The sequence below is a fragment of the Azohydromonas caseinilytica genome, from assembly GCF_012927045.1.
In the GTDB taxonomy this organism is placed as follows: domain Bacteria; phylum Pseudomonadota; class Gammaproteobacteria; order Burkholderiales; family Burkholderiaceae_C; genus Azohydromonas; species Azohydromonas caseinilytica.
In genome coordinates this window covers 1-48,388 of record NZ_JABBFW010000035.1, presented here as the reverse complement: position 1 = coordinate 48,388, position 48,388 = coordinate 1, and the positions used below count along the sequence as shown (strand labels likewise).

Genomic DNA, 48,388 nt, shown 5'->3' with positions numbered 1-48,388 from the left:
ACATCCAGAGCACCGGCGGCATCATGTGGGACAACTCGTCCAACACCAGCGCCAAGCTGCTGGTCTACGGCAACGTGTTCTACAAGCCCGCGGGCGCTTCCTGGGGCACGGCCAACGGCGTGGTCGGCGGCTGGACCGGCGGCGGCGGCGAGCAGTTCCACAACGCCAAGGTCTACAACAACGCCTTCATCAACGTGAATCAGCAAAGCCTGAGCACGCTGCCCAACATCGCCTCGGGCAACGAGGCCTACAACAACATCTTCTACAACAGCAACAGCCCGGACTTCTCCAAGTTCTCCGCGCACAACTACAACCACTTCGTCAACGCCGGCGGCAGCCACGGCGAGACCGGCGGCACCAGCGCCACCAGCGGTGACCCCTTCGTCAACATCGCTGCGCTGGACTTCCGCCTCAAGGCCTCCACGGCCGCAGGCTCCAGCCTGGCCGCGCCCTTCAACATGGACGGCCTGGGCAACACCCGTGGCGCCGACGGCACCTACGACCGCGGCCCCTTCGAGTTCGTCACCGGCGCCATCACGGTGTCCCCGCCGACGAACCTGCGCGCGCAGTAAGCATCTTCTCCAGCGAGGGAGACGAAGGAGCGCGAGAAGCGCCCCCCATGGCGCCGGCCCGGCAGCGGGTCGGCGCCTTTTTTCATGGCAGGGGCCGGCAGCCGCGCGGTTACCCACGCAACGCCCGAACGCCGGGCCGTGCCGGCCTCAGGCCGCCGGCACCGCCGGTGCCGGCAGGATGGTGCCGGCGCATTCGCCGAAGCCGATGGCCCGTGCCCCCGGCGCCTCGCAGCGACCGCGCAGGAACACGCGGTCGCCGTCCTGCAGGAAGGTGCGCGTCTCGCCGCCGGGCAGCGCCAGCGGCTGCTTGCCGCCGCTGCTCAGCTCCAGCAGCGAGCCGCCCTGCCCGGCCTCCGGCCCGGACTGCGTGCCGCTGCCCAGCAGGTCGCCCGGCTGCAGGTTGCAGCCGTTGCTGGCGTGGTGGGTGAGCATCTGCGCCACGGTCCAGTAGGCGTCGCGGAAGTTGCTCTCCGTCAGCTTGTGCGGCGGCAGCCCCTGCTCGCGCATGGCCGCCGTCTGCAGCAGCACCTCGAAGCGGATCGCAATGGCGCCGCGCTCGCGGTTGTGCGGCGAGTCCAGGTAGGGCAGCGGCTGCGGGTCGCCCTCGGGGCGCGTGAACGGCGCGCGGAAGGGCTCCAGCGCTTCCATGGTCACCACCCAGGGCGACAGGGTGGAGCCGAAGCTCTTGGACAGGAAGGGCCCCAGCGGCTGGTACTCCCAGGCCTGCACGTCGCGCGCCGACCAGTCGTTGAGCAGCACCAGGCCGAACAGGTGACCTTCGGCCTCGCTCATCGGGATGGGGCTGCCCTGCGCGTTGCCCGTGCCCACCAGCGCGCCGAGTTCCAGCTCGTAGTCCAGGCGCTGGCTGGGGCCGTACTTGGGCACGCCGTCGGGCCCGGGCGCCTGCTGCCCCAGCGGGCGGCGCACGTCCGTACCGCTGACCACGATCGAGGAGCTGCGCCCGTGGTAGCCGATGGGCACCCACTTGTAATTGGGCAGCAGCGGGTTGTCGGGACGGAACAGCTTGCCGACCGTCGTGGCGTGGTGGATGCCGGCGTAGAAGTCGGTGTAGTCGCCGATGCGGCAGGGCAGCGCCATCTCGGCCTCAACCTGCGGCACCAGGCAAGGCTGCAGCGCGGACTGCTGCTCGCTGCCTTCGCTCAGCGCGGCGGACAGGGCCACGCGCACGGCGTGCCGGGCCTGCGGCCCCTGCGCCATGAAGGCATTGAGGTCGCCCGCGGCCAACGGCGCCAGCAACGCCGCCGTCTCCGGCGACCAGGCGCCCTCTTGTGCGGCCAGCTTCAGGTCCAGCACCTGGTCGCCGATGGCCACGCCGATGCGCAGCGGCTCCTGCGTACCGCGGCGGCGGAAAGCGCCATAGGGCAGATTCTGGATCGGGAAGTCGGTGTCGTTGACGTTGGCAGAAGCCACCCAGCTGCGCAGCGCCGGGTCGTGGGTGTGGTCGATGGTCATGGCTTGTCGGGAGTTTGAGGTTCAGGGCTGCTGGAAGCGGTCGCCCAGGCCCGCCCAGCACTCGGCATAGGCGGCATCCCGCGGCGCCTCCTGCAGCGCGAAGGCCGTGGGGCGGAAGCGCCAGCGGCTCTCGAACATGAAGGCCAGGGTGTTGTCGAGCTTGTGCGGCGCCAGCGGCGCGGTGCTGGCCTTCTCGAAGGCTTCGGCGTCGGGCCCGTGCGGCACCATGCCGTTGTGCAGGCTCATGCCGCCGGGCTTGAAGCCCTCGGGCTTGGCGTCGTACTGGCCGTACACCAGCCCCATGAACTCGCTCATGAGGTTGCGGTGGTACCAGGGTGGGCGGAAGGTGTCCTCCGCCACCATCCAGCGCGGCGGGAAGATGACGAAGTCGCAGTTGGCCGTGCCCGGCGTGTCGCTGGGCGAGGTCAGCACCGTGAAGATCGACGGGTCCGGATGGTCGAAGCTGATGGAGCCGATGGTCATGAAGTTGACCGTGTCGTACTTCAGCGGCGCCAGGTTGCCGTGCCAGGCCACGACGTTGAAGGGCGTGCCGGCCTGTTCGTTGCGCCACAGCGCGCCGCCGTACTTCTTGACGATCTCGTAGGGGCCCTCCCCGTCCTCGAAGGCCGCCACCGGCGCCAGGAAGTCGCGCGGGTTGGCCAGGCCGTTGGAGCCGATGGGACCCAGCTCGGGCAGCCGGAACGGGGCGCCGTAGTTCTCGCACACGTACAGCCGCGTCGGGCCCTGCACCTCCACCTTGAAGGCGATGCCGCGCGGCAGCAGCGCGATCTCGCCCGGCTTCACCTCCAGCACGCCCAGCTCGGTGACCAGGCGCAGCGCGCCCTCCTGCGGCACCAGCAGCATCTCGCCGTCGGCGTTGACGAAGGCGCGCCGTGCCATGGAGCGGTTGACCAGCGCCAGGTGCGCGGCCATGCCGCTTTGCGCTTCCACGTCGCCGTTGACGACCACGGTGCGCAGGCCGTCCACGAAGTCCAGCGCCTGCTCCTCGGCCCGGGGAATGGGCACCGGATGCCAGCGCAACGGGTCGGGCGGCATGGGCTGGCCCTCGGCCGCGCCGGTCTTGAGCCAGGGCTGCGCGTAGGGCCGGTAGGCGCCGGTCACCACCGAGGGCTGGCGCCGGTAGAGCCAGCTGCGCAGGTTCTCGGCGCGCGGCGCGGTGAAAGCGCTGCCCGAGACCAGCTCGGCATACAGGCCCAGCGCCACCTGCTGCGGGCTGTTGCGGCCCTGCGGCAGGGCGCCAGGCACGGCCTCGGTGGCGAAGTGGTTGCCGAAACCGTTTTGGTACTTCAGATCAGACATCGGTGGTGGTTCCCCAGTGCATGCAGGAAAGGGTGGAAGCTCAATCGAGCTTGATGTTGTTGGCGCGGATCAGCGCGCCCCAGCGCGCGCGCTCGCTGCGCGCATAGGTGGCCATCTGCTCGGGGGTGCCGGGCAGCGGCTCCAGCCCCAGGGTCTGGAAGCGCGCCTTCACGGGCACCGACTGCAGCGCGGCCTGCAGGGCCTGGCTCAGTTTGGTGGTGAGCTCGGCCGAGGTGGCCGCGGGCACGACGAGACCCTGCCAGGCGTAGGCCTCGAAGCCGCTGAGGCCCTGCTCGGCCAGCGTGGGCACCTCGGGCAGCGTCTTCAGCCGCTGCGGGCTGGCCACGCCCACCGCGCGCAGCTTGCCGCTGAGCACGTACTGCTGGACGCTGGCGGTGTCGATCATGCCCACGGCGATCTGCCCGCCCAGCAGGTCCTGCACCGCGGGCGCCGCGCCGCGGTAGGGCACGTGCGTGAGCTTCAGGCCGCTCTTCTCGCGCAGCAGCTCGGTGGCGAGGTGGTGCGGGCTGCCCAGGCCGGCCGAGGCGTAGTTGACGCCCTCGGGCTGCCGCTGCGCCCAGTCGCTGAACTCCTTCCAGTTCTTCACCGGCACGTTGGGCGCGACCACCAGCAGCAGCGGGAAGCGCGCCAGCATGCCCACGGGCTTGAAGTCCTTCTCGGCGTCATAGGGCAGCTTGCTGAACAGCGCGGGGTTGGCGGCCAGCGTGGCGAAGTCGGCCGTGAGCATGACGTTGCCGATGTCGCGCGACTTGGCGACATAGTCCGCAGCGATGTTGGTGGCGGCGCCGGGCTTGTTGTTGACGACGATGGTGCGGCCCAGCGTCTTGCCCATCTGCTCGGCCACGGTGCGCGCGACGACGTCGGAGCCGCCGCCGGCGGCGTAGCCCAGCACCCACTCCAGCGGTTTCTCCTGGGCCGCGGCGGCCAGGGGCAGCGCGGACAGGGCGGCGGCGCCGAAGGCGGCGAGCAGGTGGCGTCGGGTGGTCATGGGCAGGTCTCCTTGTGGTGGTTTTGGTCTGCGGGGAAAAATTCTTCAGGCCGTGTCGCCGCTGGCGCGCGCCAGCGCCAGCGCTTCCTTGAGTACATCCAGCCGCCCGATGTGGTTGGCCAGCAGCAGCACCAGGCGCGCATTGAGGGCATGGCTGGCCTCGGCGCCGAGGTCGCGGTGGGTGTCGATCAGCGCCTCGTAGAAGTCATCGGGCGCGTCCAGATTCGGTTCGGTGACCAGGGGCATGGCGGCTCTCGCTCGGTCGGTGTTCAGTGCAGCGCGCAGGCGCGCTTCAGGGCGGCGTGGACGGCAGCGGGCGTGGGCTGGCGCCAGCGGGCACACACATGCTGGTCCGGGCGCAGCAGGTAGGCGCTGCCGGGGCGCAGGTCGTAGCGCCGCGCCAGCCACTGCTGCGGGTCGTTGGCGGCGTCCAGGGCCAGCACCTTCACGGGCAGCTCCCGGGCCCAGGCGGGGGCGCGACCCCAGCACAGCAGCGTGAAATCCGGGCCCAGCTCGCGCAGCAGCCAGCTGTCGCGGCCGTTGAGGCGCAGCGGTGCGTCGGCGGCCGGCGCGCCCGGGCGCATGGCGCCGGCGAAGGCATCGCCCTGGGCATCGGGCGTGTTGAGCACGGAACCGTCCAGCGTGGCCGGCACCGACAGCCGCCCGCTGTTGACGAGCTTGCGCGCGAAACCATGCTCGCGGGCCAGCGCCAGCGTGGCGTCGCGGAACAGCCGGCTGATCTCGCTCTTGGGCGTGATGAAGTCGGTGGCGCGGGTGGAATTGAGGATGTTCTCGTCGGCGGCGTGCTCACGCTCGCGGGCGTAGCTGTCGAGCAGGGAGTCCGGCGCGGCGCCGCGCAGCACGCGGTCCAGCTTCCAGGCCAGGTTCTCCGCGTCCTGCACGCCGGAGTTGGCGCCGCGCGCGCCGAAGGGCGACACGCCATGCGCCGAGTCGCCGGCAAACAGCACGCGGCCATGGCGGAAGTTTTCCATGCGCAGGCAGGCGAAGGTGTAGACGCTGGCCCAGTCCAGCTCGAAGTCGAGCTCGGGCGGCTCGCCGTCGCCCTTGCTGGCGGCCGCTGCGCGCAGCAGGGCCTGCACGCGGGGAATGATCTTCTCCGGCCGCTTTTCCACTTCCGGGTCCGCATCCCAACCCAGTTGAAAGTCGATGCGCCAGACACCATCGGGCTGCATGTGCAGCAGCACGCTTTGCCCCGGGTGGAAGGGCGGGTCGAACCAGAACCAACGCTCCGCGGGAAAGGCGGCCTTCATGCGCACGTCGGCAATGAGGAAGCGGTCCCGGAACACGCGCCCTTTGCTCTCCAGCCCCATCAGGTGGCGGATCGGCGAGCGCGAGCCGTCGCAGGCCACCACGTAGTCCGCGATCAGCTCATAGCGGCCGTCCGGCGTGTCGATACCCAGGCGCACCGCGCTGCCCTCCTGGGCCAGTGCCGCCACTGTGTTGTGCCAGCGGATCTCCAGGTTCGGCAGCTCGCGGGCACGTGCCACCAGGTAGGCCTCGGCGTAGTACTGCTGCAGGTTGATGAAGGCCGGGCGCTCGTGGCCGGTTTCGGGCAGCAGGTCGAACTGGTAGACCTGCTGGTCGTGGAAGAACACCTTGCCCACGTGCCAGCGCACGCCCTTGTCCACCATGGCCTGGCCCACGCCCAGGCGGTCCCAGATCTCCAGCGTGCGCTTGGCGAAGCAGATGGCGCGCGAGCCGGTGGAGAGCTTGCCGTCGTTGTCCAGCAGCAGCACGCGCTGGCCGCGCTGCGCCAGGTCGATGGCCAGGCTCAGGCCCACGGGGCCGGCGCCCACGACCACCACGGGATGGCGCACCGGCGCGGCGGCATCCTGGTCGGGGCTGCGGCGGTAATCGAAGCTCAGGGCCTGGATCTCGGCACCGGAGGCGGAATACAGCGGGTCGCGCATGGGGCTGAGGACGTGAAGGGACGAGCCGGGGCCTGCGCCGCACGCGCATGCCATGAGGAATGGAAGAGAAGGTGACGGGCCCCGCCAGGGCCCGTCAGGGACGAGACGGCTGGAAGCTCAGGTCTCCAGCGCCTGCCACATCTCGATGTCGCGCTGCGCGGTCCACACGCGCGGGTCCGGGTACTGCGTGACCTCGTCGTAGCAGCGCGTCACGTCGAAGGGCATGCAGTGGTCGAAGATCACCCACTGGCCGTACTTGGGCGCCATGTGCGCGTAGGCCTCCTTGTAGACGGCCTTGAGGTCCTTGCCGGCGGCAGCCCCCGCCTGCACCGCCTGGTACAGGTCGGAGATGAAGGCGCGCGTGCCCGCCAGCCCGGCCTGCACCTGCTCTTCACCGACCAGCGCCGCGCCGCGGCCCGGCACCAGCGCGCGCGGATTCAGCGCGGCGATGTTGTCCAGCGTCCGCGGCCAGTCCTTGAAGTAGGCGTCGCCGGCGTAGGGCGTGGCATCGAATTCGACCAGGTCGCCCGAGAGCAGCGTGCGCTCCTGGGGCAGCCACACCACGGTGTCGCCCTTGGTGTGGCCGCGGCCGAGCTGCAGCAGCTGCACCTCCAGCTTGCCGAGGAACAGCGTCATCTTCCCGGTGAAGCTCATGGTGGGCCAGGTCAGCCCGGCGGGCACCGTCTCGACGTTGCGGAACAGGCGCGGGAAGCGGCCGATCTCGCTGGCCTTGTCCTGCTCGCCGCGCTCCCTGATGAGGTCGTAGGTGTCCTGGCTGGCGATGATCTGCTGCGGCTCATAGGCCGAGGCGCCCAGCACGCGCACGGCGTGGTAGTGCGTGAGCACCACGTACTTGATGGGCTTGTCCGTCACCTCGCGGATGCGGCGGATCACGTCGGCGGCCATGGCGGGCGTGGCCTGGGTGTCGGCCACCAGCACGGCGTCGTCGCCGATGATGATCCCGGTGTTGGGGTCGCCCTCGGCCGTGTAGGCCCAGGCATGTTCGGACAGCTGCGTGAAGCTGACCTTCTTCTCTTCGAGGTCGGCTTGGGAGGCGAAGGCTTTGCTCATGGGTATGTCGGCGAACGTCTTCAGCAATGTTTAACGGCGAGGTTGATCTTAGTCATGCATTTCGTTAATGTCTAATCCATTGTTCCTAGCAGAAACCCTGAGCCAGTCCGTGGACGACGTCACTTCCCCTGTAGAGCGCGGCTCGCGCGGCATCCAGAGCATCGAGGTCGGCGGCCAGCTGCTGCTGGCGCTGGCCCACCATGGCCGGCCCATGGCGCTCAAGGACCTGGCGCGCGAGGCCGGCATGGCGCCGGCCAAGGCGCATCCGTACCTGGTGAGCTTCGGCAAGCTGGGCCTCATCGAACAGGAGGCCGGCAGCGGCCGCTACGGGCTGGGCCCGCTGGCGCTGCAGCTGGGCCTCATCAGCCTGCAGCAGTTCGACCCGGTGCGGCTGGCCACGCCGCTGATCGAGGAACTGGCGCTGAGCACCGGCCACACCATGTCGATCGCGGTGTGGGGCAACCGTGGCCCGACCATCGTGCGGGTGGCGGAAGCACCCAGCCCGGTGCACGTGGCCATGCGCCACGGCACGGTGATGAGCCTGCGCGGCACGGCCTCGGGCTGGCTGTTCGCGGCTTACCGGGCACGTGAGGAGGTGCAGGCGGTACTGGCGCAGGAGCTGGCCCTGGGCGGCTTCAACGGTGCGCCGCTGGACGGGGCCGCCTTCGAGGCGCAGCTGGCCGAGGTGCGGCGCCAGGGCATGGCGCGGGTGGTGGACCAGGCGATTCCGGGCGTCAGCGCCCTGGCGGCACCGGTGTTCGACGGCAGCGGCGCGCTGCTGCTGAGCATCACCGGCATCGGCCCCAGCGCCACTTTCGACACCGCCTGGGATGGCGCCTTGGCCGGCGCCATCCGGCGCTGCGCCGCCTCGCTGTCGCGCCGCCTGGGCGCGGCCTGATCGGGCGAGCCACACGGCCCGGGGCACCACCCGGCCGACAATGCCACGGGTGAACGGCGCCCCGGATTCCTCACGGGCTCGGCCTTCCGGCCCATCCCCCTTCTGGCTGGCCTGGCTGCAGGCCGTCGTCGCCGCGCTGATGGCGATGGGGTTGGGCGCGGTCCTGCTGCCGGACCTGGCCTTGTGGGGCATGTCGCTGCTGGTCTACGCCGACCCCGGGCGCCTGGACCGCATGGGAGCGGAGGCGGTCGCGTACCTCTCCTTCGCGCATGCGGTGCTGGGGGCCGTGATGTTCGGCTGGGCCGTGGCGCTGCTGCAGTCGGTGCGCGGCCCGCTCGCAGCTGGGTCGCGCCGGGCCTGGTGGACGGTGGCGCTGTCGGTGGCGGCGTGGTTCGTGCCCGGCACCTTGTATTCGCTGCGGGCCGGGGTGTGGCTGAACGTCGCGCTCAACTTGGCCTTCCTGGTCGCGTTTGCGCTGCCGCTGGCTGCGACGCGCGGCAGCTGTCGTGACTGAGCCGCAACGTGGCCAACTGTTTTGCTGAAGCTCCCGACTTGGCTCTCAGCCGGTAGCGCAAGCCTTTCTTCGACACTGCCTGGCTCGACCGGGTCGTCATCAGTGCTCGCTGGCCCATGGCCATGGCGACAGCCCTACCCCAATGCTTCTTCCCGACGGAGCAATATCAAGGTCAGTTGCGTCCTGATAACTCTCATTATCATGCCGCCATATAAATGGATCAATCTGGGGATGGCGTGGAGCAAGAGGAGCCGAATTCGAGCCAACTCATCGAGGTCGCGAGGCCAAAGCGTCCCCCGGGCCGCCCACGCGGGGCCCGGACGCGGGTGCTGCGCGAGGAGCAGGCGCTGGGCGTGCACCACTTCGCCTTTCTGCGCAGCTGGCTGCAGGGCCTGGACCTGCGCCGGGCCTGGGAGCGCTACCTGGCATTCGGCGAGCTCAGCGCCGACCTGCGCCGCATCGAGCGCCAGCGCGGAGCGCTGTTGCGGCGGGTGCTGCGCGATGGCCATGCCCTCAACCTCGGGCTGCCGGAATCGGAGCGGATCACCGCTGAGCTGCAGGTGCTGGCGCAACCGCCGCGCGGGCCGGGCGCGGTGGCCCTGCCCGACCTGGACGAGTTCATCGACAGCCAGGGCCTGGACCGCGAGACGCATTCCGAGGCGGAGCTGCTGCGCGAGTACCGCGAGTTCTATGGGCTGGACGGCGTGGAGACGCTGCCGGCGCACCGGGAAGCTGGGTCGGACCGGAGCGGCCTTGCAGCGCGCAGCCTGCGGCGGATCGAGGCCTTGCTGGCCCGCCGCCCTGCCCCGCCTGACCGCGTCGCCTTGTGGCTCTCGCCGGCGATGGCCGAGCGCCTCACGGCCGCCGGCATCGGCACGCTGGCCGCCCTGGTGCAGACGGTGAACGTCTTTGGGCCCAACTGGTGGCGCCGCGTGCAGGGACTGGGCCGGGCCCGGGCCGACCGGCTCCTGGAATGGCTGCAGCCGCTGGCACGCGATTGGGAGGAGCCGCTGCGGAGCGATGCGCGCGAGGCGCCGCAGCGTCGCATCGCGCTGCGGACCGGGGCCCTGGGCGCGGTGCAGCTGCTTCCACGCTTTGCGTTGGTGCCGCTGGAGCAGCTGGCCGTGCCGCCCCGGCTGGCCGGTGGGGTGCAGGCCCCGGGTCTGTTCGCCACCCGCATGCCCAACCACCTGGGCGCGGAGGACGACCGGCAGGCCATCGAGGCGTGGCTGGCGCAGTACCGCGAGAAGCCGGCCACGCTGCGCGCCTACCGCAAGGAGGTCGAGCGCTTCTACCTGTGGTGCCTGCTGGAGCGCGGCAAGGCGCTGTCGTCGGTGGACAGCCGCGACGCCCAGGCGTACCGCGAGTTCATCCGCCAGCCACCGCCGGCCTGGTGTGGCGCCGCGGTGGTGGCTCGTGACGATCCGGCCTGGCGGCCGTTTCGCGGCCCGCTGAAGCCGGCGTCGCAACGGCAGGCGCTGGTGGTGGTGCAGGCGCTGTTCGACGGCCTGCGCGACGCCAACTACCTGGTGGGCAACCCGCTGCGCGCGGTGAGCAAGAAGGCGGCGCTGGTCGGGTCGCACATCGACATCGAGCGCTCCTTCACCGAGGCCGAATGGGCCTTCGTGCGCGCCCAGCTCGGCCTGGAAGAAGCCGCCGCACGGCCACGCGCCGGCGTACCGCGGGGCGCCGAGCAGCGGCGCCTGCGGCTGGTGCTGGAGCTGCTGGCGGCCACCGGCTTGCGGCTGTCGGAAATCGCGGGTGCCACGCTGGCGTCGGTGCGCAGCGTGCGGCTCGACGCGGCGGGCGAGGATGCGACCCTGCTGTCGGTACAGGGCAAAGGCGGCAAGGTCCGCGAGGTACCCTTGGCGGAGGACCTGGCCGCGCTGCTGGCCGCCCACCATGCCGACGCGGCGGCCGTTGCTCCCCTGCCCTCGCCGACGCCGCTGGTGTGCACGCTGGCCGAGGCGCCGCCGCGCTGGCGGGCCTTGGCCGACGGCAGTCTCGGCCTGGAGCGTCCAGCAATTACCCGGGCTCTGGGCGCCAGCGGCCTGTACCGCATGCTCAAGCGCTTCTTCACCCGCATAGCGGCGCGCGCCCACGCGGTGGATGGCCTGGATGCCGCGCGGCTGCGCGCCGCGTCCACGCACTGGCTGCGCCACACGTTCGCACGCCAGGGCGCGGCGGCGCAGATCCCGGTGGAGGTGCTGCAGCAGGCGCTCGGCCATGCCAGCCTGTCTACCACCACGATCTATCTCGGCACCGAGCGGGTGCGCATGGTGCGCGAGTTCGAGAAGCTGAAGCGGCGACGCAAGCCGGAGTGAGCCGGGGCAACCGAGTTCCGCACGCCGGACCGGTCCATCGGCCGCTGCGGCCTGCAGGTGGCGAGGGTGTTCTACGGTAGAACACCCGCTGCCACGGCCTTCCGAATGCCGCAGCGGCGTCCGGCACGGGCACGCGGTTCCTGCAATCCGCGTGACACCCGGTGCAGGGCTCCCTGTCTGCTGAGCGGGTGGCCCGGCATCTTGAGGGTTTGGTGTTCTACGGTAGAACAGGTGCCGGCCTGCATGCCCGGAATCATTTCCACGCCACGTCAGGCTGTCCGGACGCCAGCCGGCTCAGTGCCAAGCGCGGCCCCGGCCTGCTTCCGCAGCCGGCCGCTCGGCCGTAAAGGCAGGCGCCGGCACAGCGGCAAGAAGTCCGCTCCCGGCCTCAAGACAGGCACTTCCGCCGGCAAACGGCCTGGAAGGCAGTTCCAAGCGCATGGTGCGTTGCAGGTGGAGAGGTGGCTCCGGCGCCACCGCGGCCTCGGCCAGGGGGTGTTCTACGGTAGAACACCAGGACATCACCAAGGCGTCCGCGCTGCCAGTGCCAGTGACGGCGCGGCAGCCACGACGCTCACAACGCACCGTACCCAATCAACCAATCCCGGCCTCAAGCCTGTCGCCCTTGGGAAAAAGGTTCTCGTCAACGTCAGCAGTCTTGGCACGGGAACCAAGACCGCGCGTCATCCGAAGGCGCCGGGCGCAGTGCGGCCGGATTCAATCAGCTTCCAAGAAGCGCTGGACACGAATCTTCCAGGACGCGGCAAGCGCCGCCTTTCGGGCCGGCCTCATCGGCACGGCATCGCATGACGCGGCCCAGCAAGAGCATCTACATCCCGCCCCACTGCCTATTGCGGCATCGCTTTGCTTCCAGCCCGAGACGGCGCCCAGACCCGGCGTACGCCGTCACCGGATGCCGGCGACATGCCCTGCGGGCAACTCATGAAGGCGCCGAGCAGGATGAACCGCGGCGGACTGGCCCCAATGCCTGCGACGCATCAACGCGTCCCGGCATGGAACGGAATTCGACCGCGCTCAGTTCGGATTGCTCGCCCGGCTCATGAGGCCTGGCCCAAGGACAAGCGAGGGCACGTGAGCAAGGCAGGCAACTTCGCCGGACCGCGCTGAGCACACCCTAAGTCCAACGCGAAGCGGCCTTGGTCGCGGACCGGCACGACGCTGAAACGCTCTGCACCCGACGCAAGCCCGTGCAGCCGGGTGCGGACCCAGCAGTCGGCCGGCCAGAGGCAAACACCACGGCGCACCGACCTTCCGCACGCCGCGTGGCCGTTGCAGCCGGCGCATGCGTCAGGCTGCATCCTCATCCCGGATTCTTTTCCCGTCGCGGCTCGGGAGAGGCGAGGTGCAGCAGCCTCGTGGTTCGGCCGAACCGGCAGCGCCTCGCAAGACACATCCAGCACGCACGACGGAGCGCATTCGTTTCGAAGTGAAGGGAATCGGGCCTGGATCGCCGGACGCTCCCAGGCCCATCCAAACTCGGTGCCGTGGCAGCGGCTGCGGCTGCGGCTGGCCCGGATCACCGCCGTTCCAGGCAGGCATGTCGCCCACGCCGAGCTGCCCTGCCTTGACAGCGCGATTCACGCCGATATCGGCCACCTGCGAGGCCACCCGGTGGAGACGCGATCAGCTCCGGCGGCAGCGCCGCACCAGCCGTGCAGCCACAGGGGCGCGTCCCCCTGAGGAGGCGAGCCTTCGCCGCCGGCGCGCTCCGGGCGCTCGGCGCGTCGGGGTGTTCTACCGTAGAACACTCCCCGCAGCGGGCAGCAAAAAGGGGCCCGCAGGCCCCTGTGGATGGCGCGGGCCCCAGGGCCGCTGCATCGGCATGTCAATCGAAGAACTTCGCCAGCAGCTCCAGCAGCCGCTTCTCCTTGTCGGCACTGAGTGCGCCGGCCTTGAAGCGCAGCGCAACATTGCCCTGCGCGTCCTTGTCCCAGGAACCGACCACCTTGCCGCCCAGCGTGTAGCGGGTCTGCCGTCCGAGCGGGCTTTTCTCATGCGGACCGGTGAGCCGGGCCAGCACCTCGCGTGCGGCCGGACGCGGCGACAGCGCCGCGATCTCGTGGGCACGCTGCAGCACTTCGGCCTCGTCGCGCTCCAGCGCGGCCTTGAGCGGTGCCACCCAGCGGAACTGCAGGTCCAGCGGCGAGGCAAAGGCTTGCACCACCACGTCCGGCAGCGCCGCAATCTGCAGCGCGGTGCTGACGTTGCCCGGCTGCACGCCGATGGATGCCGCCAGCTGGCGCAGCGACGGGAACAGCCCGGCATCGAGGGCGCGGCGGTACATCATTCCCTGCTCCCAGGCGGAGAGGTCCTTGCGCCCGCGGTTCTCGCGCTCCATCTCCACGAACAGGGCTCGGTCCTCGATGTTGTCCACCAGGCACAGCACCGGCAGGCCGAGCTGGCGACAGGCCTCCAGCCGGCGATGCCCGTACACCACCTCGAAGCTGCCCTCGGGCTCGGCCACCGGCCGGACCTTGATCGGCTGCACGTTGCCGCCGGCGTCCGCCACCTCGGCCTTGAGCTTGTCGAACTGCGGCGAGTCGTAGTTGAGCTCGTGGCGGTTGGCCCAGCGGCTGGGGCGGATCAGCGCCGCGTCGATGAGCCGCGTCGCCTTGGCGCCGTCCCACTGGCGCAGCTCGTTGAGCGCCTCGTCCAGCCGCCCTTGCAGCGCCTGCGCCTCCTGCGCGCGCGCCTGCAGCAGCTCGTTCTCACGCAGCAGGTCGGAACGGGCCTCGTTGGCGAAGGCCATCATCGCGCCCGGCGCGGTCTTGGGCCGCGCTGCCGTGCCGGTGTCCGGCCCCAGGCCGGGCAGGTTGCTGAAATCGAGCTTGGCGGCCTTGTTCTTGAGACTCATCGCACCCTCCCGTTCAGACCGCCAGCTGTTCCAGCTGCGTGGCCCACACCGCCTGGATCTGCTGCTCGACCAGCTCGCACATGCGGTCGTAGGCGTCGCGCGCGCGGGCGAAGGTCTTGGTGTTCATCGAGCCGCGCGGCAGGTCGTACACCGTGCCGAATTCCGCCGAGGCGGTGGCCGTCACGGCCGTCTTGGGAATCTCGATGGGCAGCACCTTGTCGGCATAACCCTCCAGCACCCATTGCCGCACCACGCTGCTGGCCGCGTCGTTGGATTCCACACGCGACAGCAGCACGTCGATGAACTCGAAGGTCTTGTCCTGCCCGCGGCTGCGGATGAGCTGGTTGCACAGGTCGCTGAACAGGTCCCAGAACTGCGCCGAGCTGGCGAAGTCCAGCGCTGAAGGGGGCAGGGGCATGATCACGCCGTCGGCGGCCATCAGCGCATTGATGGTGACGTAGCTCAGTGCCGGCGGCGTGTCGATGACGATCACGTCGTAGTCCAAGCGCGCCTGGTCCAGGCCACGATCGAGCACGCGCCAGAACTCGAAACCCGGGTCGCGGGTCTGGCGCGCCGGCAGCGCGAACTCCGCGCCGAACAGCAGCGGCGCGGCGCAGACCAAGTCAATGCCCGGCCAGTAGCTTTCGCGAATGGCGTAGCTCAGATCCTCATGCGCGCCCGAGAACAGCAGCATCGCCGTGTGCTCCTGCTCCACCTCGGCGTCCGGCAGCACGCCGAACAGCGTGGTGGCGGAGCCCTGCGGGTCCAGATCCACCACCAGCACCTTGTGCCCACGCATGGACAGGCCCTGTGCCAGCGTCACCGCGGAGGTGGTCTTGGCCACGCCGCCTTTGAAGTTGGCCACGGTCAGCGTTGTGCCGGCCGCGCCCTCGGGGCGCATGTGCGCGGCGCGGAACTCGCGCACCCATTGCCGGGCATCCGCCATGGACCATTCGCGCCGGTTGCCCTGCATCTCGCCGGGGGGCAGGTCGCCCCGGGTCAGGCGGTAGGCGATGCGGGATTTATCGACATGGCACAGCTGCGCCAGCTGGGCCGCACTGAGCGTGGGCGCCGTCTTCTTGGCTGCCGGCGGCAGCATCGCGGCACGAATGTGCCCCATCATCGCCGCCACCCGAGCGGCTTGGTGTTCGATGTCGGCCAAGCTCTGCCGACGAATCGCCTGTCTGATGTCCATGGAATCCCAGCTTGTTACGTTTTTGGAGGTGCGATCGATTATGCATGGCACCTCGCAAAAATCGCATGAATGCCGCTGCGGCGCACAAACGTATGGCAAGCGATGCATTACGGATGCTTCCTCCTTTGCTTCAGCGGACCCCGGGATTAAGAAATATCTAGAAGAATTCAAGAGATTAACGCCTGTGGATAAGTAGATTTATTGCTTAAATATCAAAGAGTTAGGCGTAATTTTCCGCGGTTTGTGTCCACGCTTTAACCGTTTGTGTCCGCCTCTTACCCGCATGTGTCCAACTTTCATCCGGCTGGTGTCCACTTCTTAACCGGACGTCCCGAAGAGTTGTGCACAGGCGCTTGCGGAAGGTTCACCGTGACGTTCATCACGCCAGGCCGCCGCCTGCATCGTCCAGCGTCCAGCATTTACCCGCTGCGCTGACCTGAGCAGCAGCGATGCAGTCGCACCAAGTGTCCGGTTCCTAACCGATGCCGGTTGGCTGTCCGCAACACATCGATCAAGGCAAGCGTCCAGCTTCTAACCGGCTATCCGGCCAGCCCTTGCCCACCGGTTCTTGCCCAACTGTCCGGCTTTTAACCGGGACTGCTCGGCATCCCATGGAACGTCGGCAGGGCAAACGTCCGTGATTTACCCGGCCCTGCCACGGCAGGGCGCCAAGGCATTTCCCGGAAGTGTCCAGGCTTTAACCGGTAAATGTGGCGGCTTCAACCGTCGAAATGCGCACGGACGCTTGAAAGGGAAAATCTTGGCGACGTTCCTGCCTGTCGAATGAGTAACCGTCCAAGCCGGCGTGGACATATCATCCGGCGATGGACGACAAGGACGCGCCCCGCATGCCGGGCAAAGGGGACGATGGCGCCGAGGTGCGCAAGCCGGGCATGAAGGAGGAGGGCGCGGAGCTGCGCAAGCCGCACGAGATGATCGTGATGGTGCCGCGCTCGCGCCGCGTCACGCTCACCGGGCGGCGGCTGTACAACGCGCTGCTGCAGGTGTCGCAGTCGCGGCTGCAGGCCATGAGCGCCATGCCGCCGGCGGACTACATGTTCGAGGCGCCCTTGCCCGCGCTGCTGCGCACCACCGGCTCCAGCGGCGAGGACCGCACCGCCGCCAAGCGCTACCTGCGCGAGATGCGCGGACTGGAGGTGGACTGGGAGTCCACCGCGCCGGGCGATGGCCTGAAGTGGCGCGGCTTCTCGATGCTCTCCGAAGTGGCCATCGAGGTGCGCAACGGCGAGAACTGGGTGTCCTGGTCCTACCCGCCCACCATCATGTCGGCGCTGCGCGAGCCCGCGCGCTGGGCTCGCATCGACCTGGACGTGCTGGCCAAGCTCGGCTCCTACGCCGCGGTGGCGCTGTACGAGATCTGCGCCCGCTACCGCGACAACCCCTCCGGCGTCACCAGCCGCAAGCCGGTGCAGTGGTGGGCCGACGCGCTCAGCCCCGCGCCGGGCGGCGCCGAGCGGCGCGAGTGGCGCAAGTTCAAGAACGAGCGCGTGAAGCCGGCGGTGGAGGAGATCAACAGCGAGACCGACATCGAGATCGAGCTCATCGAGCACAAGCTCGGCCGCGCCGTCAGCGAGGTGCAGTTCGCGGTGCGCCGCAAGCGCGGCACGCCGCGCCCGCGCGCGCTGGCCGAGGGGCCGGTCGATGCCGGGCTGGTACTGCGCGCGGAGTCGCTGGGCATCCGCGAGGCCAAGCTCGACGGCCTGCTCAAGGAGTTTGGCGAGACGCGGGTGCGCGAGCAACTTGACGTACTGGAGCGTCGCGCCGTCAACCGCAAGCTGCGCGGCATCGAGCACGCCTACGCCTACCTGCGCTCACTGCTGCGCCATGGCGAGGCCGACGCCGCGCTGTCGCTGCCGGCGCCGTCCAACGTGCCGGTGGAGGAGGGCGCCGCCCCGGTGGCGCCGCAAGCCGTGCCGCCGCGGCCCGCCTCGCCTGCCTCGGTGCTGGCCGTCGCGGCCGATGCCGGTCCGGGCGCGGAGGCCTGGCTCAACGGCCGCATCGCCCAGATCAAGGCCGAGATCGCGGCGCTGGACCCGGTGCAGCGCCGCGGCTGGGTGGATCGGGCACTGCAGGACCTGGCCGCGCGCGGGATGCTCAGCGCCGTGGTGTCGCGCCGCGCCGCGCAGGGCGACGTGCTGCATGGCGTGCTGGGCTCGGTGCTGGTGCGTGTCTACGCCGAGGCCGTGCACGGCCCGGGCTGGGACCGGCCATCCGGCGCGGCTTGAGTCAGGCGTCTTGGCGCGGCGCGGCACCGAGCGAGCGCCGCGCCAGCAGGGCCGTGCCGTAAGCCGCTTCTTCCTGCGCAGCCACGTCCACCGGCACGCCCAGGCAGCGCCGGCGCAGTTCCAGCCACGCCGGGTTGCGCGCGCCACCACCGACGCTGAGCACGCGCAGCGGGCGCGGTCCGCCCAATTCGGCGATGCGCCGGTAGCCCAGGGCCTCCACTTGTGCGATGCCTTCGAGCAGGCCCTGGAAGAAACGCGCGTCGTCCTCCGGCCGTGGCGACACGCGCGGCGGCAGGGACGGGTCGTTGATGGGGAAACGCTCCCCTGGCGCGGGCAGCGGGTAGTAGTCCAGCCCGGTCCACGCTTCTGGCCGCAGCCTTGGCGTCAGCTCGGCCATGCGCTCGGCGCTGAAATGCCGCAGCAGCGCCGATCCGCCACTGTTGGAGGCGCCGCCCGCCAGCCACAGCCCGCCCAGCCGGTGGCTGTAGACGCCGTACTCGGGCGCGCACACCGGTTGTTGCGACAGCACCTTGAGCACCAGCGTGCTGCCCAGCGAGGTGACGGCCTCGCCCACGCGGCTGGCTCCGGTGGCCAGGAAGGCCGCCACGCCGTCGGTGGTGCCCGACAGCACCTGCACCCCGGACCGCAGGCCGAATTCCCGGGCCATGGCCGGCGCCAGCCGGCCCAGCGCCGCGCCCGGCGCCTGCACCCGCGGCAGCAGCCCGCGGCGCAGGCGCAAGGCCCGCAGCCAGTCGGGCCAGCAGCGCCGCACCGGGTCGTGGCCCAGCTTGAGCGCGTTGTGCTCGTCCGAGGCGCCGAAGCGGCCGGCGAGCCGGCCGGCAATCCAGTCCGCCTGGTGCAGCGCATGGGCAGCTTGCGGCGCCCGGTCCTGCAGATGCAGCAGCCGCGCCAGCGCGCAGGCCGGGCCGCGCGCGGCGGTGTCCGGCGGCGCCACGGCGGCAATGCGCGCCGCCTCGTCCAGGCAGGCCGCATCGTCGTACATCAGGGCCGGCGTCAGCGGCTGGCCGTGGCTGTCGGTGAGCAGCAGCGTGCCGGATGTGCCGTCCACGGCGATGGCAGCCAGGTGCGCGCGCTCCATGCGCGCCAGCACGGCCTGCAGGACCTGCCGCACGCCTTGCCACCAACCGGTTGGGTCCTGCGTGACGCGCGCACCGTCGCGTCGCGAGGGCGGCAGCGGTGCCCGGGCCGTGGCCCGTACGGCGCCATCGGCATCGATCACCACCGCGCGCACGCCCGAGGTGCCCAGGTCCAGGCCCAGGAACAGGCGCGGGTCGGAAACGGTGGGAGTGCAGCTGGGGGCCGGGACCATGGCGCCATTGTCGGCGTCCAGTTTGCGGAGCAGGCGAAGGCAAGGTGCGATGCCCAGCCCCGCCCGTGGCGGTGCTCCGGCGCTCAGGGATCGATGACGGCCGCGCAGGCGTCGGTGGGAATGGCCGCGGCATGGCCGACGAGCGGGACGATCTTGATCATCGCCGAGGTGGCGCGGCAGGGAAAGGCCAGGGCACCACAGCCGCCGAGCAGGGACGACAACAGCACGGCCGACAGGGTGAGAAGCAGGGTTCGCATCCCGGTCCAATGGCGCGACGGCGCTGGCGTTGACGTTCCGTACAGGCTGTTTCGTCCATGACGGTACTTTTTCACTGCGCTGACTCGTATCCGTCATCGATGCGCAGCCGATGACGGTGCCGGGTGCGGCTTTGGCGCGCTGTCCGGGTGGTTCGGGCCGCGCGCTATCCTCGCTGGCCCGCCGCCACCGCGGTCTCATTGCCAGGGCGGCCCTGCGGCCGCCGCGTCGTCGTCCCTCGTGAATCTCAAGCAGCTCGAATACTTCGTCCAGGTTGCCGAACTCGGCAGCTTCAGCAAGGCCGCCGCGGTGCTGGACATCGCGCAGCCCGCGCTCAGCCGCCAGGTGCGGGCGCTGGAGACCGAGCTGCGCGAGACGCTGCTGCTGCGCAACGGCCGCGGCGTGGCGCTGACCGAGGCCGGGCGGCGGTTGCTGGAGCATGGCACCGGCATCCTGCAGGCCGTGGCGCAGGCGCGCGCCGACATGAGCGCCTCGCGCGACGAGGCGGTGGGGCGCATCGTGATCGGCGTGCCGCCCACCATGGGCCGCAAGCTCACCGTGCCGCTGGTGGAGAACTTCAAGGCGCGGCTGCCGCGGGCGCAGCTGGCGATCGTGGAAGGGCTGTCCTCGCACATCGTCGAATGGATCTTGAGTTCGCGCGTGGACCTGGGGCTGCTCTACAACCCCGAGGCCCAGCCGGGGCTGGAGGTGATGCCGCTGCTCAACGAGCCGCTGTGCCTGGTGGAGCGGTGCGACGCGCCCTCCGGCCGCGCGGCGGGCCGCGGGCTGGTGCCGCTGCGCGAGCTCGCCGCGCTGCCACTGGTGCTGCCCGAGCGGGCGCATGTGATCCGGCGCCAGCTGGAAACGCAGGCGGCGCTGGCCGGGCTGAAGCTGCAGATCGCCTGGGAAGTGTCCAGCGTGGCGGCCATCATCGAGCTGGTGGCGGCCGGCCATGGCTGCGCCGTGCTCACGGCCAGCGCGGTGGCGGCCTCGCCGCGCGCCGCGGAGCTGCGCGCGCGGCCGCTCACCGATCCCGCGCTCACCAGCGTGCTGTGCCTGGCGCGCTCGTCCAGCCGCCGGCCGGGTCCGCTGATGCGCCAGGCCTCGCAGCTGCTCATCGATCTGAGCCTGGGTCTGCCCACGGGCGGCGTGCCCGCCGCCGGCACAGACTAAGGCCGCTCCATCGCGGCGCCCCACGGCTGTCCCGGCCGAGGGAGCGCCCCCTTGTCCCCGAGATGGCGCCCAACCTATTTGAGATGGGTCAACGCCCAAAGCTATGCCGTTTTGCGATAGCAGCTATGGGCGGAATGGACTTGGTCTTCACCGGCTGCATCACCAGAATCCCGCTGCAAACGGCCAGACCTCGGACCAGGCCCGGCACGCCGACTGCCCGCCCCTGAGCCGGGTGTTCCGGGCGGCTCGAAGGGCCGTCCGGGCCTGGTCCGCCGCCCCACCAACCATTCCTGGAGACCTCGATGATCATCGACGTTCACGGCCACTACACCACGGCTCCCGCGGCGCTGGGCGCCTGGCGCGACCTGCAGATCGCCTCGCTCAAGGACCCGAGCAAGAAGCCCGATCCGAAGAGCCTGAAGATCAGCGACGACGAGCTGCGCGAGTCCATTGAGACCAACCAGCTCAAGCTGATGAAGCAGCGCGGCTCGGACCTGACGGTGTTCAGCCCGCGCGCGAGCTTCATGGCCCACCACATCGGCGACTTCGAGACCTCCTCCACCTGGGCGGCGATCTGCAACGAGCTGTGCTGGCGCGTCAGCCAGCTCTTCCCCGACCACTTCATCGGTGCCGCGATGCTGCCGCAGTCGCCGGGCGTGGACCCCGCGACCTGCATCCCCGAGCTGGAGAAGTGCGTCAAGGAATATGGTTTCGTCGGCATCAACCTGAACCCCGACCCTTCCGGCGGCCACTGGACCAGCCCGCCGCTGTCCGACCGCCACTGGTACCCCATCTACGAGAAGATGGTCGAGCTGGACATCCCGGCGATGATCCACGTCTCCACCAGCTGCAACCCCTGCTTCCACACCACGGGCTCGCACTACCTGAACGCGGACACCACCGCCTTCATGCAGTGCCTCACCAGCGACCTGTTCAAGGACTTCCCGACGCTGAAGTTCCTGATCCCGCACGGCGGCGGCGCGGTGCCCTACCACTGGGGCCGTTTCCGCGGCCTGGCCCAGGAACTGAAGAAGCCGCTGCTGAGCGAGCACCTGCTCAACAACATCTTCTTCGACACCTGCGTCTACCACCAGCCCGGCATCGACCTGCTCACCAAGGTCATCCCGGTGAAGAACATCCTGTTCGCCTCCGAGATGATCGGCGCGGTGCGCGGCATCGACCCGGAGACCGGCCACTACTACGACGACACCAAGCGCTACGTCGAGGCCACCGCCAACCTCACCGAGGAGGAGCGCTACCTGGTCTACGAAGGCAACGCGCGCCGCGTGTTCCCGCGCCTGGACGTTGCGCTGAAGGCCAAGGGCCTGTGACATGCATTCCGTTCGCCCTGCGTCCGTCGAAGGGCCTGCAGCCGCGCTGTGCGGCAAGGCTTCGACAGGCTCAGCCCGGACGGGCTTTTGAAGACTGACTGGAAGGAATCCGCCATGTACGAACTCGGTGTCGTCTACCGCAACATCACCCGCGCCGACCGCGAGGCCACCGACCGCCTGGCCGCGCTGGGCTCGGCCACCGTGCACGAGGCGCAGGGCCGTGTCGGCCTGCTGCAGCCCTACATGCGGCCCATCTACCCGGGCGCGCAGGTCTCGGGCACGGCCGTGACGGTGCTGCTGCACCCGGGCGACAACTGGATGATGCACGTCGCGGCCGAGCAGATTCAGCCCGGCGACATCGTGGTGGCCGCCATCACCGCCCCGTGCACCGACGGCTACTTCGGCGACCTGCTGGCCACCAGCTTCCAGGCCCGCGGCGCGCGCGCCCTGATCATCGACGCCGGCGTGCGCGACGTGCGCGTGCTGCAGGAGATGGGCTTCCCGGTGTGGAGCAAGGCCGTCTCGTCCAAGGGCACCATCAAGGCCACGCTGGGCTCGGTCAACATCCCCGTGGTGTGCGCGGGCATGCTGGTCAACCCGGGCGACGCCATCGTCGCCGACGATGACGGCATCTGCTGCGTGCCCGCGGCCAAGGTCAGGGACGTGGCCGAGGCCGCCGCCAAGCGCGAGAGCTTCGAAGGCGAAAAGCGCGCCAAGCTGGCCTCGGGCGTGCTCGGCCTCGACATGTACAACATGCGCGAGCCGCTGGCCAAGGCGGGACTGAAGTACATCGACTGAAGTTGCCCGCCGCAACGACATCAATCAAAACGCAGGAGACACCATGAATCCGATCAAGACCCTGGCCGCGGCCGCCTTCGGCGCGCTGGCCCTGCTCGCCGGCGCCGCGCAGGCGCAGGAATTCCCCACCAAGCCGGTGCGCATCACCACGCCGTTCCCGGCCGGCGCCGGTCCTGAAGCCGTGGTGCGGCTGGTGGCCGAGCGGCTGCAGAAGAAGTGGGGCAAGCCGGTGGTGGTGGAGAACAAGCCCGGCGCCAACGGCTTCATCGCCATTGACCAGTTCAAGCGCGCCGCCAACGACGGCCACGAGCTGATCCACCTGGACAACGTGCACCTGGTGGCCTACCCGCACCTGTTCAAGAAGCTGCCCTACGACCCGGTCAAGGACTTCGATCCGGTCACGCCGCTGTTCAAGACCTACTTCTTCGTGGGCGTGGGCGCGAACAGCAAGTACAAGAGCGTGGGCCAGATCGTGGCCGACGCCAAGGCGCGACCGGGCGCGCTCAACTACGGCTCGTGGTCGGTGGGCAACCCGGTGCACCTGGGCTCGGCGCTGCTGGAGTCGATGACCAACACGCAGATGCAGCACGTGGTCTACAAGGAGACCTCGCAGCTCTACACCGGCGTGGCCACGGGCGAGCTCGACTTCGCGCTGGGCTCGCTGGCCACCGCCGGCCCGCTGCAGCGCTCGGGCAAGCTCAAGTTCATCGCCGTGACCGGCCCGAAGCGCCACCCCGCCTTCCCCGACGTGCCCACGGTGGCCGAATCGGGCGGCCCGGCGGGCTACGAGGTCACGGGCTGGACCACCATCGCCGCGCCCAAGGGCCTGCCCAAGCCGGTGGCCGACAAGATCCAGAAGGACATCGAGGAAGCCCTGGCCGACCCCGAGATCAAGCAGCGCTACGCCACCTTCGGCTACGACGTCTTCCCGGCCACGCGCGACGAGTTCAACGCCTTCATCGCGGCCGAGTCCAAGAAGTACGCCGAGGTCATCCGGCGCGCGAAGGTCTCGCTGGACTGAGAAAGAGCATTCCATGGACCCCAAGCAGTGGCACATCGGCCTCGTCGGCTACGGCGAGGTGGGTCGCATCCTGGCCGAGGACCTGCGCAGGCAGGGCGTGCGCGTCAGCGCCTACGATCTCAAGCTGGATGCGCCGGCAACCGCCGGCGCGCTGCGCGAGCATGCGCAGGCGCACGGCGTGGCGCTGGCCTCTTCGCCTGTCGAGCTGGCGAGCGAGGCGGACCTGATCGTCTCCGCCGTCACCGCCAGCCAGGCCGTGGCGGTGGCGCAGGGCTGTGTGCCCGGCATCAAGGCCGGTGCGTTCTTCCTGGACTTCAACTCCGCCTCGCCCGGCGCCAAGCAGCGCGCCGCGGGCCTCATCGACGCCGCCGGTGGGCGCTACGTCGAGGGCGCGGTGATGACCTCCATCCCGCCCTACCGCATCCGCGTGCCGCTGCTGCTGGGCGGCCCCAGCGCTCCCGCGCTGGAGCCGCTCCTCAATGCCCTGGGCTTCGACGCCAAGGTCGCCAGCGAGAGGCTGGGCGTGGCCTCGGCCACCAAGATGTGCCGCAGCGTGATGATCAAGGGCCTGGAGGCCATGGTCATCGAGAGCTTCACCGCAGCGCGCCACTACGGCGTGGAGAACGCGGTCATCGCTTCCCTGCATGAGACCTTCCCCGGCATCGACTGGGAGAAGCAGGCCGCCTACTTCTTCCAGCGCGTGATCGAGCATGGCCGCCGCCGCAGCGAAGAGGTGCGCGAGGTGGCCGAGACGGTGCGTGAGGCCGGGCTCACGCCCTGGAGCGCCAGCGGCACCGCCGAGCGCCAGGCCTGGGTTGCGGACCTGGCCGACGCCGGCCTGTTCGGCACCAAGGGCAGCAAGGAGTTCGCGCGCAGCCCCGACTGGCGCACCGAGGCCGACCGCATCCTGGGCCATGTCAAATCGAAGGACTGAGTATGAGCAAACCCACTTCCGGTGACTTCACCAAGACCCCCGGCTGGCTCGATTGGTACGAGGGGCCAGCCAAGCCGGCCTTCCAGGTACCGCCCGGCAGCGTCGATGCGCACTGCCACGTGTTCGGCCCCGGCGCGCAGTTCCCCTATGCGCCCGAGCGCAAGTACACGCCCTGCGACGCCTCCAAGGACCAGCTCTTCGCGCTGCGCGACCACCTCGGTTTCGCGCGCAACGTCATCGTGCAGGCCACCTGCCACGGCGCCGACAACCGCGCCCTGGTCGATGCGCTGCTGCACAGCGAGGGCAAGGCCCGCGGCGTGGCCACCGTCAGGCGCAGCGTCTCGGACGCGGAGCTGCAGGCGCTGCACGACGCCGGCGTGCGCGGCGTGCGCTTCAACTTCGTCAAGCGCCTGGTCGATTTCACGCCCAAGGACGAGCTGATGGAGATCGCCGGCCGCATTGCCAAGCTGGGCTGGCATGTGGTGATCTACTTCGAGGCCGTGGACCTGCCTGAGCTGTGGGACTTCTTCACCGCGCTGCCCACTACAGTGGTGGTGGACCACATGGGCCGTCCGGACGTCACGAAGCCCATCGACGGGCCCGAGTTCGAGCTGTTCCTGCGCTTCATGCGCGAGCATGGCAACGTGTGGAGCAAGGTCAGCTGCCCCGAGCGCCTGTCGGTGAGCGGCCCGCCGGCGCTCGATGGCGAGCGCAACGCCTACCGCGACGTGGTGCCCTTCGCCCGCCGCGTGGTGGAGGAGTTCCCGGATCGCGTGCTGTGGGGCACCGACTGGCCGCACCCGAACCTGAAGAACCACATGCCCGACGACGGCCTGCTGGTGGACTTCATCCCGCACATCGCGCCCACGGCCGAGCTGCAGAAGAAGCTGCTGGTGGACAACCCCATGCGGCTGTACTGGCCCGAGGAAGTGAAGTAAGGAGACCTCCATGGCATTGCACAAACCCTACAAGGACGTGCCCGGCACGACCATCTTTGACGCCGACCAGTCGCGCAAGGGCTACTGGCTCAACCAGTTCTGCATGTCGCTGATGAAGGCCGAGAACCGCGAGAAGTTCAAGGCCGACGAGCGCGCCTACCTTGACCAGTGGGCGATGACGGAAGAGCAGAAGCAGGCGGTGCTGGACCGCGACCTGAACCGCTGCATCGCCCTGGGCGGCAACATCTACTTCCTGGCCAAGATCGGCGCCACCGACGGGCGCAGTTTTCAACAGATGGCCGGCAGCATGACGGGCCTGACCGAGGAGCAGTACCGCGAGATGATGGCCGGCGGCGGACGCTCGCCGGAAGGCAACCGCTACGCGCACGAGCAGCAAGCGCAGGCACCGCAGCCCGCGGCGCCGCAATCCAAGCCTGAGGACCAGTAAATGGCACGCATCACCGCCAGCGTCTACACCTCGCACGTCCCGGCCATCGGCGCCAGCCTGGACCTGGGCAAGACCCAGGAGCCTTATTGGCAGCCGGTGTTCCAGGGCTACGAGTTTTCCAAGCAGTGGGAAAAGGAGAACAAGCCCGACGTGGTGTTCCTGGTCTACAACGACCATGCCACCGCTTTCAGCCTGGACTTCATCCCCACCTTCGCCATCGGCACCGCCGCCGAGTTCCAGCCCGCCGACGAAGGCTGGGGCCCGCGCCCGGTGCCCAAGGTGATCGGCCATCCGGAGCTGGCCGCGCACATTGCGCAGTCCGTGATCCAGGACGACTTCGACCTGACCATCGTCAACAAGATGGACGTGGACCACGGCCTGACGGTGCCGCTGTCCCTGATGTTCGGCCAGCCCGAGGCCTGGCCGTGCCCGGTGATCCCCTTTGCCGTCAACGTGGTGCAGTACCCCGTGCCCAGCGGCCGGCGCTGCTTCAACCTGGGCAAGGCCATCCGCAAGGCGGTGGAGAGCTATGACGAGCCGCTCAATGTGCAGATCTGGGGCACCGGCGGCATGAGCCACCAGCTGCAGGGCCCGCGCGCGGGCCTGATCAACCGCGAGTGGGACAACGCTTTCCTCGACAAGCTGATCAACGATCCGGAGACCGCGGCCAGCATCCCGCACATCGACTACGTGCGCGAGGCCGGCTCCGAGGGCATCGAGCTGGTGATGTGGCTGATCGCGCGCGGCGCGATGAGCGACGTCAATGGCGGCCCGAAGCCGACCGTGAAGCACCGCTTCTACCACGTGCCCGCGTCGAACACGGCCGTGGGTCATCTCATCCTGGAGAACAACTGACATGAGCAACAAGACGATCAAGGTCGCGCTGGCCGGCGCCGGCGCCTTTGGCATCAAGCACCTGGACGGCATCAAGAACATCGACGGCGTCGAGGTGGTCTCGCTCATCAGCCGCGACCTGGAAAAGACCCGCGAGGTGGCCGAGAAGTACGGCATCAAGCACGTGACCACCGAGCTGGCCGACAGCCTGGCGCTGCCGGAAGTGGACGCCGTGATCCTGTGCACGCCCACGCAGATGCACGCCTCGCAGGCGATTCAATGCCTGAAGGCCGGCAAGCATGTGCAGGTGGAGATTCCGTTGGCCGACAAGCTGGAGGATGCGCAGGAGGTGGTGCGGCTGCAGAAGGAGACGGGCCTGGTGGCGATGTGCGGCCACACCCGCCGCTTCAACCCCAGCCACCAGTGGATTCACAAGAAGGTCCAGGCCGGCGAGTTCAACATCCAGCAGATGGATGTGCAGACCTACTTCTTCCGCCGCACCAACATGAACGCGCTGGGCCAGCCGCGCAGCTGGACCGACCACCTGCTGTGGCACCACGCCGCGCACACGGTGGACCTGTTCGCCTACCAGTGCGGCAGCCCCATCGTGAAGGCCAACGCCGTGCAGGGCCCGATCCACCCGCAACTGGGCATCGCCATGGACATGAGCATCCAGCTCAAGGCCGCCAACGGCGCGATCTGCACGCTGAGCCTGTCCTTCAACAACGACGGCCCGCTGGGCACCTTCTTCCGCTACATCGGCGACAGCGGCACCTACATTGCCCGCTACGACGACCTGGTCAGCGGCAAGGAAGAGAAGATCGACGTGTCCAAGGTGGACGTGTCGATGAACGGCATCGAGCTGCAGGACCGCGAGTTCTTCGCCGCCATCCGCGAAGGCCGCGAGCCCAACTCCAGCGTGGCGCAGGTGCTGCCCTGCTACGAGGTGCTGCACCAGCTGGAGCAGCAGCTCAACGAGGGCCAGTGACTCACGCACTCCGTTCGCCCTGAGCTTGTCGAAGGGCCTGTGGCCCGGTCCTCCGGCTAGGCTTCGACAGGCTCAGCCCGAACGGTGTCCTCTACAGAAAGAACTCACAAGGAATGAGCCTCATGCAGCAGCGTCGCATCGGTCCCTTCAGCGTCTCGGCCATCGGCCTGGGCTGCATGAACCTGAGCCATGCCTACGGCGTGCCGCCGCCGGCGGAGGAGGGCGAGCGGCTGCTGCTGCGCGCGCTCGACCTGGGCGTCACGCTCTTCGACACTGCGGCCCTGTACGGCTTCGGCGCCAACGAGACGCTGGTCGGGCGGGCGCTCAAGCCCCACCGCGACCGCTTCACGCTCGCGAGCAAGGGCGGCATGGCCGGCGTCAAGGGCGAGGACGGCGTGACGCGCCGCGTCATCGACGGCCGCCCCGAGACCATCCGCCGCAACTGCGAGGACAGCCTCCAGCGCCTGGCCGTGGAGGTCATCGACCTCTACTACCTGCACCGCCTGGACATGACCGTGCCCATCGAGGAGACGGTGGGTGCCATGGCCGAGCTGGTGCGCGAGGGCAAGGTGCGCACGCTGGGCCTGTCCGAGGTGTCGGCCGCGACGCTGCGGCGCGCGCATGCCGTGCACCCGATCGCGGCGCTGCAGACCGAGTATTCGCTCTGGACGCGCAATCCGGAGATCGCGGTGCTGCAGACGTGCCGCGAGCTGGGCGTGGCTTTCGTGGCCTTCAGCCCGGTGGGCCGCGGCTTCCTGGCCGGCGGGCTCGGCGACGTGTCCACGCTGGACGCCAAGGACATCCGCCGCGCCATGCCGCGCTTCACGCCTGAAAATTACGCGCGCAACCTGGAGCTGTTCGACGGCCTCCAGCGCATCGCGCAGGCCCGGGGCTGCACGCCGGCGCAGATCTCGCTGGCCTGGCTGCTGGCGCAGGGCGAGGACATCATCCCCATCCCCGGCACCACCCGCATTGCGCACCTGGAAGAAGACCTGGGCGCGCTCGACGTGCGGCTCGACGCCGACACCATCGCCGAGCTCGATGCGCTGATCAACCAGCGCACCGTGGCGGGCGCGCGCTACAACGCCGCCACGCAGCAGGAAATCGACACTGAGGAGTTCTGACCGGACGCCGGGCCGCCCCGGTCAGCGCGGCGGGGAGGCCGGCGTGAACTGGCGCCGCTTCAGGCGGCGCTGGTACACCGCCATGATCGGCGTCGCCGTCGAGCCGTGCAGCAGCACCGACAGCGCGATGGTGACCAGCACCGCGTCAGCGACTTCCGGTGTGTCCGGCGTGAACGCGCCGTGCGAGACGGCATAGGCCAGGTAGTACATCGAGCCTACACCCCGCACGCCGAACCAGGCGGCCAGCGCGCGCTGCATCGGCGTCCAGCGCAGGTGCCGCGTGGTCAGCCACACCGCCACGGGCCGGGCCACCAGCAGCAGCGCCGCCGCCACGCCGACGCTCTGCCAGGTGAAGGCGGAGGTGCTGAGCAGGCTGCCCACCAGCAGCATCACGGTCAGCTCGACCAGCTTTTCCAGGTCCAGTGCGAACTCCAGCGCGGCCGGCGCGATGTAGTGCTGCTTCTCGGGCTCGACGACGGTCTCGTCGCTGGGCTTCTCGGGATTGTCCAGATGCTCCACATGGCGCATCGCCAGTCCGGCGGTGAACACGGCCAGGAAGCCGTAGGCCTTGAGCTTCACGTCCACCCCATAGGCCAGCGCGATGAGGCCCAGCGACAGGAAGCTCTCCATGCCCAGGGCCTGCATGCGCTCGCGGCGCAGCCAGGCCACGGCGCGGGCGAAGCCCGTGCCCAGGAACCAGCCCACGAGCAGTCCCATGCTCACGGCCCACAGCACGTCCACCAGCCACCAGCGCCAGCCGCCCGTGCCCAGCTCATGCAGGCCCAGCAGCCCCAGCGCCAGCATGACGAAGGGGAAGGCCGCGCCGTCGTTGAGCCCGCCTTCGCCGGTCAGGCTGAAGCGCAGCCGGTCGCGGTCGCCGACCTGCTCGACCTGCACCTCGGAGGCCAGCACCGGGTCGGTGGGCGCCAGCACGGCCGCCAGCAGCACCGCGGCGCCCAGCGACAGCCCCAGCCCCCAGTAGCCCAGCGCCGTGATGAAGGCGATGGTCAGCAGCATGGCCACGCTGGCCAGCAGCACCGGCGCGCGCCACAGCGGATCGTCCAGGTGCACCCGCAGCCGCAGGCCCACCGCGAACAGCGACACCAGCACCGCGATCTCGGTGAGATGCTCGATCAGCACGGCGTCCTCGGTGAGGCTCAAGTTGATGAAGCCCGCGACCTCCGGACCCAGGATGTAGCCGATGGCGAGATACAGCGCCGCCGCGCTCACCGGCAGACGCTTGAGCAGCGTGTTGCTCAGGCCCATTGCGACGAGCAGCGAGCCGATCAGCAGGCACCAGGTGGCGAACAAGGCGTGACGGGGTCGGTGGATGGAGGAAATACCCGGGCCGCGCTTCCGTCCGACCCGGGATGTATGGCAGGAGCCGGTCAGCAATGGGCGTACCGCGCCGCCCGGAGCGCACCCCGAGGCCGGCGATCCGGCCGCCTGGGCGCGATGCACCGGGGCGTCGCGGCTCGATGCCGCATGTCCGGTGAGTCGCCCGGTACCAGCCACGATCGAGGCCGAGTTGGCAATCCTGCGAAAAAGGGGGAGCACGGGAGGCCAGCCGGCGCGGCGCTTGCGATGTCTGGGCTGAAAGGAGCGACGCCATGGCGACGAACCGAAACGACCCCCGGCACGAAGGCTTCAAGGCCGGGGCTTTCTTTGGCGGGAGCTGTCCCTACGCCCCCGGCTCACCCGAGGCCACGGCCTGGGAGCATGGCTGGGTGGAGGGCTCGATGAAGCGCGAGGGGGCCCGCTGGCGCCGGCCGCGCTCGCTGATGGGGTGGCAGCCGCTTCTGCAAAAGCTGCGCAACGCGATTCCGCTGGCCCGTTAACGGTAGCGGGTGCGGGCGCGGGGCGACGCGCCGCCGGCCGGCGGCGCCAAGTCCGGAGCGGATGCCTGCTCCGCGTCGGCGCGGGGCGGCTCCAGCTCCCGCAGCCAGTCGAACACCCGGGGCCAGATCCGGCGGTGGGCGCTCTCGCCGATCAGGGCGCCCAGGTGCTGCAGCGACACGCCCACGTCGCCGCGGTAGTGCTGCAGCAGCGTGCGCTCACTGGCGGTGGCCTGCACGAAGCCCGCCAGCGACCGGGCCGGCACCACGCGGCTGCGCTCATCGACGATGGCCGTGATGGGCACGTTCACCTCGCCCGGCGTGACGCGCCGCCCCTCCAGCTCCAGCGTGCCGCGCATGAAGCGGTCTTCGCGGTACAGCGCATCGCTGACCTGCGCCACCAGCTTGCCGGGCAGCGGCAATTCCTGCAGCGTCCAGCGCATGGCCAGCAGGTGGCGGCGCCAGGCCTGCGGCCCGTGCAGCGCCGCCGCGACGGCGTCCAGGCGCGATTCGGTGATGAACTCGTCCGGCGAGGCCAGGCTGGCGCCCAGGCTCACCAGGCTGCCCGGCACATGGGCATAGCGCTGCGCGAAGCCGGGCGGCAGCGCATGCACCACCGACGCCAGCGCGCCGGTGGACTCGCCGAAGCACAGCGGCGCCTCCACCAGCACCAGCGAGGCCGCGGCCTGCGGATAGCGCGCCGCGCACAGCGCCGACAGGGTGCCGCCCAGTGAATGGCCCATCAGGTGCGGCCGGTGTCCGGTAGCTTCCCGCACCCGCTCGCTGGCACGGGCGACGGCGGCCACATGCTCGTCCAGCCCCCAGTCCGCCGGCGCCGCATGCCATTCCACCAGGTAGACCTGGCAGCCCTGTGCCAATGCGGCGCGCACCACGCTGCAATCCGGTGCCAGGTCCCAGATCCAGTGCGCCTTGATCGGCGCGGGCACGATCAGCAGCACCGGCCCGCCGCCGCTGTCGTAGCGCCGCAGGCGCAGCCCGGGCGCCTCGTGCAGCACCCGGCTGGGCGAGGGCTGCGGGCCGAGGCCGAGCCGGTCCAGCCCGGCACCGGCGGCCAGCCGCATCGCGTCCATGCCCTTGAAAAAGCTGCCGTTGAGTCCTGCCGCGGCATTGGCCGCCCATACCTTGTGCATCTACAGCCCCGTGGGAAAGGTTTGTCGCTGCCCGAACGGCGTTACCGCATGGAGGGATCGAGCGGCGTGACGGCGCGCGTGCGGCCAAACCTCGGGTCTTGGCAAACAACGTACCGTCGTGCAGCCCAGCTGTTCCCGGAGTCCTTTGTGGGCGACAGGCATGAACGGCATTCCGGTTGCCGCACCCGTTCATCCCGGATTCAAGGAAGGAGCCCGCCATGACGCCCGTACCGGACGACAGCGTTCCCCACGGCCCGCCCACCGCCGGCGCGCCGCAGTCCCGCGACCAGGATGAGCAGGCCGCCGCGCCACCGGACGAGGACACCCTCGTGGACGCCGCATCCGACCCGACCGCGTCAGAAGCCGAAGGGCCGGGTGACGGGTCCGGCGGCAGCGACGAGGGCCTGGAAGCGGCGCGCGAAGCCGCGCGCGAGCACTCGGGCGGTCGCCTCGGCAGGCGGTAGCGGCCGGCGCCGACCGCCTGCGCCATGGCCTTGCCGAGGCTATGGATTCTTAGGAAGCGATAGAATTCTCCGCATGGTCGTAATCCCGTCAAAGGGGATGCGTGTCGGACGCGGGTTCGATTCCCGCCGGCTCCACCAGAAGCACATCGAAACCCGATGTCGCGTGTGTTTCTGATGGGGCCGACCTGGTTTCGACGGCGCGAGGAACTGGAGAAGGCGACCCGAGAGGCGACGGACGTAATCCGCGCAAATCAAGCAATCGCCAACGACGAGCGCTTCCTGGCCGCCGCCTAATACGGCAGCCCGGGTCCGGCACCTGAGAACAGAACGCCGGTGTTGATCGCCCTGCCTCAAACGCAGGGCGATTTCATTTGGGCCGTCGCAACGGCCTTGCGGGAACGGGGGTTGCACGCCTCGGGGCGCTGTATTGGCAGCAGCCATGGAAGGAGACCCCATGAGACGCGCATTGACAGCTCTTGGCACGCTCGCCGCGGGTGTGGCCGCGGCGTACTTCTCCGATCCCGGGCAGGGCCGCCGGCGCCGCGCGGCCCTGCGCCACCAGGCCGCCGCAACGGCGCACGACACGGCGGACGTCGCGCAAAGCGCCCGCCAGCAGGCCGCGGACCGCCTGCAGGAGCTCGCGCACGAAAGCAGGGTGGCGGGACGGCAGGCCCTGCATCGCCTGCGCCTCCTGGTCCGCGAAGGCCGCGAACGGATGGCGGCCCGGCGCCTCGACCGCGAGCCGCCGGCCCAACGGCCGGTCGCGTCGGGCCACGCACTGCTGGCGGCCCTTGGCGGCATCGCCGTCGGCGCGGCGGCGATGGTCCTGCTCGATCCGCAACGGCGGCGCCGACGCCTGTCCCTGGTCCGCGACCAGGCCGTGCGGCTGGGCCATGCCGGTGCCTGCTTCGTCGATGTGGGGCTGCGCGATCTGGGCCACCGCGCCAAGGGCCTGGGCGCGCGGACGACGGCCCTGCTGCGCCGCAGCTCTGCGGACGACGCCGTGCTGGTGCAGCGCGTGCGCGCCGCGATGGGCCGCGTCGTGTCGCACCCGCACTCGATCTGGGTGACGGCGGCCGAAGGTTGCGTGACCATCGGCGGCCCGGTGCTCGACGGCGAGCTGGCGCCGTTGCTCAAGTGCGTCCACTCGGTGCGCGGCGTGCGCGAGGTGCGGGACGCGCTGGAGCCGCATGACTCCGCCGCCCATGTGCCGGCGCTGCAGGGCGGCCGGCGGCGCGTCGGTCCGCAGGCCGAGCTGATGCGGGCGCACTGGGCGCCGGGCCCGCGGTTGCTGGCCCTGGCCGGCGGCACGGCCTTGACCCTCTACGGCGCCTCGCGGGGCGGCCTGACCGGCCTGCTGAGCGCCGCCGCCGGCTTGGGGCTGGCCGTGCGGGCGGCGCGCAATGAAGGGCTGCGCCAGGCCATGGGCCGGGTCACCGGCCGGTCGGTGATGGAAGCCGGCCCGTCTCCGCAGGCGTCATCGTCTCGGCAGGAAGCTGATGCCGCCGGTCAGGCCCACGGCTGGCGCCCGGTCGAGCCCGCCTTGCCGCTGCACGGCGGCGCGGCGCTGCACTGAGAGCCCGGGGGCGCCGGCAGCGGCCAAGCGCCGGTGCCGGCGCCGTCGAGCGCGGTATGCCTCTTGCCGCCCCGCCCATGTGATGCGTGGTTGTGGAAAGGCGGTGGCGGTATGGAACACAAGCAGCGTGAGCGCGGTTCCCACTTGTGGCTGGGCCTGGGCGTGGGAGCCTTGTTGGCTTGCGCCCTGAACCGGCAGCAGGGCCGTGCCTGGTTGGGCGAGCTGGCCGGCACGGTGCGGCGCCTGGCCGCGCCGGACGGCCAGGAGCGGGGCAACGGCCGGTTTTCTGCGGGGTTCGGGTCAGGACATGCCGGCAATTCCGGGCGCAACCCGGCGCCGGCAACCCCGGGCACGACGGCCCAGCAGGAAGGAGACGCCATGAACACCCCTTACCGACCGGTGCACCGTGAGCGCCTCCATGACGCCGATGAGCACCAGCGCGGCCCCGCGCCGGGCCAGCAGTTCCAGCAGGGTCAGGGCGGCTTCGCGGCAGGCACCGGCCCGCAAGGCTCGACGCCGGGCGACTTCCGGCATGGCGGCCTGGGCACCCCGGGCCATGTGCCGCAGGCGCCGCATGCGCTGCATCGGCAGCAGGACGAGCCGGACTGGTCCCAGCTCAGCCAGGGCGCTCCGCAGTTCGCCGGTCCGGGCAGCGACGCCGCCGCCTGGGGCCATGTGCCGCGCGCGCCCCACGCCGGCGGCCAGCACGCCGGGCAAGGCAGTGCGCCGCAGGAGGAGTTCGACCCCGAGTACCTGCAGTGGCGCGAAGAGCACCTGCGCGGCCTGGACGAGGACTACCGCGCGTGGCGGCAGCAGCGCTTCGCCGACGAGTTCAGCCGGTGGCGCGCGCGCTCTCCCGGCGGTTCGTCCTGAGCCAGCCGCTCACACCTTCGGCACCGTGGGCGGCGGCGTGGGGGGCAGCCGCTGGGGCTGCTCCTCCGGCGAATCCGGCACGGTGGCGTCCAGCAGGCTCGGGGTCCAGGCGGGCAGTGTCATGGCGTGCTCCTTCAGGGGTGAGGCTCACAGGCCGCTGGGATAGGTTTCGGGCTCCTCGGTGCTCTCCCAGGGATGCTCGCTCTCCAGCGGCTGCAGCGCCCGTGTCTGGTCCAGGTGCATCACTGCATCGAACTGCCGCGACAGCGAGGCATGGAAGTAGTGGCTCCAGCGCTCGGTCTCGGGCCGGTAGATCACGCCGATGGCCCGCGCCAGGCGGTAGTCCTGCAGCGCGCGGCGCAGCCCGTCCGAGCCGCCGCGCTGCAGCGGCAGCACGAAGCGCTCCAGCGCGCTCTCGTGCAGCAGCCGCTCGATGCTGTCGATGCGCGAGGGCCGCACCGTCTTGAGCTCCACCGGCGCGTCCCAGTCCGAGGCGGCGGCCACGCTGCCGGCATGGGTGGTGAAGCCCAGGATGAAACTCTCGCCCGGGTCGTGCTGCTGCTCGCGCACCAGTTGCCCCAGGTTGAGCTGGCCGCGCTCGGCGCGGTCGGTGGCGCGCGCGTCGCCCACGTGCGAGTTGTGCGCCCACACCACGATGTGCGCCGGCCGCTCGCGCTGCGCCGCCAGGTGCGATCGCAACTGGTGCAGTGTCGAGGCCATGTGCCGGTCGCGCACGTTCCAGGACTCGGTGCGGCCGGCGAACATGGCGCGGTAGTAGGTTTCGGCATTGCGCACCACGCGCGCGTTCTGCTGTGCGTAGAACAGCTCGTCGCTCCCGCCGCCGTCCCGGCCCCGGCTGGCGGCCAGGCGCTGGCCGGCCTGGTGCAGCATCTCGGTGAGCTGCAGCACCACCTCGCGCTCGCAGTCGTCGCGCAGGCCGTGGATGACGGCGTGGCCGTAGGCCTGCGGGTGGTGCGCGAAATCGTCGAAGCAGGCGTAGCGGGCGCGGGCGCGCTGGGCCGCCTCGGGATCGACCTCGTCGAGGTAGCGCAGCACGGCCTGCATCGACTCGCGCAGGCTGTACAGGTCCAGCCCGAAGAAGCCGACCTTGTCGCCAGGGGCGTCCTGCACGTCGTTGTAGGTGCGCAGCCACTGCACCAGCGCCACCACCTCGGTGTTGCGCCACATCCAGCGCGGGAAGCGCTCGAAGCCGCCCAGCGCCTGCTCCGCCGACGTGTCGCCGGAGCGGCCCTGCACGTAGCGGCTCACGCGCAGCGCCGCCGGCCAGTCGGCCTCCACGGCGACGGCGTCGAAGCGCTTCTCGACGATGAGCCGGCGCGTGATCTCGGCGCGCAGCCGGTAGAACTCCCGGGTGCCGTGCGTGGACTCGCCCAGCAGCACGATGCGCGACTCGCCGACCAGCCCCAGCACGCGGTCCACGTCTTCCAGGTCCCGCAGCGGGTGCGCCTCGTGCCGTATGGCCTGCACGGCGGCTTCTCTGTTCTTGCCCATGGCATGCGACTCCGAGCTTGGTTTGCAGTCATTCCTGCAACGGCCGTCACAAGCGCTGCGCCGGGTTCGTGACCCGGGCTACCCTTGCCGCGCCCTGCCTTCGGGCGGCAACCCTCGTTCCTGTGAATGGCCACGCCGGCAGCACGGCGGCGACCACCAGCCCGAGGCCGCCACCCGGCCTTGTCCGGGCAACCCTGGCGGCGTGGCTCGGCGCCGGCATGCCGGAATCGGGGGCGACAGACCGGCCCGGGATTCCGTTCCCGGCATCCCGGCTGCTTGCCCGAAGGGCCAGCAACCACCATGGAACGCGGAGCACGGACATGAGCCAGCCTGAGCAGCATCCCTCCTCCGGGAAGTCGTCGGCCGCCGACCCGGCCACCGAGGACCCGGCGTCCGCCGAGGCCCCGGCACATCCCGAAGCGCAGGAGCGCCGGGAATGGCAAGGCGGGCTGCGCCGCCACGCCGATGAGCGCTCGTCCGGCTCCGACGAGTCACCGGCCAACAGCGCCGAGCCGGCGCCGGGCGCGAACACCGGTCTCCATGGCGGGCTGGTGCGCTAGGTGGCCGCGGCTGCGATGCGCGGAGACGGGCAGGGTGACGGCGAGCCGGTCCAGGCCGGGCCCGCGTGGGTGCCCGGGGTGCGGCGCATCGCGGTGCTGCGCGCCAACGCCGTGGGCGACTTCGTGCTCGCGCTGCCGGCGCTGGCCGCATTGCGCCGCGCCTATCCCGAGGCCCACGTGACGCTGCTGGCGCGGCCGTGGCATGCCGAGTTCCTGCGCGGCCGGCCCTCGCCGGTGGACGAGGTGGTCGCGCTGCCGCCCAGCCTGGGCCTCGACGCGGCGGATGATCCGGCCGAACTCTCGGCGCTCGCGGCCACGATGCGGGCCCGGCGCCTGGACCTGGCGCTGCAGTTGCACGGCGGTGGCCAGCACAGCAACCCGCTGGTGGCGGCTTTCGGAGCCCGCGTCAGTGCCGGCCTGCAGGCCGAGGGCGCGCCGCCGCTGCAGCGCAACCTGCCCTACCGGGTGCCGCATCCGGAGGCGCTGCGCCTGCTGGAGACGGTGGCGCTGGTGGGCGCGCCGCCCGTGGACATCGAGCCGCGGCTGGTCGGCACGGCAGCGGATCGGCGCGAGGCCGCCGCGGTGCTGCCCCCCGGCGCGGCGCCGCTGCTGGTGCTGCAGCCGGGTTGCACGGACCCGCGCCGGGCCTGGCCGCCGGAGCGCTTCGCGGCGGTGGGCGACCATTTCGCGGCCCTGGGCGCGCAAGTCGTGCTCAATGGCACCCGGGCCGAGGCCGATGTCACGCGCCGCGTGCGCGAGGCGATGCGCTGGCCGGCGCTGGACCTCGGCCACAAGGAGCTGTCGCTGGGCGGCCTGCTGGCGCTGCTGGAGCGGGCCCGCCTGCTCGTGGGCAACGACACCGGCACCGCGCACCTGGCCCGCGCGGTGGGCCTGCGCAGCGTCACCGTGTTCTGGATCGGCAACCTGCTCGGCTACGCCCCGATGACCTCGGCACGCCACGCGGTGGCCGTGTCATGGCGGCTGCATTGCCCGGCGTGCGGGCGCTACAACATCGGCTTTCGCTGCGAGCACAACGACAGCTTCGTGGACGAGGTCCAGACCGGGCAGGTGCTGGACCAGGCCCGAGGCCTGTGGGCCGAGGCGGCGCCGCCCTGGGCCGATGACCTCAATCCCGCCACAGCGCTGCCATCGCCTCATTGAACCGCGCCGCGATCGCCGCCGCGTGCTCATGCCGGCTGTCGCGGATCACCCAGCGCCCGGCCACCATCACGTCGCGCCAGGGGCGCGGCGGGCCGGCGAACACCAGCGCGTCCAGCAGCCGCGGCGGCGGCACGCCCAGCAGCCCGTCGGCCTGCGCATCGGCCACCAGCGCGTCGGCGCGCGCGCCTTCCACCAGGCCCCAGCCCGGCTCGCCGGCGGCGCGGGCGCCGGCATGCACCGCCACGTCCAGCAGCCGCGCCGCCGTGGACGGCCGCCCCGTGGCCGGCGCCGCCGCCACGTTGCGCCGGCGCAGCTGCAGCCGCTGGCCGTACTCCAGCCAGCGCAGTTCCTCCAGCGCGTCGCGCGACACCTGGCTGTCCGAGCCAAGGGCCACGCACACGCCGGCCGACAGCCAGCCGTCCAGGTCCGTCACGCCGTCGCCCAGGTTCGCCTCGGTGGATGGGCACAGCACCACGTTGGCCTCGCTGGCGTCCACGGCCGCGATCTCCTTGCGCGTGGCGTGCGTGGCATGGACGAGCTGCCAGCGCGGGTCGAGCAGGCCCTCGCGGTACAGCCAGGCGATCGGCCGCACGCCCGTGGCGGCGACGCACTCCTCCACCTCGCCCGCCTGCTCGGCCACGTGGATGTGGATCGGCCCCTCGAAATCCTCGGACAGCTCGCGCAGCCCGGCGATGGAGCCGGGCGCCGCCGCGCGCAGCGAGTGGATCGCCAGCCCCGCGTTGAGCAGCGGCCGGCCCGCCGCCTCGATGCGCCGCGCCGCCTCCCACACGCCGCGCGCATCCAGCGCGAAGCGCCGTTGCTCCCCGCGCAGCGCCGGCTGGCTGAAACCGGCGCGCTCGTACAGCACCGGCAGCAGCGTCAGCCCGATGCCGGCCTCGGCCGCCGCATCGGCCAGCGTCCAGCTCAGCCTCAGCGGGTCCTCATGAGGCCGGCCGTCCGGATCGTGCTGCAGGTAGTGGAACTCGCACACCTGCGTGTAGCCGCCGCGCAGCAGCTCCACGTACAGCTGCGCCGCCACGGCCTGCAACTGCTCGGGCGTGATGCGCAGGGCCACGCGGTACATGTGCTCGCGCCAGGACCAGAAGTCGTCCGTTTCGCCCTCGCGCGTTTCCGCCAGCCCGGCGAAGGCGCGCTGGAAGGCATGGCTGTGCGCGTCCACCAGCGCCGGCAGCAGCGGCCCGGCCGCGATCTCGGCGCCCGGCGGCGGTTCCGCGTCCGGCGTGATGGCGGCCCAGCGCCCGTCGCGTTCGATCTCCAGCAGCACCCGCTCGCGCCAGCCGCCGGGCAGCCAGGCCCGTGCGGCCCACAGTTGTTCAGGCATCGAAGTCTCCGCTGTCCAGGCCAGGCAGGGTACGACCGGCGACGCCGCTTTTCCCTGGTGGTGACGCATGTTTTCCGGAATTGCTGTTCCACGTCCCAGGCCCTCGCTAGCATCCGCGCAGCACGCCGGCAGGTCCTTCGTCCTGAGCGATGGCCTGCCGTGCCGGCTTGTCTTTCCCACCGCGTAGGAGTTCGCCATGAACCACACGCTCGATGATCGACAACGCCTTGCCCACCCGCTGCCCGGCGTCACACCCGCCGTGCGCCAGGTCGGGCTGGACCGCCCCATGCACTGGTTGCGCCTGGGCGCGCGCGACGTGATGCGCACGCCCGGGCCGAGCCTGGGGCTGGGCCTGCTGGTGGCCGCCGTCGGCCTGTTGCTGAGCACCATGGCCTGGCAGGCCACCTACATCGCACCGGCCCTGCTGGGCGGCTTCCTGTTGGTGGGCCCGTTCCTGGCCATCACGCTGTACGGGTTGACACGCCAGCTGGAGGACAACGAGCCCACGGACCTGCGCCGCGCCTGGCAGGCCATGCGCGGCAATGCCGGCTCGATCGCGCTGTTCGGCCTGCTGCTGGCGCTGGCCTACATCTTCTGGGAGCGCCTGGCGGCCATCCTGTTCGCCTTCTATTACGACGGCCAGGCCATCCACCTCTCGCAGCTGATGGCGGACGTGCTGCTGTCCGGCCAGTACCTCGGGCTGATGCTGACCTTCCTGGGCGCCGGCGCGCTGCTGGCCATAGCCGTGTTCGCGTTCAGCGTGGTCAGCGCGCCGCTGCTGGTGGATCGCCCGGTGGACGTGATCACCGCTGCCCTCACGAGCCTGCAGTGCTGCCTGCGCAACCCCGCGCCGATGCTGCTGTGGGCCGCGCTCATCGTCGCCCTGGTGCTGGCGGGCTTCCTGACGCTGATGCTGGGCCTGATCTTCGTCTTCCCGCTGCTGGCGCATGCGAGCTGGCATGCGTACCGGGACATGGTCGAGGCTTGATCAGGACTTGAGCCGGGCCGTCGCGCCGGCCGGGTGGCCTCAGCCCGGCCGGCCCCGGCGCGTCCTGGCTTCATTCACGGCGAGCGCCGCCAGCTGGCCGCTCATGTCGTGGACAAAAGCGCGCACCGTCTTGCTCTGACTGAAGGCCAGGACACTTTCAAGCCGCCGGTGGTGCCGGCGCGCGCCATGGCGCCAGCGCCTCGGAAATGTCTTCCAGCGCCGCCACCCGCCGGATGCCCGGTGGCGTGCCGCGCCCCAGCGCCGGCGCGGCACCGCCCACCCACAGCGCGCGCTCGGCCGGCATCTGGGCCCGCAACTGCGCCAGGCTGGCCAGCACCAGGTTGCGCTTCTGGCAGCCGGTGACGCTCAGCGCCACCACGTCGGCCTGCCAGGCCGCGGCAGCGGCCACCAGGTCGTCCAGCGGCACCTGCGTGCCCAGCGACAGGCAGGCGCAGCCCTCCAGCGCCAGCAGCGCCTGCGCCATCAGCAGGCCGAGCCCGTGCGGCTCGCCCGGCAGCGTGGCCAGCAGCACGCGCGGGCGTCCCTGCGCCGGCGGCAGCGCGGCCAGCGCCGCGTGCAGCACGGCCTGCACGCTCTCGGTGTAGAGGTGCTCCTCGAAGATGCGCAGCTCGCCCTGCATCCAGGCCTCGCCCACGCGCTGCGCCAGCGGCGCCACCACGCCGGTGACGAAGCCGCGTAACCCATGCCGGGCCTCGGCCAGGGTGAGCGCCTGACGCAGCGCCGCCGCGTCATGGCGGCGCAGCAGCGCCAGCAGCTCGCCCACCTCGTCCGGCCCGGTGAGGGCCTGGGCCCGCGCCGCCGCTGGCTCTTTCCGCCCACCCAGCAGCGCCTGCAGCGCCTCCACCGGCTGCGGCACCAGCCGCCCCGGCCGGTGGCCGGCGTCGATCAGGCGCCGGATCAGACGCAGCTTCTCCACCTGCTCCGGCGCGTACAGCCGCTCGCCCAGCGCATCGCGCTGCGGCTGCGGAAAGCCGTAGCGCCGCTCCCACACCCGCAGCGTGTCCTTGGCCAAGCCGGTGTCGCGCTCCACGTCCGCGATCGACAACAAAGTGCTCATAACCCCAATTGTCCTAGACACTGCTTGAACAAGGCAGGGGGTAAGGCCTATGATTTGTGCCAAGCCCGGTTTGTCCAGGACAAAACGGGCTTAAGAACCAATTCCGCGCCCCGGCGCGTTCTCACCCATGGAGTCCGACATGAAGAAGCTCTTCCTTGCCTCTGCCCTGGTTCTTGCCGCTATGGGCGCCCGCGCGGCCGACCTCGTCGATACCGCCGTGTCGGCGGGCAACTTCAACACGCTGGTGGCGGCGGTGAAGCAGGCGGACCTGGTGGCCACGCTCAAGGGCACGGGTCCGTTCACGGTGTTCGCGCCCACCGACGAGGCCTTCGCCAAGATCCCGAAGGAGCAGCTCGACGCGCTGCTCAAGGACAAGGCCAAGCTGACCCAGGTGCTGACCTACCACGTGGTGCCGGCCAAGGTGATGGCCAGCGACGTCAAGGCCGGCAAGGTGGCCACCGTGCAGGGTGGCTCGCTGACCGTCGCCACCCAGGGCGGCGTGACGGTGGACCAGGCCAAGGTGGTCAAGACCGACATCACGGCCAGCAATGGCGTCATCCACGTCATCGACCGCGTGCTGATGCCGCAGTGAAGCCCCGGCCGGCGGCGCCTCCCGGCGCCCCGGCATCGCGATTGCTGTGGGCGCGACGGTGCGCGTGCGCTTTCCTGTAGCCGCCCGTGCGTCGCGCCTGCCATGGCGGGCCCTTCCGTGTCCCTTTTGCCCAGGAAGCCTGCGCCGCCGTGGAAGCCACCTCAGAAGCCCCTTCTCAAACCGTTCTCGACGCCGCTCCTCCCGCGCGCGGCTGCGCCGGCCAGGCCACTTGCCGCTACCTCTATGCCAGCCGCCTGGCGCCGCGGCAGCCCGTGACGGTGGTCGGCGCGCTGCTGACGCAGGCGCGCGAGCGCAACCGCCAGCTCGGCCTGACGGGCGCGCTGCTGTTCGATGGCGAGCACTTCGTGCAGCTGCTTGAAGGTCCGGGCGAGGTGGTGGATGCGCTGGCGCGGCGCATCGAGGCCGACGCGCGCCATGCCGGCGTGGCGGTGTTCCTGCATGCCGCCGATGCCCGGCCGCCGCTGTTCGACGGCTGGTCGGGCGGCTGGGCCGAGCCCGAGGCGCTGCAGGACTTCCTGGCGCTGGAGCGCTCCGACACGACACGGCTGCTGGACGCTTTCAAGAAGCTCGTCGAGGGCAGCGACATGCAGTGAGCCGCGCCCTGCCGCGCGCCGGCCGGTTCGGGACGCTCAAGGACAGTTCAACAGCGCACCCGACGCAGTGCAGAAGCCGCGCGGGCCGAGCAGCTGATTCGGGCCGATGCGCTGCAGGCGTGTGCCGTCGTTGGCCCAGCAGCCCGCCACGTCGCAGGAGGTGATGGCAGAGGGCGGCGCCGGACGCGGCGGCGGCACCGGGATGCCCGTGGGTGGTGGCGGCAGCGGCGCCGGCTGCGGCGTCAGCGCCACGGGGGGCGGCACGCTCAGCGGCGGCTGCGCCAGGCGCCCGGGCAGGGCGGGCTGGTCGGGACGGCCTTGCAGGCAGGCCCGCGCGGCGCGGTCACGCGCAGCATTGAGGCGGACCAGGGCGGCGCGCTGGGCGGCCTCGTCGGGGCGCGGCCCGGCGAGCGCCGAGGACTCCTGCGCCTGCAGCGCCGCCAGCGCGCCGCGGCACTCGGCCGCATGCAGCGCGTTGCCCTCCTGGGCCGGCGTGGCGCCGGCGGCCAGCAGCCAGGGCAGGGCGAAAACGATGCGGCGCATGGGGATTGGAGCGGGCGGACGGCCGGGTGGTTCGCCAGGGTGGGCAATTGACGCGCCGCGTGAACAGTCATGCCACGCGCGCCGGCTATTTCCGCATCGGCCGGCTGCCTAGAGTCGCCGCCATGCCCATGCCTCCGGAAACCTCCATGCCCCGCTCCCTGTTCGATCCCTGGCTCGCCGGCGCGCTGCCGCGCCGCATCGACGTGCCGCTCATGACCCGCTCGTGCACCGTGCCCAGCCGCGGCGGTTCCGGCTCGCCGGGCCCGTACGGGGCGAGCCATGCACCCGGGCGCCTGGAGCCGTGGGCATGAGTGCCGCGTCCGCCGCCCTGCCGGCGCGTCCGGCCGCCGCGCCCTGGGGCCTGCTCTTCGCCGTCGGCGGCCTGCTGGGGCTGGCGCTGCCGGGCGCCAAGGCGATGGCGGGGCTGGGCGTGTCGGCGCTGGCCTTTGCGGCCTGGCCGACCACCGTGGCCGGGGCGCTGCTGGTGCTGCTGGCCGCCGCGCGCCAGCCGCGGCCGGCGCACTGGGGCCGCACGCTGCGTTACAGCGTCGTCGCCGGCGTGATGGGCCATGCCGTGCCGATGACGGTGGCCTTCGCCCTCTCCGCCAGCGCCGGCGCCGGCATCACCGCGATGGCTTTCACCTTGCCGCCGGTGTTCACGCTGGCGACCACGCTGCTGCTGCGCCGCGAGCGCTTTCAGCCGATGCGCTTGGCCGCCATCCTGCTGGGCCTGGCCGGCGCCCTGGGCCTGGTGCTGGGCCGGCATGCGCTGGCGCCGCTGACCCTGCCGGCGCTGCTGGGCCTGCTGGCGATGCCGGCGCTGGTGGGCGCGGCCAATGTCTATCGCTCCGTAAAACTGCCGCCGGGCGTGGCGGCCGAATGGCTGGGTGGCCTGCTGCTGCTGGCCTCGGGCGCGCTGCTGCTGCTGGTCGGTCTGGTGAGCGGCGGGCTGGCGGTGCCGTTGACCGCGCCGGTGCTGGGCGGCCTGGCGCTGCAGAGCGCGGTGATGACGCTCGCTTACCTGCTGTATTTCCTGCTGCAGCGCCGCGCCGACCCGGTGCTGTTCAGCTTCATCGGGCAGGCCATGATGGTGGCGGGCGTGGCCGTGGGCGTGCTGTTCTTTGGCGAGCGCCTGCCCTGGACGGCCTGGCCCTCGCTGGCGCTGGTGCTGGCCGCGATGCGGCTGATGCACCGCCATCCCGCCCGGCCGGCGGTGAGCCGCCCGGCGCGGGGCGCCACGGCATGAGCACCGCCTGCGCTGGCGCCAACGGCTGACCCTCGCTCACACCCCGTTCCTGAACCTCTCCCGCAGGAAATCCACGAAGGCCCGCACCTTGGCCGGCAGGTGCGTGCGGCTGGGATAGACGGCGAAGAGCGTGCGCGGCGTGGTGCGGAAGTTCGTCAGCGCCGCCTGCAGCCGGCCGTCGCGCAGCGGCTCGCGCACCAGCGGCGCCGGCACCAGCGCCACGCCCGCGCCGCGCAGCAGGGCGTCGATGAGCAGCAGGCTGTTGTCGGTGCGGAAGCGCCCGGCCACCTCCACTTCCGTCACGCCGCCCTCGGCATCCTGGAAGCGCCAGCGCAGCGCGTCGGTGGCAAGCAGATAGGGCAGGCAATCCCGGGGACGCAGCTGCTGCGGCGTGGCGGGCAGGCCATGGCGCTGCCAGTAGGCCGGCGCGGCGCAGACCACGCGCTCGATGACGGCCAGCGGCGTGGCGACCAGTGAGGAGTCGTCGAGCTGCGCCTGCCCGCGCAACGCCACGTCGATGCCCTCGCGCACCAGGTCGGCCGGGTGGTCGTTGAGGCGCATCTCCAGCTCCACGGCCGGATGCACGGCCTGGAACTCGTGCAGCACGGGTGCGAGCAGGCCCAGCGTCATCGACACCGGCGCCGACACCACCAGCCGCCCCGAGGGACCGTCCTGGTGTTCGCGCAGCCCGCCCAGCGTGGCCTCGGTGTCGGCGAGCACGCGGCGGCAGTAGGCATAGAAGCGCTCGCCGGCCTCGGTGAGCTGCATCGCCCGCGTGGTGCGCGCCAGCAGGCGGCTGGCGGTCCAGTCCTCCAACTGCTGCACGTACTTGGTGACCACGGCACGCGACAGGTCCATGTCGCGTGCGGCGGCGGCGAAGCTGCCGGTCTCGACCACGCGGCAGAAGCATTGGAGGGGGAGGTGGGTGATCAAAAGCCAGATGCAGCAAAAGCAGTGTGTTCGGTTTTACTGCAGTGGGAAGCTCTCACTGTTACGCCGGCATCAGTCACGCGGACTACGAGCGCCCTTCCTCCCGCGCCGCCTGAAACTCCTCCCACGTGACCTGCGGCGCATTCCGGTGACGGGCCAATATGCGCTCCACGGCACTACGGTGCCGCTCCCGCCGCACCGCCTCGCGCATCAACGCCGCCATGACGGCGTCCTTGTCCTGCCCCTCAAAGGCCGCATCAAAAGCCTCTTTCACGTAATCCGGCACGCTGAAGCTCGCGACCGCCATGGCACTGCTCCGTGGTTGAAGGTTTCGACAGGAGTGTCGGCCGGCGCGCGTCGGGGGCAAATCAAAAGGCTTGTTCCGGCCTCGTTCTCTCCGCAGCCATCCCCATGCCCAGGATCGGTGGGACGCGATGGCCCAACGCTTGCCCATAGCGCTCAGCCCCCAAGCCTCCGAAGGCAGCACGCCGTCGAGGCGGGGCAGAGACCCACAAGCCGCCAATTGCCATGCCCCGACGCCGCCCCGCACTCCCTGCCTTCCTCCTTACCCTCGCCGCCCTGGCCGCGTCGCCTCTCACCGCCACCGCCGCGACCCCGGCCCGCCAGCCGGCCCAGGCCGTCCAGCCGGCCACCCCCGACGCCCTCATCGCCCACTACAACGACCCCGCCGCCGACCCGCCCAGCCTGCACCCCGGCGCGCGCGGCCCGGCCGTGGTGCGGGCCCAGGTGATGCTGGACCGCGCCTGGTTCCCGGTCGGCGAGATCGACGGCCTCTACGGCACCAACATGCGCCGCGCCGTGGCGGCTTTTCAGCGTGCGCGGGGCCTGCAGCCGGTGGACGGCCTGCTCGGTCCGGCCACCTTGCAGGCGCTGCGCGCCGACGCCACGCCGGTGCTGGGCCTCTACACGGTCAGCGAGCAGGATGTCGCTGGCCCCTTCATGCGCATCCCGGCGGACATGATGGAGCGCACCAAGCTGGAGAAGCTGGGCTACGAGTCGCCCCAGGAGGCGCTGGCCGAGAGGTTCCACATGAGCCCGAAGCTGCTGCGCCAGCTCAATCCGCACGCGAAATTCGCCGCCGGCGAGCGCCTGGTGGTGGCGGACGTGGGCGCCGGTGCGGCGGCGGCGCCGGCCGTGGCCTCACTGCGCATCGACAAGTCCGACCACGTGCTCTATGCCCTGCGCGAGGACGGCGCCGTGGTGGCGGCCTTCCCGGTCAGCCTGGGCGGCAGCCTCGATCCGCTGGAAAACGGCGAGTTCAAGATCGCCAACGAGGTCACCGACCCGGTCTTCTATTACGACCCCCAGCGCATCCGCGAGTCCAAGGCGCACCACACCAAGGCCGAGATCCCGCCCGGGCCCAACAACCCGGTGGGCGTGGTCTGGCTGGGACTGTCCAAGCCGCACTGGGGCATCCACGGCACGGCCGAGCCCGCGCAGCTCGGCCGCCGCGTCACCAACGGCTGCATCAACCTGACCAACTGGGACGCGCAGCGCCTGTCGTCCCTGGTCAAGGTCGGCACCGTCGTGGACGTGCAGGACTAGCGCCATGCGCCCGGGCGGCAAGGCCTTCATCGCGCGGGCGGCCCGCTCCGCGCTGATGGGGTTGCTGCTGGGTGCCGGGCTGGGCTTGGCGGTGGTGCTGCTGCCGGTCGGCTCGCCGGCGGGCCCGCGCATGGCCGAGGCCGCGACGCCGGAGGAAGCCGAAGCCGCCGCGCAGGCGCAGGACCTGGCCGCCCTGGCCGAGCGGCGACTGCTGCTCCCGGTGCAAGGCGTGGCCGCCTCCGAGCTGCGCGACACCTTCAACGAGGGCCGCGACGCCGGCGCGCGACCGCACGAGGCCCTGGACATTGCCGCCCCGCGCGGCACGCCGGTGGTCGCGGTGGACGAGGGGCGCCTCGTGAAACTGTTCACCAGCGTGCCCGGCGGGCTGACGATCTACCAGTTCGACCCCAGCAGCCGCTACGCCTACTACTACGCGCACCTCGACCGTTATGCCGAAGGGCTGAGCGAAGGCATGACGCTGCAGCGCGGCCAGGTGATCGGTTACGTGGGCAGCACCGGCAACGCCAACCCGGAGGCGCCGCACCTGCACTTCGCCATCTTTCGCCTCGACCCCGAGCGGCAATGGTGGAAGGGGACAGCGGTGAATCCGTACCCGGTGCTGGTGAAGGCGGGGCGGGGACCTTGAGCGGGGTCCGAGGCATCCCCGCGTCCATCGAGGGTCCGTCCGCTGGACCGGGCAAGAGGCCGCAGGCGCGTTGGGGTCCCGGCGAATCCGGCCGCAAGGCGTCAATACCATGGTTGCGGCCCCGCGCGCCGGTTCCGCCTCGCGGGGGGCAGGCGGCGGTTCTTGGGTGTCCGCCCATCGAAGGCGATGGCCAGGGAGATCCGCATGCCTCGATTCCGACTCCTTCCGGGTGCCGCCGTCGCCGGTGCCTGCCTCATGCCGCTGGCTGCGGCGGCCTACGACCCCGCGGCGCAGTTCTCGCCCACGCAAAACCCGTCGGGGCCCTGGACCTACGGCTGGTCGGCGTCACTGGGCGGCGCGTTCAACACCGCCCAGCGCCACGCGCCGGACGCCGCGGGGCTCGACCTGTGGATGGGCGACGTGCCTTCCGACGACGCTCCACCGGGGTTCTTCCCGCTCGTCGGCCACAACGGCACGGGCCGGCCGCTGCTGAGCGCCAACACGGTCTACGTGCTGCCGGGCGAGCTGCTGCTCCATCCCGGCCCCGGCGGGGAATACGCGGTGCTGCGCTTCACCGCCGACATGGCGGGCAGCTTCGCCCTCAACGGCCGCTTCATGAGCATCGACCTCTACCCCGGCACGACCGACGTGCATGTGCTCGTGAACGGGCAACCGGTGTTCGATGGCATGGTGGACACCTACAGGGCCGGGCCCTCGTTCCGCAGCAGGCAAGCGCTCCGGGCCGGCGACGTCGTCGATTTCGCGGTGGGCTTCGGCAACGGCTCCTACTACAACGACTCGACCCGCCTCCAGGCCAACATCTCCCCGGTCCCCGAGCCGTCCACCGCAGCGCTCTGGGTCAGCGGCCTGGCTCTGTGCGCGGCCGTCCGCGGGCGCAGGCGGCGTCAACAGCAGGCGGCCGGCGCCGCGGCGATGCCGGCCTGAGCGACAGCAGGGCGCGCCCGGACCGCACGTCCCGGCCCTCAGCTCGACTTTGGCCATCACGCGGCATAGCAAGCCGCCTCGTGCAGGCGGCGGAACACACTGCGCGGGACTTTGATGATGTCGCGTTCGCGCCGGGACGTTGCTAAACCGATGGCCCGCCACCA

At 70.9% G+C, this 48,388-nt stretch carries 47 protein-coding genes and 1 other RNA gene; 30 read left to right on the top strand and 18 right to left on the bottom strand.

Annotation, left to right across the window (positions count from 1 at the left end):
• Positions 1–572 (top strand): hypothetical protein (locus HHL10_RS26990; protein ID WP_169163516.1); only part of this gene is annotated, 572 nt, incomplete at its 5' end.
• A gap of 147 nt (positions 573–719) precedes the next feature.
• Here HHL10_RS26990 and fahA read toward each other — a convergent pair.
• From fahA to HHL10_RS26960, 6 genes are all read right to left on the bottom strand, one after another.
• A complete protein-coding gene (gene fahA / locus HHL10_RS26985; protein ID WP_169163515.1) occupies positions 720–2,045 on the bottom strand; it encodes a fumarylacetoacetase in 1,326 nt (441 codons plus the stop codon).
• Positions 2,046–2,066: 21 nt separating this feature from the next.
• Entirely contained in the window at positions 2,067–3,365 is a 1,299-nt protein-coding gene (gene hmgA / locus HHL10_RS26980; protein ID WP_169163514.1) for a homogentisate 1,2-dioxygenase, read from the bottom strand.
• A 40-nt stretch (positions 3,366–3,405) separates the two neighbouring features.
• Complete coding sequence (locus HHL10_RS26975) at positions 3,406–4,374, bottom strand: Bug family tripartite tricarboxylate transporter substrate binding protein (RefSeq protein ID WP_169163513.1); 969 nt, start codon at positions 4,372–4,374, stop codon at positions 3,406–3,408.
• Positions 4,375–4,419: 45 nt separating this feature from the next.
• A complete protein-coding gene (locus tag HHL10_RS26970; protein ID WP_169163512.1) occupies positions 4,420–4,620 on the bottom strand; it encodes a DUF2783 domain-containing protein in 201 nt (66 codons plus the stop codon).
• A 23-nt stretch (positions 4,621–4,643) separates the two neighbouring features.
• Positions 4,644–6,305 (bottom strand): FAD-dependent oxidoreductase, encoded by a 1,662-nt coding sequence (locus HHL10_RS26965; RefSeq protein ID WP_169163511.1) that lies wholly within the window; start codon positions 6,303–6,305, stop codon positions 4,644–4,646.
• A gap of 117 nt (positions 6,306–6,422) precedes the next feature.
• Entirely contained in the window at positions 6,423–7,376 is a 954-nt protein-coding gene (locus HHL10_RS26960; RefSeq protein WP_205833238.1) for an MBL fold metallo-hydrolase, read from the bottom strand.
• 109 nt (positions 7,377–7,485) lie between these two features.
• On the opposite strand from HHL10_RS26960, the gene HHL10_RS26955 reads away from it, so the two are divergent.
• The 3 genes from HHL10_RS26955 to HHL10_RS26945 all read left to right on the top strand — a co-directional run bounded on the left by HHL10_RS26955 (position 7,486) and on the right by HHL10_RS26945 (position 11,112).
• Positions 7,486–8,274, top strand: coding sequence for an IclR family transcriptional regulator (locus HHL10_RS26955; RefSeq protein WP_310734684.1), 789 nt, complete (start codon positions 7,486–7,488; stop codon positions 8,272–8,274).
• 49 nt (positions 8,275–8,323) lie between these two features.
• Entirely contained in the window at positions 8,324–8,788 is a 465-nt protein-coding gene (locus HHL10_RS26950) for a hypothetical protein (RefSeq protein WP_169163509.1), read from the top strand.
• 326 nt (positions 8,789–9,114) lie between these two features.
• Complete coding sequence (locus tag HHL10_RS26945) at positions 9,115–11,112, top strand: phage integrase family protein (protein ID WP_169163508.1); 1,998 nt, start codon at positions 9,115–9,117, stop codon at positions 11,110–11,112.
• A 1,846-nt stretch (positions 11,113–12,958) separates the two neighbouring features.
• Here the strand turns inward: HHL10_RS26945 and HHL10_RS26940 are convergent.
• Both HHL10_RS26940 and HHL10_RS26935 read right to left on the bottom strand, forming a co-directional pair.
• Entirely contained in the window at positions 12,959–13,987 is a 1,029-nt protein-coding gene (locus tag HHL10_RS26940; protein ID WP_169163507.1) for a ParB/RepB/Spo0J family partition protein, read from the bottom strand.
• A gap of 13 nt (positions 13,988–14,000) precedes the next feature.
• Positions 14,001–15,182 (bottom strand): AAA family ATPase, encoded by a 1,182-nt coding sequence (locus HHL10_RS26935; RefSeq protein ID WP_205833237.1) that lies wholly within the window; start codon positions 15,180–15,182, stop codon positions 14,001–14,003.
• An 824-nt stretch (positions 15,183–16,006) separates the two neighbouring features.
• Here HHL10_RS26935 and HHL10_RS26930 point away from each other — a divergent pair.
• The gene (locus tag HHL10_RS26930) at positions 16,007–17,428 is read left to right on the top strand and encodes a replication initiation protein (RefSeq protein ID WP_169163506.1); all 1,422 of its coding nucleotides are present in this window, start codon (positions 16,007–16,009) and stop codon (positions 17,426–17,428) included.
• 1 nt (position 17,429) lies between these two features.
• On the opposite strand, the gene HHL10_RS26925 is transcribed toward HHL10_RS26930, so the two are convergent.
• Both HHL10_RS26925 and HHL10_RS26920 read right to left on the bottom strand, forming a co-directional pair.
• Positions 17,430–18,758 carry an FGGY-family carbohydrate kinase gene (locus HHL10_RS26925; RefSeq protein WP_169163505.1) on the bottom strand — a complete coding sequence of 443 codons (1,329 nt, stop codon included), beginning with the start codon at positions 18,756–18,758 and terminating at the stop codon, positions 17,430–17,432.
• 83 nt (positions 18,759–18,841) lie between these two features.
• Positions 18,842–19,015: a DUF6726 family protein gene (locus HHL10_RS26920; RefSeq protein ID WP_169163504.1), complete on the bottom strand. Its 174-nt coding sequence runs from the start codon at positions 19,013–19,015 to the stop codon at positions 18,842–18,844.
• A gap of 238 nt (positions 19,016–19,253) precedes the next feature.
• On the opposite strand from HHL10_RS26920, the gene HHL10_RS26915 reads away from it, so the two are divergent.
• From HHL10_RS26915 to HHL10_RS26870, 10 genes are all read left to right on the top strand, one after another.
• Positions 19,254–20,186 carry a LysR family transcriptional regulator gene (locus tag HHL10_RS26915; RefSeq protein ID WP_169163503.1) on the top strand — a complete coding sequence of 311 codons (933 nt, stop codon included), beginning with the start codon at positions 19,254–19,256 and terminating at the stop codon, positions 20,184–20,186.
• A 302-nt stretch (positions 20,187–20,488) separates the two neighbouring features.
• Positions 20,489–21,517 (top strand): amidohydrolase family protein, encoded by a 1,029-nt coding sequence (locus tag HHL10_RS26910; protein WP_169163502.1) that lies wholly within the window; start codon positions 20,489–20,491, stop codon positions 21,515–21,517.
• A gap of 114 nt (positions 21,518–21,631) precedes the next feature.
• Positions 21,632–22,315, top strand: a complete 684-nt coding sequence (gene ligK / locus HHL10_RS26905; protein WP_169163501.1) for a 4-carboxy-4-hydroxy-2-oxoadipate aldolase/oxaloacetate decarboxylase — start codon at positions 21,632–21,634, stop codon at positions 22,313–22,315.
• Positions 22,316–22,358: 43 nt separating this feature from the next.
• On the top strand, positions 22,359–23,336 hold the full coding sequence (locus HHL10_RS26900; RefSeq protein ID WP_169163500.1) for a Bug family tripartite tricarboxylate transporter substrate binding protein: 978 nt from the start codon (positions 22,359–22,361) through the stop codon (positions 23,334–23,336).
• 13 nt (positions 23,337–23,349) lie between these two features.
• Positions 23,350–24,270: a DUF1932 domain-containing protein gene (locus HHL10_RS26895; protein ID WP_169163499.1), complete on the top strand. Its 921-nt coding sequence runs from the start codon at positions 23,350–23,352 to the stop codon at positions 24,268–24,270.
• Positions 24,271–24,272: 2 nt separating this feature from the next.
• Positions 24,273–25,208 carry an amidohydrolase family protein gene (locus HHL10_RS26890; protein ID WP_169163498.1) on the top strand — a complete coding sequence of 312 codons (936 nt, stop codon included), beginning with the start codon at positions 24,273–24,275 and terminating at the stop codon, positions 25,206–25,208.
• A gap of 10 nt (positions 25,209–25,218) precedes the next feature.
• Positions 25,219–25,656, top strand: a complete 438-nt coding sequence (gene ligA, locus HHL10_RS26885) for a protocatechuate 4,5-dioxygenase subunit alpha (protein WP_169163497.1) — start codon at positions 25,219–25,221, stop codon at positions 25,654–25,656.
• Positions 25,657–26,511, top strand: a complete 855-nt coding sequence (locus tag HHL10_RS26880; protein ID WP_169163496.1) for a class III extradiol dioxygenase subunit beta — start codon at positions 25,657–25,659, stop codon at positions 26,509–26,511.
• A gap of 1 nt (position 26,512) precedes the next feature.
• Positions 26,513–27,478 carry a Gfo/Idh/MocA family oxidoreductase gene (locus tag HHL10_RS26875; RefSeq protein WP_169163495.1) on the top strand — a complete coding sequence of 322 codons (966 nt, stop codon included), beginning with the start codon at positions 26,513–26,515 and terminating at the stop codon, positions 27,476–27,478.
• A 122-nt stretch (positions 27,479–27,600) separates the two neighbouring features.
• Positions 27,601–28,602 (top strand): aldo/keto reductase, encoded by a 1,002-nt coding sequence (locus HHL10_RS26870; protein WP_169163494.1) that lies wholly within the window; start codon positions 27,601–27,603, stop codon positions 28,600–28,602.
• 21 nt (positions 28,603–28,623) lie between these two features.
• Here HHL10_RS26870 and HHL10_RS26865 read toward each other — a convergent pair whose 3' ends face one another.
• Positions 28,624–29,913 carry a cation:proton antiporter gene (locus HHL10_RS26865; RefSeq protein WP_169163493.1) on the bottom strand — a complete coding sequence of 430 codons (1,290 nt, stop codon included), beginning with the start codon at positions 29,911–29,913 and terminating at the stop codon, positions 28,624–28,626.
• A gap of 299 nt (positions 29,914–30,212) precedes the next feature.
• Between HHL10_RS26865 and HHL10_RS26860 the strand changes: the two genes are divergently transcribed.
• A complete protein-coding gene (locus HHL10_RS26860) occupies positions 30,213–30,440 on the top strand; it encodes a hypothetical protein (RefSeq protein WP_169163492.1) in 228 nt (75 codons plus the stop codon).
• Here the strand turns inward: HHL10_RS26860 and HHL10_RS26855 are convergent.
• Positions 30,437–31,588: an alpha/beta fold hydrolase gene (locus HHL10_RS26855; RefSeq protein WP_169163491.1), complete on the bottom strand. Its 1,152-nt coding sequence runs from the start codon at positions 31,586–31,588 to the stop codon at positions 30,437–30,439. The two genes, HHL10_RS26860 and HHL10_RS26855, sit on opposite strands and share 4 nt — an antisense overlap.
• A gap of 218 nt (positions 31,589–31,806) precedes the next feature.
• Between HHL10_RS26855 and HHL10_RS26850 the strand changes: the two genes are divergently transcribed.
• The 4 genes from HHL10_RS26850 to HHL10_RS26835 all read left to right on the top strand — a co-directional run bounded on the left by HHL10_RS26850 (position 31,807) and on the right by HHL10_RS26835 (position 34,501).
• Positions 31,807–32,052 (top strand): hypothetical protein, encoded by a 246-nt coding sequence (locus tag HHL10_RS26850; RefSeq protein WP_169163490.1) that lies wholly within the window; start codon positions 31,807–31,809, stop codon positions 32,050–32,052.
• A gap of 28 nt (positions 32,053–32,080) precedes the next feature.
• Positions 32,081–32,405: a transfer-messenger RNA gene (gene ssrA, locus HHL10_RS26845) on the top strand.
• A gap of 101 nt (positions 32,406–32,506) precedes the next feature.
• The gene (locus tag HHL10_RS26840) at positions 32,507–33,628 is read left to right on the top strand and encodes a hypothetical protein (RefSeq protein ID WP_169163489.1); all 1,122 of its coding nucleotides are present in this window, start codon (positions 32,507–32,509) and stop codon (positions 33,626–33,628) included.
• Positions 33,629–34,006: 378 nt separating this feature from the next.
• Complete coding sequence (locus HHL10_RS26835; protein WP_169163488.1) at positions 34,007–34,501, top strand: hypothetical protein; 495 nt, start codon at positions 34,007–34,009, stop codon at positions 34,499–34,501.
• A 147-nt stretch (positions 34,502–34,648) separates the two neighbouring features.
• Here the strand turns inward: HHL10_RS26835 and HHL10_RS26830 are convergent, their stop codons facing one another.
• Positions 34,649–36,013: an erythromycin esterase family protein gene (locus tag HHL10_RS26830; protein ID WP_169163487.1), complete on the bottom strand. Its 1,365-nt coding sequence runs from the start codon at positions 36,011–36,013 to the stop codon at positions 34,649–34,651.
• Between the two features lie 320 nt (positions 36,014–36,333).
• Here HHL10_RS26830 and HHL10_RS26825 point away from each other — a divergent pair, with 320 nt between their 5' ends.
• Positions 36,334–36,573: a hypothetical protein gene (locus HHL10_RS26825; protein WP_169163486.1), complete on the top strand. Its 240-nt coding sequence runs from the start codon at positions 36,334–36,336 to the stop codon at positions 36,571–36,573.
• A gap of 15 nt (positions 36,574–36,588) precedes the next feature.
• A complete protein-coding gene (locus HHL10_RS26820) occupies positions 36,589–37,734 on the top strand; it encodes a glycosyltransferase family 9 protein (protein WP_169163485.1) in 1,146 nt (381 codons plus the stop codon).
• On the opposite strand, the gene HHL10_RS26815 is transcribed toward HHL10_RS26820, so the two are convergent.
• Positions 37,700–39,076 (bottom strand): formimidoylglutamate deiminase, encoded by a 1,377-nt coding sequence (locus HHL10_RS26815; protein WP_169163484.1) that lies wholly within the window; start codon positions 39,074–39,076, stop codon positions 37,700–37,702. The genes HHL10_RS26820 and HHL10_RS26815 overlap by 35 nt on opposite strands.
• 196 nt (positions 39,077–39,272) lie before the next feature.
• Here HHL10_RS26815 and HHL10_RS26810 point away from each other — a divergent pair, with 196 nt between their 5' ends.
• Complete coding sequence (locus HHL10_RS26810; protein WP_169163483.1) at positions 39,273–40,064, top strand: DUF2189 domain-containing protein; 792 nt, start codon at positions 39,273–39,275, stop codon at positions 40,062–40,064.
• 157 nt (positions 40,065–40,221) lie between these two features.
• Here the strand turns inward: HHL10_RS26810 and HHL10_RS26805 are convergent, their stop codons facing one another.
• Entirely contained in the window at positions 40,222–41,142 is a 921-nt protein-coding gene (locus HHL10_RS26805; RefSeq protein ID WP_169163482.1) for a MerR family transcriptional regulator, read from the bottom strand.
• Between the two features lie 139 nt (positions 41,143–41,281).
• Between HHL10_RS26805 and HHL10_RS26800 the strand changes: the two genes are divergently transcribed.
• Positions 41,282–41,734: a fasciclin domain-containing protein gene (locus HHL10_RS26800; protein WP_169163481.1), complete on the top strand. Its 453-nt coding sequence runs from the start codon at positions 41,282–41,284 to the stop codon at positions 41,732–41,734.
• A gap of 149 nt (positions 41,735–41,883) precedes the next feature.
• Positions 41,884–42,348 (top strand): BLUF domain-containing protein, encoded by a 465-nt coding sequence (locus HHL10_RS26795; RefSeq protein WP_169163480.1) that lies wholly within the window; start codon positions 41,884–41,886, stop codon positions 42,346–42,348.
• 36 nt (positions 42,349–42,384) lie between these two features.
• On the opposite strand, the gene HHL10_RS26790 is transcribed toward HHL10_RS26795, so the two are convergent.
• Entirely contained in the window at positions 42,385–42,891 is a 507-nt protein-coding gene (locus HHL10_RS26790; protein WP_169163479.1) for a hypothetical protein, read from the bottom strand.
• 146 nt (positions 42,892–43,037) lie between these two features.
• On the opposite strand from HHL10_RS26790, the gene HHL10_RS26785 reads away from it, so the two are divergent.
• On the top strand, positions 43,038–43,202 hold the full coding sequence (locus HHL10_RS26785; protein ID WP_169163478.1) for a hypothetical protein: 165 nt from the start codon (positions 43,038–43,040) through the stop codon (positions 43,200–43,202).
• The gene (locus HHL10_RS26780; RefSeq protein WP_169163477.1) at positions 43,199–44,137 is read left to right on the top strand and encodes an EamA family transporter; all 939 of its coding nucleotides are present in this window, start codon (positions 43,199–43,201) and stop codon (positions 44,135–44,137) included. Before HHL10_RS26785 ends, HHL10_RS26780 begins: the two co-directional genes overlap by 4 nt.
• A 36-nt stretch (positions 44,138–44,173) precedes the next feature.
• On the opposite strand, the gene HHL10_RS26775 is transcribed toward HHL10_RS26780, so the two are convergent.
• Both HHL10_RS26775 and HHL10_RS26770 read right to left on the bottom strand, forming a co-directional pair.
• Complete coding sequence (locus HHL10_RS26775; protein WP_169163476.1) at positions 44,174–45,070, bottom strand: LysR family transcriptional regulator; 897 nt, start codon at positions 45,068–45,070, stop codon at positions 44,174–44,176.
• An 82-nt stretch (positions 45,071–45,152) separates the two neighbouring features.
• On the bottom strand, positions 45,153–45,374 hold the full coding sequence (locus HHL10_RS26770; RefSeq protein WP_169163475.1) for a hypothetical protein: 222 nt from the start codon (positions 45,372–45,374) through the stop codon (positions 45,153–45,155).
• Between the two features lie 221 nt (positions 45,375–45,595).
• On the opposite strand from HHL10_RS26770, the gene HHL10_RS26765 reads away from it, so the two are divergent.
• The 3 genes from HHL10_RS26765 to HHL10_RS26755 all read left to right on the top strand — a co-directional run bounded on the left by HHL10_RS26765 (position 45,596) and on the right by HHL10_RS26755 (position 48,224).
• Positions 45,596–46,633, top strand: a complete 1,038-nt coding sequence (locus HHL10_RS26765) for a L,D-transpeptidase family protein (RefSeq protein ID WP_169163474.1) — start codon at positions 45,596–45,598, stop codon at positions 46,631–46,633.
• Positions 46,634–46,637: 4 nt separating this feature from the next.
• Complete coding sequence (locus HHL10_RS26760; RefSeq protein WP_169163473.1) at positions 46,638–47,279, top strand: M23 family metallopeptidase; 642 nt, start codon at positions 46,638–46,640, stop codon at positions 47,277–47,279.
• A 204-nt stretch (positions 47,280–47,483) separates the two neighbouring features.
• Positions 47,484–48,224, top strand: coding sequence for a PEP-CTERM sorting domain-containing protein (locus HHL10_RS26755; RefSeq protein ID WP_169163472.1), 741 nt, complete (start codon positions 47,484–47,486; stop codon positions 48,222–48,224).
• The last annotated feature ends 164 nt before the right edge of the window (positions 48,225–48,388 follow it).

Coding starts and splice junctions, on each gene's coding strand:
- fahA (WP_169163515.1), bottom strand. CDS start 2,045: ATGACCATCGACCACACCCACGACCCGGCGCTGCGCAGCTGGGTGGCT.
- hmgA (WP_169163514.1), bottom strand. CDS start 3,365: ATGTCTGATCTGAAGTACCAAAACGGTTTCGGCAACCACTTCGCCACC.
- HHL10_RS26975 (WP_169163513.1), bottom strand. CDS start 4,374: ATGACCACCCGACGCCACCTGCTCGCCGCCTTCGGCGCCGCCGCCCTG.
- HHL10_RS26970 (WP_169163512.1), bottom strand. CDS start 4,620: ATGCCCCTGGTCACCGAACCGAATCTGGACGCGCCCGATGACTTCTAC.
- HHL10_RS26965 (WP_169163511.1), bottom strand. CDS start 6,305: ATGCGCGACCCGCTGTATTCCGCCTCCGGTGCCGAGATCCAGGCCCTG.
- HHL10_RS26960 (WP_205833238.1), bottom strand. CDS start 7,376: ATGAGCAAAGCCTTCGCCTCCCAAGCCGACCTCGAAGAGAAGAAGGTC.
- HHL10_RS26940 (WP_169163507.1), bottom strand. CDS start 13,987: ATGAGTCTCAAGAACAAGGCCGCCAAGCTCGATTTCAGCAACCTGCCC.
- HHL10_RS26935 (WP_205833237.1), bottom strand. CDS start 15,182: ATGGACATCAGACAGGCGATTCGTCGGCAGAGCTTGGCCGACATCGAA.
- HHL10_RS26930 (WP_169163506.1), top strand. CDS start 16,007: ATGGACGACAAGGACGCGCCCCGCATGCCGGGCAAAGGGGACGATGGC.
- HHL10_RS26925 (WP_169163505.1), bottom strand. CDS start 18,758: ATGGTCCCGGCCCCCAGCTGCACTCCCACCGTTTCCGACCCGCGCCTG.
- HHL10_RS26920 (WP_169163504.1), bottom strand. CDS start 19,015: ATGCGAACCCTGCTTCTCACCCTGTCGGCCGTGCTGTTGTCGTCCCTG.
- HHL10_RS26910 (WP_169163502.1), top strand. CDS start 20,489: ATGATCATCGACGTTCACGGCCACTACACCACGGCTCCCGCGGCGCTG.
- ligK (WP_169163501.1), top strand. CDS start 21,632: ATGTACGAACTCGGTGTCGTCTACCGCAACATCACCCGCGCCGACCGC.
- HHL10_RS26900 (WP_169163500.1), top strand. CDS start 22,359: ATGAATCCGATCAAGACCCTGGCCGCGGCCGCCTTCGGCGCGCTGGCC.
- HHL10_RS26895 (WP_169163499.1), top strand. CDS start 23,350: ATGGACCCCAAGCAGTGGCACATCGGCCTCGTCGGCTACGGCGAGGTG.
- HHL10_RS26890 (WP_169163498.1), top strand. CDS start 24,273: ATGAGCAAACCCACTTCCGGTGACTTCACCAAGACCCCCGGCTGGCTC.
- ligA (WP_169163497.1), top strand. CDS start 25,219: ATGGCATTGCACAAACCCTACAAGGACGTGCCCGGCACGACCATCTTT.
- HHL10_RS26880 (WP_169163496.1), top strand. CDS start 25,657: ATGGCACGCATCACCGCCAGCGTCTACACCTCGCACGTCCCGGCCATC.
- HHL10_RS26875 (WP_169163495.1), top strand. CDS start 26,513: ATGAGCAACAAGACGATCAAGGTCGCGCTGGCCGGCGCCGGCGCCTTT.
- HHL10_RS26870 (WP_169163494.1), top strand. CDS start 27,601: ATGCAGCAGCGTCGCATCGGTCCCTTCAGCGTCTCGGCCATCGGCCTG.
- HHL10_RS26860 (WP_169163492.1), top strand. CDS start 30,213: ATGGCGACGAACCGAAACGACCCCCGGCACGAAGGCTTCAAGGCCGGG.
- HHL10_RS26855 (WP_169163491.1), bottom strand. CDS start 31,588: ATGCACAAGGTATGGGCGGCCAATGCCGCGGCAGGACTCAACGGCAGC.
- HHL10_RS26850 (WP_169163490.1), top strand. CDS start 31,807: ATGACGCCCGTACCGGACGACAGCGTTCCCCACGGCCCGCCCACCGCC.
- HHL10_RS26840 (WP_169163489.1), top strand. CDS start 32,507: ATGAGACGCGCATTGACAGCTCTTGGCACGCTCGCCGCGGGTGTGGCC.
- HHL10_RS26835 (WP_169163488.1), top strand. CDS start 34,007: ATGAACACCCCTTACCGACCGGTGCACCGTGAGCGCCTCCATGACGCC.
- HHL10_RS26830 (WP_169163487.1), bottom strand. CDS start 36,013: ATGGGCAAGAACAGAGAAGCCGCCGTGCAGGCCATACGGCACGAGGCG.
- HHL10_RS26825 (WP_169163486.1), top strand. CDS start 36,334: ATGAGCCAGCCTGAGCAGCATCCCTCCTCCGGGAAGTCGTCGGCCGCC.
- HHL10_RS26820 (WP_169163485.1), top strand. CDS start 36,589: ATGCGCGGAGACGGGCAGGGTGACGGCGAGCCGGTCCAGGCCGGGCCC.
- HHL10_RS26815 (WP_169163484.1), bottom strand. CDS start 39,076: ATGCCTGAACAACTGTGGGCCGCACGGGCCTGGCTGCCCGGCGGCTGG.
- HHL10_RS26810 (WP_169163483.1), top strand. CDS start 39,273: ATGAACCACACGCTCGATGATCGACAACGCCTTGCCCACCCGCTGCCC.
- HHL10_RS26805 (WP_169163482.1), bottom strand. CDS start 41,142: ATGAGCACTTTGTTGTCGATCGCGGACGTGGAGCGCGACACCGGCTTG.
- HHL10_RS26800 (WP_169163481.1), top strand. CDS start 41,282: ATGAAGAAGCTCTTCCTTGCCTCTGCCCTGGTTCTTGCCGCTATGGGC.
- HHL10_RS26790 (WP_169163479.1), bottom strand. CDS start 42,891: ATGCGCCGCATCGTTTTCGCCCTGCCCTGGCTGCTGGCCGCCGGCGCC.
- HHL10_RS26785 (WP_169163478.1), top strand. CDS start 43,038: ATGCCCCGCTCCCTGTTCGATCCCTGGCTCGCCGGCGCGCTGCCGCGC.
- HHL10_RS26780 (WP_169163477.1), top strand. CDS start 43,199: ATGAGTGCCGCGTCCGCCGCCCTGCCGGCGCGTCCGGCCGCCGCGCCC.
- HHL10_RS26770 (WP_169163475.1), bottom strand. CDS start 45,374: ATGGCGGTCGCGAGCTTCAGCGTGCCGGATTACGTGAAAGAGGCTTTT.
- HHL10_RS26765 (WP_169163474.1), top strand. CDS start 45,596: ATGCCCCGACGCCGCCCCGCACTCCCTGCCTTCCTCCTTACCCTCGCC.
- HHL10_RS26760 (WP_169163473.1), top strand. CDS start 46,638: ATGCGCCCGGGCGGCAAGGCCTTCATCGCGCGGGCGGCCCGCTCCGCG.
- HHL10_RS26755 (WP_169163472.1), top strand. CDS start 47,484: ATGCCTCGATTCCGACTCCTTCCGGGTGCCGCCGTCGCCGGTGCCTGC.